This window comes from Yersinia aldovae ATCC 35236 (genome assembly GCF_000173735.1).
Classification (GTDB): domain Bacteria; phylum Pseudomonadota; class Gammaproteobacteria; order Enterobacterales; family Enterobacteriaceae; genus Yersinia; species Yersinia aldovae.
Genome location: NZ_ACCB01000015.1, coordinates 1 through 57,671, shown reverse-complemented (window position 1 = coordinate 57,671; position 57,671 = coordinate 1). Strand labels below are relative to the sequence as shown.

The following is a 57,671-nucleotide window of genomic DNA, read 5'->3' as shown; positions in this document are numbered from 1 at the left end:
GCATGGCAAGCCAGGGGCTGGCTGGGGGTGGTGATGCATTTTCGTGGTTGCAGTGGTGAGCCGAATCGTAAGTCGCGTATTTATCATTCGGGTGAAACTGAAGATGCACGTTTCTTTCTACGTTGGTTGCGGCAAACCTATGGACAGGTGCCTACCGCTGCGGTGGGAGTGTCTTTGGGCGGCAATATGCTGGCCTTTTATTTAGCTGAACAAGGGCAAGATAGCCTGTTACAGGCTGCCGTAGTGGTATCAGCCCCGTTGATGCTTGAGCCTTGTGCTATTCGTATGGAACAAGGTTTCTCACGCGTTTATCAGCACTATCTGTTAAGCCAGTTAAAACAAAATGCCACCCGCAAGTTATTACATTACCCCGGTAGCCTGCCGCTGGAACTATTGCAGATAAAAAGACTACGGCGAATCAGAGATTTTGATGATGTAATAACTGCTAAAATACATGGCTTCAATGATGCGGTAGATTACTATCGCCGTTGCAGCGCACTGCCGTTATTACCACAAATTCGGACTCCGCTGCTGATCATTCATGCTAAAGATGATCCATTTATGACCACTGAAATCATCCCGGATCTCAGTGAGTTACCGGACAATATTGATTACCAACTCACCGAGCACGGCGGCCACGTTGGTTTTGTCGGCGGCTCGCTAAAACATCCACAAATGTGGTTGGAACAACGCATCCCAGCCTGGCTTTCCCCCTATTTGGAGCAACAGTAATGATAGTGCCCTGGCAGCAAGTCGACAGTGAAACCTTGGATAATTTGCTCGAAGCATTCGTGTTACGTGAAGGCACCGATTACGGCGAACATGAACGCTCTCTGGCGCAAAAAGTTGACGATGTGCGCCGTCAGTTAGTCAGCGGCGAGGCGGTATTAGTGTGGTCAGAATTGCATGAAACTATCAATATCATGTCACGGGGTTCGTTCCGTGCCGGAGCTGAAGAGCAGCAGTAATTTGTGTCTTTTCATTACTTGATTCGATAAAAACCACAATGAAACAAGATGACAAGCCCGCCGCTTTGCCCTAAAAATAATCATTCGCGACAAAAAAAACGCCAATGGCAACCGCCGGCCCTTGAGGATCTTACCCCACGGAGTTACAGCTACTATGTCAACTAAACATCCGGTTATCGCCGTTACAGGCTCCAGTGGCGCAGGGACAACCACCACCAGCCTGGCGTTTCGCAAAATTTTTCAGCAGTTAAACATCAGTGCGGCGCAGATTGAAGGGGACAGTTTCCATCGCTATACCCGTCCGGAGATGGATGCCGCAATCCGTAAGGCGCGGGATCAAGGCCGGCATATCAGCTATTTTGGCCCGGAAGCTAATGACTTTGGTCAGTTGGAGCAAAGTGTGGAGGAGTACGGCAAAAGCGGCACCGGGCGCTCGCGTAAATATCTCCATACCTATGATGAAGCCGTGCCTTACAACCAAATCCCCGGCACGTTTACCCCGTGGGAGGCACTGCCGCAGCCCACCGATGTTTTGTTTTACGAAGGGCTGCATGGCGGTGTTGTCACTGAACATCATGATGTCGCAAAGCACGTTGATTTATTGGTTGGCGTGGTACCGATAGTCAATTTGGAGTGGATTCAAAAACTGGTGCGCGATACCGGTGAGCGCGGCCATTCCCGTGAGGCGGTGATGGATTCGGTGGTGCGGTCGATGGATGATTACATCAACTACATTACGCCACAGTTCTCACGCACCCATATTAACTTCCAACGCGTTCCGACGGTTGATACCTCTAACCCCTTTGCTGCCAAAGCCATTCCGTCACTGGATGAAAGTTTTGTTGTTATTCACTTTCGTGGGTTGGATCAAATCGATTTCCCTTACTTGCTGGCGATGCTGCAAGGCTCATTTATCTCCAATATCAATACATTGGTCGTGCCGGGCGGGAAGATGGGGCTGGCGATGGAGCTGATTATGGCGCCGTTGGTGCAGCAGCTACTGGAAGGCAAAAAAATAGGTTAATCTCCTTCGTCCTTGAAGCCGCAGTAAAGCAATTGCTGGAAAGAAAAAATAATTTGACGCGATCCCAATCCAAAGTAGTTGGGGCTGCAGGTAGGCGGCAAGCGAACTCATCCCGATGAGCTTACACAGTCAAGTGATTCGGGTGACAAATCTGTCGGGAACAGATGTGAACGCTGCTTGCAGCGGCCTCGAAGAGGTGAGGCCCAGGGATGGGCCGAATAGTGAGTGCAGCTAACAACCCTTGCAACTTCAAATGCGAAGGGTTTAATTACGCGATGTCACGAATTTCAAAACTGTGGGTAATGGTTGCGGCCTTCCCCAGCATCAGGGAAACCGAGCAATACTTCTCGGCTGACAGCTCAACCGCACGCTCAACGATTTTGTCGGTCAGGCCTTTGCCGCTGACAATAAAATGCAGGTTAATTTGCGTAAACAGGCGCGGTGTTTCTTCCCGACGTTGCGAGGTTAATGTCACTTCACAATCACGCACATCGTTACGCCCTTTTTGCAAAATAGAAACCACATCAATGGCGCTACAACCACCTGCTGACATTAACAACATTTCCATCGGGCTGGGCGCTTTGTCACCTGCATTCCCATCCATCAAAACCTGATGACCAGATGCGGATTCACCTAAAAATGTCAGCCCCTCAACCCACTTTACTCGTGCCTGCATAACGCATACTCCCGGTTAAATTTTCCGCTTCAGACTACCCTTTCATTTATAAACTGGCAATGTAACCCGATGTTCATCATGCTGAAGCGATACAACACAAGACACTGGCCTCATCCTGTGCTACAAACAGGGTCGAAAGTGATGCTTCTAGCATTAAATAGGGTAGCTTCCAATACTCAGTGAAGGGTTTCTATCCGGTACGTATCTTGGCTATACCTTTCGGCAGTTGAGCAAATTAATATGCTATACCCGATAGATTCTAAGTTGTCGGATATAAAGAACGTGTATTTTATAAGCACGCCGTACAGGGAACTCTGAGCCCTGTTAAGTTAGGCAGCGATAACAACAGAGGATAACAGCGAATGGTTCTCGGCAAGCCACAAACAGACCCGACTCTCGAATGGTTCCTGTCTCATTGCCATATCCACAAATATCCATCGAAAAGTACGCTAATTCACCAAGGTGAAAAGGCCGAAACGCTTTACTACATCGTGAAAGGCTCCGTTGCGGTGCTTATCAAAGATGAAGAAGGTAAAGAGATGATTCTCTCCTATCTGAATCAGGGAGATTTCATCGGCGAGCTTGGATTATTTGAAGAAGGCCAAGAACGTAGTGCCTGGGTTAGAGCAAAAACCGCCTGTGAAGTGGCTGAAATTTCTTACAAAAAATTCCGTCAATTGATTCAGGTTAATCCAGATATCTTGATGCGCCTGTCTTCACAAATGGCGAATCGCTTACAGATAACGTCTGAGAAAGTGGGTAACCTCGCTTTCCTTGATGTAACGGGGCGCATTGCACAAACACTGCTTAATCTGGCAAAACAACCTGATGCCATGACCCACCCAGATGGGATGCAGATTAAAATTACCCGCCAGGAAATTGGTCAAATAGTTGGCTGCTCCCGCGAAACTGTGGGGCGGATACTAAAAATGCTCGAAGATCAAAACCTGATCTCCGCGCACGGTAAAACGATCGTCGTTTACGGCACTCGTTAATTCCCATAAAACCGGTGCGGAGACTATCGGCACCGGTTTTTTCTGTCATGTTGTGAATCATAAATTCCTGAGGCCAGCATGAATTGGCAACAGCTTATTTATCATTCTGAAATTATTTATAAACCCGATGTTAATTATGCACTCCGCCAAACATGGGTTCCCTGTCCAACGGCAGCGTTAGGCTTTTCCTCGGCAAGCGGCAAAAAGCGTCTCCATTATGTTGTCTAGCCTTTTATCAAGCCAGCAATCGCTTTTTCCAACCGCACCATTCCTTGCTTAATATCTTCCACGTCAATAACCAACGATGGCGCGAACCGCAGCACATCCGGCCCGGCATTGAGGATCATCAAACCATTGGCCGCAGCGGCGTTTAAAAATTCCCGCGCCCGACCACGGTATTGCGCTGTTAGCTCTGCGCCAATTAACAACCCCATGCCACGGATGTCACTGAAGAGCTGATACTTGCTGTTGATATCATGCAGAGCCTGCACAAACAGACCGTGGCGCTGTTCTATACCATTAAGCACCTCAGGGGTATTAATCACATCCAGCGCCGCCTCAGCAACGGCACAAGCCAGAGGATTGCCGCCGTAGGTTGTGCCGTGAGTGCCGACAGCCATTACTGAGGCAATCTCTGCGGTGGTCAGCATCGCACTAATAGGGAAGCCGCCGCCTAAGGCTTTCGCGGTGGTCAGAATGTCAGGGGTCACACCATAATGCATATAAGTGAACAGCTTACCGCTACGGCCCATGCCGCTTTGCACTTCGTCAAAGACCAATAGCGCCTTATGTTGATCGCACAAATCGCGCACACCTTGCAGGAATTCAGGATTCGCCGAGGTAATGCCACCTTCGCCCTGAATTGGCTCAAGTACCACCGCGCAGGTATGATCGTCCATAACGGCTTTCACTGCCGCCAAATCATTAAACGGCACATGGACGATATCGGCAGGTTTTGGGCCAAAACCATCGGAATATTTCGGCTGGCCGCCAACCGATACGGTAAACAGAGTGCGGCCATGAAACGCATTGTGGAAAGCAATAATTTTGGTTTTATACGGGCTGTGGCGCTCAATGGCATAATGGCGAGCTAACTTAAACGCTGCCTCATTTGCTTCACCGCCAGAGTTAGCGAAAAACACCCGATCCGCAAAGGTGGCCGCAATCAATTTTTGCGCCAAACGCAGGGCCGGTTCGTTGGTGAATACGTTGCTGGTATGCCATAACATTTCACCTTGTTGATGCAGTGCGGCAACCAGCGCCGGATGACAATGCCCCAGCGCAGTAACCGCAATTCCGCCAGCAAAATCAATATATTCAGCACCTTGCTGGTCCCACACTCGGCTGCCCTTTCCCTTGACCGGAATGAACTGCGCCGGCGCATAAACAGGCAAAATAACTTGATCGAATGTACTGCGAGTTACTGCTAATTTATCTGTCATTGCGCTGCCCACCGTGATAAACCATTAAGCTGCCAATTGCTGGCATATGAAAATATAATCACAAAATATGCATAAAAAGTCACAATCAAGCAAACAAAAAGATCATTTTATTAGTGAAATCAACCTAACGTTTTAATTTTTAAGGAAATTATCTAATAATTGATGGCCTTGTTCGCTAAGAATACTTTCGGGATGGAACTGCACTCCCTCCAATGGCAAGGTGCGATGGCGGACCCCCATGATTTCATCCATCACACCGTCTTGTTCCGTCCATGCCGTCAGCTCAAAGCAGTCGGGCAGTGAGTCAGCGGCAATCACCAGAGAGTGATAGCGGGTAACCGTTAGCGGCAGATTAAGACCACGGAACACCCCCTGCCCACGATGACAAATAGCGCTGGTTTTACCGTGCATCACCTGCCTGGCCCGCACTACGCGCGCGCCAAATGCCTGCCCCAGCGCCTGATGGCCGAGGCAAACACCAAGAATGGGTAATTTATCCGCAAAATGGCGGATGGCCGCTAAAGAAATCCCAGCCTCATTCGGCGTGCAAGGGCCGGGGGAGATAACCAGATGGGATGGCGCTAACCTTTCAATATCAGCCAGTTGCAGTTCATCATTTCGCTTAACCACCACTTCGGCACCCAGTTCACAAAAATACTGGTACAGGTTGTAGGTAAATGAATCGTAATTGTCGATCAATAACAGCATTTCATATCCAAGAATCAAGTTAACGCTTGCGCCCACCGGTAATCGAACCCAGTACGCCGCGCAAAATTTGCCGCCCCAAATCCCGCGCCATGCTTTTGGCCGCAGTCTGGACAATACCATCCCGCTTGCCACCCCGTGGGCCAGTGGAGCCAAACAGTAAATCATTCAGCCCATCCATTAAACCGCCGCCCTGAGTTTCAGGCTGCTGCGGTGCTGTCGCGCCGCCCGGAGCCGCATCGCCCAAGGTGGAAGAGCCACCTGCGGACAATTTCTCGTAAGCCGACTCGCGATCCACCATCTCTTCATAGCGGCCATACAGCGGTGAATGATTGAGGGCATGATTACGTGCCTCAGCATCCAATGCGCCCATTTTCGATTGTGGAGCGATAACCATAGCGCGTTCAACCACATTCGGCCGCCCTTTCTCATCGAGAAAAGAGATCAACGCTTCACCCACACCCAACTCGGTAATCACCTGTTCGGCGCTGAAAGCCGGGTTCGCGCGCATGGTTTGGGCCGCCGCTTTAACCGCTTTTTGATCCCGTGGAGTAAAGGCACGCAGCGCGTGTTGCACCCGATTACCCAATTGGCCGAGAATATTATCTGGAATATCTAACGGGTTTTGTGTCACGAAATAGATACCGACCCCTTTTGAGCGAATCAGTCGTACCACTTGCTCGACTTTATCCACCAGCGCCGCCGGCGCATCATTGAACAGCAAATGGGCTTCATCAAAGAAAAAGACCAGCTTAGGTTTATCCATATCACCCACTTCTGGCAATTGTTCGAATAATTCAGCCAGCAGCCACAGTAAAAAAACGGCATACAGTTTTGGCTGATTAATTAATCGATCCGCTGCCAGTAAGTTGATAACACCTTGCCCATGACTATCGGTTTGCATTAAATCATGGATATCCAACATCGGCTCACCGAAGAACTGATTTGCGCCCTGCTGTTCCAATTGCAGCAGACCGCGCTGGATAGCACCTATCGAGGCGGGGGTAATATTGCCGTATTGTGTGCGGAACTGCTTGGCATTGTCCCCGACATACTGAACGATAGCGCGCAAGTCTTTCATATCGAGCAGCAGCAGGTTGTTGTCATCGGCGATTTTGAACACCAACTGCAACACGCCGCTTTGCACGTCATTTAGATCAAGCAGACGCCCCAGCAGCAGCGGGCCAAGATCAGAAATGGTGGCACGGATCGGGTGACCCTTCTCAGCGAAAATATCCCACGGCACAATCGGACATGCTTGTGGCTGCCAGTCAGTAACCCCAATGGCCGCCAGTCGTGTTTGCAGCTTCTCCGACTCAACTCCTGCCGCACCGATGCCGGATAAATCTCCTTTCACATCCGCCAGAAATACCGGCACGCCAATGCGGGAGAATTGCTCGGCCATCTTTTGTAAGGTGACCGTTTTACCCGTGCCGGTCGCACCAGTAATCAGGCCATGTCGGTTAGCCAGTGCCGATAAAATCACTAAATCCTGTACGGGCTGCGCCTTCGCGATAAGTAATGTTTCGCTCATAAACCGTTACCCCAAACTGAGACAGATACTTGATTATAAGCACGCGGTTGGGACAAAAGGATTAATTTCTGGCAGGAACAGGATTTAAGCAATAAGGGAACCAGCCTTCAGGGGATTGAAGGCTGGTCTGGGTAATTAAGGTAAAACTTTCGCTGACAGGATGGTGATCGGCTTAACCGGCACATTCTGGTACGGGCCAACGTTTTCGGTCTGAACCTGAGAAATTTTCTCTACCACATCCATCCCTTTAACCACTTTACCGAACACGGCATAACCGAAGTCACGCTGACCGTGATCGAGGAAAGCATTGTCTGCCACGTTCAGGAAAAACTGGCTGGTGGCGCTGTCTTTATCGGCGGTGCGGGCCATCGAGATGGTGCCGCGCAGGTTACGCAGGCCATTATCCGCTTCATTTTTGATTGGTGTTTTAGCCGTTTTTTGTTTGAAGTCAGCCGTAAATCCGCCGCCCTGAACCATAAAACCTGGAATAACACGGTGGAAAATAGTGTTGTTGTAATAACCGTTGTTAACATAATCAACGAAATTCTGGGTCGAAACCGGGGCCTTCTGGCTATTGAGTTCCAACTCAATATTCCCAACCGATGTCGTTAACAACACATGAGGCTCACTGGCAGCTAAAGCAGCAGGTGCCACGGCGCTGAGGGAACAAATTGCAATGAAGGTCACTAGAGTACGTTTGAACATTAACGGTTCCTTTCTGTGGGATGCGAACAACGGAAAAGCGCTTTGATTCTAGAGAGCTGATCGTCGCAATGCCACCCATTTACCGATATTTACGTAACAGAATGCGCATTTTCACCGAAATCTTATAATATCGGGCGATTAACCGCCCCAAGACCGCCCATTAGACAAATTAACGCATTCACCCAATCCCAGGCAACAGTGGAATTCTGCAATCAGGATCACGTCTTGCTGATCCCCCGACGTCCAAACTGCCGCTTTTGTGAGTAATATCGCATTTTGTTTTTGACCATTCGTTAATCTCCCTCAAATGAGAGCGCTCTCATTTTAAATTAATCCCTTTTGAGGCCACGTTATGAAAACCTTTAAAATTGCCATTATTGGTGGCGGCAGTAGCTATACACCGGAGTTGGTTGATGGACTGATTCAACGGATCAATGAGTTGCCGGTCACCGAATTGGCACTGGCTGATGTAGAACTGGGCCGTCAAAAAGTAGAAATTATTGCCGCACTCACCCGCCGGATGCTGGCACGCCACGGGCTGGAACACGTTAATGTCAGCGTTCACTTCTCGCTGGATAGCGCCATTGAAGGGGCCAGCTTTGTGCTGACGCAGTTCCGGGTTGGGCAGTTACCCGCACGAGCGGCAGATGAGCGCTTGGGGCTGAAATACAACCTGCTGGGTCAGGAAACAACCGGGGTGGGGGGTTTTGCCAAAGCACTGCGCACTATTCCAGTGATGCTGGATATCGCGTCGAAAGTCGAACGACTGGCACCGGATGCCTGGATTATCAACTTCACTAATCCGGCCGGAATCGTCACCGAAGCCGTTTCTCGTTATAGTAAAGCAAAAATCATTGGTTTGTGTAATGTCCCAATCAGTATGCATCATATGATAGCTAATTTGCTAAAAGCGCCTTATGAAGATATCCAACTGCGCTTTGCTGGGCTGAACCATATGGTATGGGTGCATGAGGTGTTACAGCAGGGTAAAGATGTCACCGCCGCGGTGCTGAATATGCTGTGTGATGGTGCCTCACTGACCATGAACAATATCAAGGAAGCTCCTTGGCCACCGGAGTTCCTGCGAGCTATGGGCGCGATTCCTTGCCCGTATCACCGCTATTTCTACCAGACTCAGGATATGCTGGCAGAAGAGATGGCGGCTGCCGCAGAGCGCGGGACGCGGGCCGAACAAGTGATGCAGGTAGAAAAGGCGTTGTTTGAACTGTACGCTGATCCCCATCTGGACAGTAAACCCGAGCAGCTCAGTTTCCGCGGTGGATCGTTTTATTCTGAAGTCGCACTGGAGCTTATTCGCGCAATCCATAATAATTTGGGTACACAATTAGTTGTCAATACAACAAATCGTGGTGCGATTCGCGGATTATCTGACAATTCTGTGGTAGAAACTAACTGCATTATTGATGCTCAGGGTGCCCATCCGCTCACCTTCGGCTCATTGCCGGTTTCTATGCATGGACTGACTCAGCAAGTGAAAGCCTATGAACGTTTGACGATTGAAGCGGCGGTGCACGGTGACCGTCGCAGCGCCTTGCTGGCATTAGTGACCAACCCACTGATCGGTAATGCCAGCATTGCCCAGCCGTTATTAGAAGAGGTTCTACTGGTCAACAAACCTTACCTGCCTCAGTTCAAAGATTTGTAACATTAACTCATTTTATACCCAACGTAATTGGAGTCGCAGGTAGGTAGCAAACGAATGAATCCCGATGAGCTTACTCAAGTAAGTGACTCGGGTGAGTAAGTGGAGCTAACTCTCTGCGTCTTCAGGCACAAAGGGGATTGGAGCAAGATGATGGTCACACTAGAAGACGTCGCGGCATTAGCCGGGGTTTCCCGTGCTACGGTTTCCCGCGTGGTCAACGGTGATACCAATGTCAAAACGCCAACCCGCGAGAAAGTTGAGCAAGCCGTCGCGGTTCTGGGTTATACCCCTAATCCTGCGGCACGCGCGCTGGCCTCCAGCCAGAGCAATACGCTGGGGCTGGTGACCACCTCTTATCGGGGGGGATTTTTTGGTGCGTTGATGGATTTTGTGCAAACAGAAACTGAATCTCAGGGTAAGCAGCTCCTGGTGACTCAGGGGCGAGATAACGCCGAGAAGGAGTGGCAGGCCATTCAGCGGCTGTATAACTTGCGCTGTGATGGCTTAATTTTGCATGTGCGTTTTCTCAGTGATGAGAAATTGCGCCAACTTGCCGCAGCAGATCGGCCCTTCGTGTTGCTTGACCGGCTGGTTCCGGGTCTTGAAGCCCGCTGTGTCACCTTCGATCACCGCAGTGCCAGCCAGATGGCAACACAGGTGCTTATTGATGCGGGTCACCGCGATATCGCCTGCATCAGCGGATCGGCCCAGCGCTATTCCAGTTTGCTGCGTCGTCAGGGTTTCATTGATGCCATGCAATTGGCCGGTTTGGAACCGGTCGCCAGTGTGGAAGGCGTTTATGATTTAGAAAGTGGCTACCAGCGAGCAGATGAAATCCTGCAACAACCCCGCCTGCCGACAGCGATTTATTGTTGTAACGAAGAAATGGCCATTGGTGCGCTGCTGGCTATCAACAAACACCATTTGCAAGTGCCACAAGATATCTCACTGATCTGCTATGACAGCGGTGAACGCGCCCCGTTTGTTTGCCCGGCGTTAACCAGTTTGCATTTCCCCATTGTGGAAATGGCGCAATACGCCACCCGACTGCTAATTAACCCACTGATTACCAACGCCAATTTCCCGCCCACGATTGTGATGCGTAATTCGGTTATGCCGCCTAAAAAGAGCCTTTAACGAACGGTAATTCATTGAAAAAGGTGGCAAGCCAATGCCTGCCACCCAGCTAATTTCACGCGGGAATTCCGATTAGAACGTCACATTCAGTTTTGCCCAAAAGGTACGGCCCGGCTCGTTCACTGCGGTATTGGTGGAATAACCAAATCCGCTGTTACCCGCTAGGTTGAGGTGCTCGCTGTAAGCTTTATTCAGCAAATTATCCACGCCGCTACTGATTTTCACTTGTTGGGTCAACTTGTAGGCCACATTAGCGGACAGGACGCCAAAACCGGCACTGTCAGCAAAGTCTTTGCCAACCACATTCCCCTCGTTAATCGCAACCCGATGCTGGCTACTAACCAGCCGCCATAGTGCGGTGCTGCTCCAACTGCCGGTTTCATAGGTCAGCCCCAAGCGTGCTTCCAGTGGGGGGATTTGCGGCAAGGGGCGGTTGTTACTGGTATTTTCCCCCCAGGCATAAGCCACACTGGCATCGGTTTTCCAATGGTCACTGAACGCATACCCGGCCCCCATCTCTGCTCCCATGATGGTGGCATTGATATTTTCCGCCTGACTGATACGCAGGTTTTTCGGGTCATACTTGAACAGAATAAAATCGTTAACCCGGCCCAAATAAGCCGATATCCAACCATTTAGCTGCTCGCCACTATATTGGGTACCGATATCAAGCTGAGTGGTTTTCTCACTGGCGACGCCCTCAAAAGCACTGCCGAACCCGGTAGGCCCAACTTTCGGTGAAAACAGCTCCCAGTAATCAGGAAAACGCTCAGTATGGCCCAATCCGGCGTACCACATGACAGGCAGGTCAGCCAGATTATGTTCAAAACGCATGAAACCGGCAGGCAGCGTAGCTGAGCGTGTCGGTTCATCGGCACGGGTGTAATTTGTGACGTGGTGATGGTCAATACGGGCACCGGTAATCAGTTTATCTTGCTCGCTGGCAGCCCAGGTCAACTCACCGAACATGCCATAATTATCGAAGCGGGCATTTTTACTCCAATTGCCTTGTTTATTTTTACGGTGCGTGTTGGTTTGCAGGTCTGTTCCCGCCTCCAGTTTAATGTCTTCCCACAACCAGGTCCCCATAACCCGGCCCCCCATTGTGCGCCGGTCCAGATTACTGGTCATTGCCATCATCGGCGGGGTACGTAACGTGTGGTTATCCATAATATGATTGACGTAGTTGTAATAAACTTTCGCTTCGATTTTATCCAGCACGTCACCAATATTGGTTTTTTCAAAGCGACCACCCAAACTTTCCCGCAAGAATTGAGAACCGTCCATGCCCCGTGCGGCATATTTTGCTTTACCATCACCCTGACCCGCCGTTAGCTCAAACAAAGTATCCGCATCCGGTGTCCAGCCCAGTGCCATATCGGCATTCCATTTGTCCCATTTCGATGGCACCCGTGTACCATCACCGTCTTTATAATCTCCGGCTTGAGACTGATTCCCCATCATACGCAAATAGCCTTGCTCGTTGCCCAAGCTGGCATCAATGTTTTTATCCCAGCGGCCATTAGAACCCACCAGTAAACTGGCATTTCCTTTGATACCCGCGTCGGCAAAATGGGGTTGTTCACGCTCAAACAAAATGGTTCCCGCAGACGCTCCCGGCCCCCACAGTACAGATTGTGGCCCTTTGACTACCGTTAGCAGATCAAAACTCTCTGGTGAAATATACGACGTAGGCGCATCCATCCGTGATGGGCATGTTCCCAGCGTTTCAGCCCCATCCGTCAGAATCTTTATGCGCGAACCAAACATGCCACGGAAAACCACATCACCATTAGTTCCGCCATTGCGGATTTGCGAAAAACCGGGAATGGTTTTCAGATAGTCAGCACCATCACTCGCAGGCACGGGTTGACGGGGCGTTTTAGGTGAGGTGACGATGGTGAGTGGAGAGAACGTTGGCGCAGTAACGGTAATGACATCAGCGTCATGGGCTTTTTTGGCGGAATCATTACCGATTGCGTTATTCGCCACCGGCTGATGGGTAACCCCGTTATCATGTTCCATAGCCAAAGCATTTAAGGCCAATACAGAAAGGGTCGTGGTTATTGCACATGCTAATAATGTTTTTTTAAAGATTTTATTCTTACCAGACATAACTATTCCTTGGGTAATACAAATCACTCCAGTAGGGAATTGTCCATACCAGAAAAAGGGTTTTATTTTTTTATCGGATTATCAGGAATAGAAGAATGGAGGAGCACGCGGTTGGTTTTCGGAATAGGTATCGTCAATAATTTTTGAATAGATGAATGAGGAGGGTGATACCTCAGCCAGCAGTAAGACGGTGAGAATATCGGCTTTAAAAGCCGTATTAAGCAACGGAAGGTGGATCAGTAATACACAATAGCCACAGGCGGCATGACCCATCATCATGTCATTATGGGTGGCCTCATGCTGCCCGGAATGGGTGGTCTGGGCGGTTTGGTTATCATGATGCGCCATCTCCGTGGCACAGTCGGTCTCCGACATGGCCGCAGTATTTTGGTCATACGAAAGCGCCAGTGAGGATGACACCACGGGAGCGATAAAGAGCATCAGAATCGCGGCTATCCCCAGCCAGGCGGAATAGCACCTTCTGCGATAATGCATTTGGCCTAATGGCATCCATGTACCAATGGCATGGCAACGGAAATCCCACGGTTCATCACGATAATTCCTTTATCTCAATATACCCTGCATACTTCAGACTGCATGTGTGCTGGTTGCCACGATCAACCCAATATTTTGATTTATAACAACTCATTGGGTTCATTGCATTGCCACCTTCCTGCAATTCGAATTATTTTGGGTATAACAAAAATACAATTGATTACTCTCTGTTTTATTGACAGTTTTTATTGGCGCTGATAGTTCGAGTTCGTGGGAGATCATATATGAACCAGGCTTAACGCGGTGTCAATTCTCATTAAAATAAGAGTATTTCTCATTTGTTCCGAGTCAGAATCTGTGATGCCTCACTATTATTCGCAACAGCATCATATCAATTGCATTAAAAATCGGATATACATCACAAAATATAGCAATGCCTGTGCTAGGATCCGCCGCCTTAGAGCTGGAAACGGGTTTGATGCCTTTTTAGCCCTATGCCCGTTTTTAGCTATTATCTGTCTTTAACTCTTATTTATTTGATACTGACACACAGGCCTATTTATGAATAACAGCAATCGCATTCGGCTAACTTGGATCAGTTACTTTTCTTACGCCCTTACCGGTGCGTTAGTTATTGTCACCGGGATGGTGATGGGGAATATCGCAGAATACTTTAATCTGCCTATTGCCAGTATGAGTAACACATTTACTTTCCTTAACGCGGGCATTTTGATTTCAATCTTCCTCAATGCCTGGTTGATGGAAATCATTCCGTTAAAACGTCAGTTAGTGTTTGGTTTCATTCTGATGTTAATCGCAATTGCCGGATTAATGGTTGGGCATAATCTGATGGTCTTCTCCATCAGCATGTTTATCCTCGGGGTGGTCAGCGGGATAACCATGTCGATAGGTACCTTCCTGGTAACCCATATGTACGCAGGACGTCAGCGCGGTTCACGCCTGCTGTTTACTGACTCCTTCTTCAGTATGGCCGGGATGATCTTCCCGGTTGTGGCTGCCATGCTGCTGGCGCGGCATATCGAATGGTACTGGGTCTATGCCTGCATCGGTTTGTTGTATGTGGGGATTTTCGTGCTGACATTGTGCTCTGAATTCCCGGTGCTGGGCCATAAAGCCACTGACCAGAGCAAGCCTGTCACGAAAGAAAAATGGGGTATCGGCGTGCTGTTCCTGGCGATTGCCGCGCTATGTTATATCTTGGGCCAACTCGGTTTCATCCAGTGGGTGCCGGAATACGCCACCAAAACCTTCAATATGGATATCAGCCAGGCAGGCCAGTTAGTCAGTAACTTCTGGATTTCCTATATGATTGGGATGTGGGTATTTAGCTTTATCCTGCGCTTTTTCGATCTGCAACGCATCGTCACCGTGTTGGCGGCGTTGGCGACATTGTCGATGTATATGTTTGTTAGCACGGATAATCCAGAGCATCTGAGCTACTACATTCTGGCATTGGGCTTTGTTTCCAGCGCAATTTACACCACGCTGATTACATTGGGTTCACTGCAAACCAAAGTGTCTTCACCAAAACTGGTGAACTTCATTCTGACCTGCGGTACTGTCGGCACCATGTTAACCTTCGTGGTAACTGGCCCGATTGTGGCTAACAGTGGTGTACATGCCGCGCTGACAACAGCCAACGGCCTGTACCTTGCCGTGTTTGTGATGTGCCTGATTCTGGGCTTCTTCACCAAGCACCGTAGCCACGGCCATGAGACTCACTGATTAACCGGTTTTCCTGCCCTGCTGCCACTTAGATGCAGGGCAATACCTATTTGAAATTCACCACCTCTTCCTGACCGAGATAAATCCGGCTCTCTGCTGGCTGCGTTTTGGCAATTACCACGCCGTGACGAATAGAGTAGCGCACTGGCACCTGCCGCCGTACCGCATCAAAACCGCTTTCTGCGGGCAAAATAATCAGATTGGCGCGATTACCGGGCTGCAAACCATAATCCGATAAACTCATCGTTCTGGCGCTATTATGAGTTATCAGATTCAGCCCATCATTGATTTGGTCGTATCCCATCAATTGGCAAATATGCAGCCCCATATGCAGTACCTGCAACATATTGGCGGTTCCTAACGGATACCACGGGTCGAACACATCGTCATGACCGAAACAGACATTAATCTGTGCCGCCAACATCTCTTTCACCCGCGTAATGCCCCGTCGCTTGGGGTAAGTGTCAAAGCGCCCTTGCAGGTGGATATTGACTAAAGGATTAGCCACAAAGTTAATACCGGACAGCTTCAACAGGCGGAATAGCCGTGAAGTATAAGCGCCGTTATAAGAGTGCATCGCCGTGGTATGGCTGGCGGTCACGCGCGCACCCATGTTTTCCCGGTGCGCCAGTGCCGCCACTGTTTCAACAAAACGTGACTGCTCATCATCAATTTCATCGCAATGCACATCCACTAGCCGCTGGTATTTTTGCGCCAATGCAAAGGCGATATGTAGCGATTCGACGCCATATTCGCGAGTAAATTCAAAATGAGGAATAGCGCCAACCACATCCGCCCCTAGTCGCAGCGCCTCTTCCAAAAGAGCGGCACCATCAGGATAGGAGAGAATCCCCTCCTGCGGAAAGGCCACAATCTGCATATCCACCCACGGACTGACTTCTTCTTTGACTTCCAACATGGCACTTAAGGCCGTCAGGCTGGGGTCGGAAACATCCACATGGGTGCGCACATGCTGAATGCCATTGGCTATTTGCCACTTCAATGTTTGCCAGGCGCGCTGTTTCACATCCTCGCGAGTCAGTAGCACTTTGCGTTCAGCCCAGCGCTCAATGCCCTCAAACAAGGTGCCGGATTGGTTCCAGCTTGGCTGCCCGGCGGTTTGAGTGGTATCCAGATGAATATGCGGCTCGATAAATGGTGGCAGCGCCAAGCCGCCCTGCGCATCCAGCACGCCCGCACCGGTTGTCAGTTGTTCTGGTTGAGGCGAAATAGCACTGATTTTGCCATCAGCGATAGTTATCTGCCACCGCCCCGCTTGCCCGCTCAATCGCACATTATTAATCGTGGTGAGGAGATAATTTGGTAAGGATTGCGCTGTCATCGATGCCTCCGTGATCTTTTTTATATTCTTGCCATAACGAAAAACTATTAGCTTTAGCTTACCCGACCAACCGCCCGCTGCCTGATTTTCTTTTTTGATGATTTAAAATCTCAGACTGAAACCTTTCAGCTAAAGATGAATAAAATCCGCAACTTATCAAAAAACGTTTAAAATCATTTATCTACCACCTTAGAGGTATATGGAAAGCTAATTGATTTACATCAATAAGTGCGCTGCACGGAAGATTAAGGTGAAGGTAGAAAATTAAAAATTGAGGCAAAAATGAGCAAAGTCAAACTTGCCATCATCGGCAATGGCATGGTCGGCCACCGTTTTATCGAAGACTTATTAGATAAAGCGGATAAGGACCAATTTGAGGTAACCGTCTTTTGCGAAGAACCGCGCATCGCTTATGACCGGGTACATCTTTCTTCTTACTTCTCCCATCACACTGCGGAAGAACTGTCACTGGTTCGTGAAGGTTTTTATGAAAAGCACGGTGTCAAAGTGCTGGTTGGCGAACGCGCCATCACCATTAACCGCAAAGAGAAAGTCATCCACTCCAACAGCGGCCGTACTCTGTATTACGACAAGCTGATTATGGCGACCGGCTCCTATCCGTGGATCCCGCCGATTAAAGGCAGCGAAGGGCAAGACTGCTTTGTTTACCGCACCATTGAAGATTTAAATGCCATTGAAGCCTGTACTCGCCGCAGCAAACGTGGCGCGGTTATCGGCGGCGGGCTGCTAGGGTTGGAAGCCGCCGGTGCGCTGAAAAGCCTTGGCGTTGAAACCCATGTCATTGAGTTTGCACCGGTATTAATGGCAGAACAGCTTGACGCAATGGGCGGTGACCAACTGCGTCAGAAGATTGAGCGCATGGGCGTCAGAGTTCATACCGGCAAAAATACCCAAGAAATTGTCCACGCCGGGCAAAACAGCCGTAAAACCATGCTGTTTGCCGATGGTAGCCAGTTAGAAGTCGATTTTATTGTCTTTTCCACCGGTATCCGCCCACAAGACAAACTGGCTCACCAATGCGGTTTAGCCACAGCGCGCCGTGGTGGTATTGCTATCAATGATTATTGCCAAACCTCCGACCCCGATGTCTACGCCATTGGCGAGTGTGCCTCGTGGCAAGAACGCACCTTTGGCCTGGTCGCGCCGGGCTATAAAATGGCGCAAGTCACCGCTGATCATCTGTTAGGCCGCGAAAATGCCTTCCACGGTGCCGATATGAGCGCCAAACTCAAACTCCTCGGTGTAGACGTCGGTGGGATTGGTGATGCTCATGGCCGCACTGAAGGCGCACGCAGCTACGTTTATCTGGATGAAAATAAAGAGATTTATAAACGGCTGGTGGTCAGCGCGGATAACAAAACCTTGCTGGGAGCTGTGCTGGTGGGTGATACCACCGATTACGGCAACTTGCTGCAACTGGCACTCAATAATATCGAATTACCGGAAAACCCCGACAGCCTGATTTTGCCAGCCCATGCGGGCAGTAAACCCGCGATGGGGGTTGATTCCCTGCCGGATACCGCGCAAATCTGTTCCTGTTTTGATGTGACCAAAGGCGATATTATTCAAGCCATTGGTCAGGGTTGCCACACCGTTGCCGCGCTGAAATCTGCCACCAAAGCCGGTACCGGTTGCGGCGGCTGTATCCCGCTGGTAACACAAGTTCTCAATGCTGAACTGAGCAAGCAAGGCATTGAAGTCAATCATCATATCTGTGAACACTTCGCCTACTCACGCCAAGAGCTGTATCACCTGATTCGGGTCGAAGGAATTAAAACCTTTGCCGCGCTGTTGGAAAAATACGGTAAAGGCTACGGCTGCGAAGTGTGTAAACCGACCATCGGCTCGCTGCTGGCCTCCTGCTGGAATGAATATATATTGGAGCCGCAACATACCCCGTTGCAGGATACCAACGACAACTTCCTCGGCAATATCCAAAAAGACGGCACTTACTCGGTTATCCCGCGCTCACCGGGCGGCGAAATCACGCCGGATGGCTTGTTGGCCATAGGCCGTATCGCCAAACAATATAACTTGTATACCAAACTGACCGGCTCACAGCGCGTTGGAATGTTTGGCGCACAGAAAGATGATCTGCCGGCTATCTGGGCACAACTGATTGACGCGGGCTTTGAAACCGGCCATGCCTATGCCAAAGCACTGCGTATGGCAAAAACCTGCGTCGGTAGCACCTGGTGCCGCTTTGGGGTTGGCGATAGCGTTGGCTTCGGTGTCGCGCTGGAACACCGCTACAAGGGCATCCGTACACCACACAAAATGAAATTTGGTGTTTCCGGCTGCACCCGTGAGTGTTCAGAAGCACAGGGTAAAGATGTCGGGATTATCGCCACCGAAAACGGCTGGAACCTGTATGTCTGCGGTAACGGCGGGATGAAACCACGTCATGCGGACTTACTGGCAGCGGATCTGGATGAAGAAACCCTGATGCGCTACCTCGACCGCTTTATGATGTTCTACATCCGTACCGCCGATAAACTGCAACGCACCTCAGTCTGGCTGGAAAGTCTGGAAGGTGGCATCGACTATCTGCGCGCGGTGATCCTCGATGATAAGCTGGGTATCAACGACCAATTGGAAACCGATATTGCCCGCTTGCGCGATAAAGTGACTTGCGAATGGAAAGCCACCGTCGAAAATCCGGCCGCACAAGTTCGTTTTGCCCACTTTATCAACAGCCCGCAGCGCGACCCGAATGTACACGTGGTGCCAGAACGCGACCAACATCGCCCGGCCCGCCCGGAGGAACGCATCCCTGTTCGGGTACTGGAACTGGAGGATAACTTATGAGTCAGTGGATTCCACTTTGCCCATTAGCCGATATTTTGCCCGGTAGCGGCGTATGTGGCCTGATTGGTGAGCATCAAGTCGCGGTATTCCGGCCTTATGCGGACGAACAAGTGTTTGCCATTAGCAACATCGACCCCTTCGCTCAGGCCAGCGTGCTCTCACGCGGATTAATTGCAGAACATCAAGGTGATTTGTGGGTGGCTAGCCCACTGAAAAAACAGCACTTCCGCCTGCATGATGGCTTCTGTCTGGAAGATGAAACACGCTCGGTTGCCCATTTTGATGCGCGGGTTCGCGACGGCATAGTGCAAGTCAAAGCGTGATAGATAACTGGGGGATCCGGTCAATCTGGATCCTTAACAAAAATAACATCAATCATCCCCAAAGATATTGGCGTTGCAGCAAGGCAGCCAACGAGCTAGCTGACATAAGTCAGTGATTCGGGTTGGTGAGTGCAGCGAACACCGCTGTGGCGTCAAGAGCAAGGGGACTGGGAAAAAGTATGTATACAGACACCATTAACAAATGCGCGGCCAACGCAGCCCGCATCGTCAAACTGGCGAAAGAAAGCCCGCTGGGATTTTGGATTGGTTCAGCGATGGCCGGTGCTTATGTCGGCCTTGGCATTATTCTGATTTTCACCCTGGGCAATCTGATTGACCCCGCTTATCGCCCATTAGTCATGGGGGCCACCTTTGGCCTGGCGCTGACGTTGGTGATTATCGCCGGTTCTGAGCTGTTTACCGGCCACACCATGTTCCTGACCTTTGGGGTCAAGGCGGGCACTATTAAATCCAGTCAAATGTGGGCTGTACTGCCACAAACCTGGCTGGGGAATCTGCTGGGTTCTGTTTTTGTTGCCCTGCTTTATTACTACGGCGGCGGTAACCTGCTGTCAGTGGATACCAGTTTGGTGCACACCGCGGCGCTGGCAAAAACCTCTGCGCCCGCTATGACCTTATTCTTCAAAGGTGTATTATGTAACTGGCTGGTTTGTCTGGCGATCTGGATGGCAATTCGGGTAGAAGGTGCGGCCAAATTTATCGCCATCTGGTGGTGCTTGCTGGCCTTTATTGCCTCCGGTTACGAACACTCCGTAGCAAATATGACGCTGTTCGCCTTGTCTTGGTTCGGTCATCACAGCGAGGCTTACACCCTGAGCGGCATCGGTCATAACCTGTTGTGGGTCACGCTGGGGAATACCCTGTCAGGCGCGGTCTTTATGGGCTTGGGTTATTGGTATGCCACCCCACGGGAGCAACGCCCACAGCCTGCGCTAGTCAATGCGCCACAAGCTGCTAAGCAATAACGTACTGAATAGCTGAATGAAGGGGAAACGTGTCGTTGGGGCCAACTAGGCGTAAGCCGATAAAAACGCTAGCTGGCGTAAGCCATCGAAGCGCCCCTAGGTGCGGTCGCCCCTTCGATCACTGAACTATAAATAGCTACCTCCTGCCACAAAAATGAAGGATTGCCCATGGACTACTTCCCGATTTTCTGCCAACTGCAAAACAAAGCCTGCCTGCTGGTCGGTGGTGGTGAAGTGGCCGAACGTAAAGCCCGCTTATTGCTTGATGCGGGTGCCGCCGTCACCGTCAATGCCTGCGAATTTACCGAGCAGTTTCACGATTGGGCGGAGCAAGGGCTACTTTCATTAGTCAGCGGCGAATTCGCACCAGAACTGCTGGCAGAAAAATGGCTGGTGATTGCCGCAACGGACCAATTGTCGGTCAATGCGTTGGTCTATCAAAGCGCCAACCAACAACGCATATTCTGCAATGTGGTTGATGACCCAAAACGCACCAGTTTTATTATGCCGTCAATCATTGACCGCTCTCCTATCATGATAGCTATCTCTTCTGGCGGAAAAGCTCCAGTGTTAGCGCGATTGCTGCGAGAAAAACTGGAAGCTATGCTGCCACAGCATTTGGGCCAATTGGCACAGTTGGCAGGCCACTTACGTCAGCGGGTGAAACAGCATTTTACCGCGATGACTGACCGTCGCCGCTTCTGGGAAAAACTACTCACCCATGACCGTCTGGCGCAATCACTGGCTAATGAGGATCAGGTACAAGTCGAACAACACGTTGAGCGACTGTTCAATGCGCCACTGTCTAATCGCGGCGAAGTAGTATTAGTGGGAGCCGGGCCGGGGGATGCTGGTTTGCTGACATTAAAAGGGTTGCAGCAGATCCAACAAGCTGACGTGGTGGTATATGACCGGCTGGTGTCCGATGAAGTGATGAATTTAGTACGGCGTGATGCGGAGCGCATTTTTGTCGGTAAAGAGTCTGGCCGCCACTGCGTACCGCAGGATCAAATCAATCAAATTCTGTTGCAACAGGCGCAACAGGGTAAACGGGTGGTACGTTTGAAAGGCGGCGACCCGTTTATTTTTGGCCGTGGCGGCGAAGAGTTAGAAACGCTGGCGGAGGCTGGGATACCGTTCTCGGTGGTGCCAGGAATTACCGCTGCATCCGGCTGTTCTGCCTACAGCGGCATTCCGCTTACCCATCGTGACCATGCGCAGAGTGTGCGGCTAATTACCGGGCACGCCAAAAAAGACGGTCAACTGGATTGGGCCAATCTAGCGGCAGAAAAACAAACGCTGGTGTTCTATATGGGGCTATCACAGGCAGGTGAGATCCAGCAGCAATTGATTCAACACCAGATGCCTGCAACAACGCCAGTGGCACTGGTCGAGAACGGTACCTCGCGGCATCAGCGGGTGGTAAGCGGCGAACTAAGCCAATTGGGATTACTCGCACAGCAGGTCAACAGCCCAAGCCTAATTATCGTCGGCAGTGTGGTTAATTTACGCAAAAAACTGAACTGGTTTTCCAGCGCAGAACACGGCAAAGCAGGGACGAAGGAACAAATGGAAAGAGTGGGTTAAGCCAAATTGACTCTGAAGGGGGAAGGATCCCCCTTCGAATGACTTATTGATTCACTTACGGATGAGCAACAAAACCAATAGCTTCATACACTTTTGCCAGCGTAACTTGCGCGCGAGCACGCGCCTTAGCCGCACCTTCACGCATCACTTCCTGCAAAAAAGCCTCGTCTTCACGATATTGATGATAACGCGCCTGAAGTTCGCTCAGCATGCCAGAAACCGCATCGGCAACTGCACCTTTCAAATGACCATACATTTGGCCTTCAAACTGGGCTTCCAGCTCAGGAATAGACTGGCCTGTCACCCCTGACAAGATATCCAACAGGTTAGAAACACCGGCTTTCTTCTCAGTGTCATAACGGATAACCGCTGGCTCATCAGAATCGGTCATGGCGCGTTTAATCTTTTTCACTACAGATTTAGGATCTTCCAATAATTCGATGACGTTATTGCGGTTATCATCAGACTTGGACATTTTTTTTGGTCGGATCCTGCAAGGACATCACCCGCGCACCGGCTTTTGGAATAAACGGCTCTGGGATTTTGAAAATATCGCCATACAACGCATTGAATCGGCCCGCGATATCACGGCTCAGTTCCAGGTGTTGTTTCTGGTCTTCACCGACTGGTACCTGGTTAGTCTGATACAGCAAAATATCCGCCGCCATCAAGACCGGATAATCGAACAAACCGGCGTTAATGTTTTCCGCATAACGGGCTGATTTATCTTTGAACTGGGTCATGCGGCTCAGTTCGCCGAAATAGGTATAGCAGTTCAGCGCCCAGCCCAGTTGAGAGTGCTCCGGCACATGGGATTGAACAAAAATGGTGCTTTTCTGCGGATCAATACCGCAAGCCAGATACAGCGCCAACGTGTCCAGAGTTCTTTTACGCAACTGCGCTGGATCCTGACGAGCAGTGATTGCATGCAGGTCAACAATGCAATAGATGCAATCATAGTCATCCTGCATCTGTACCCACTGACGCAGCGCACCCATGTAATTGCCAATAGTCAATTCGCCGGACGGCTGCGCGCCGCTAAATACGATAGGTTTTTGTTTATCGGATACAGCAGTTATTTCAGTGGGTTTACTCATTTTATACTTCCTGATCTTTTAAAGATGGTAGCCCGATGACGGGCAACAGGGAGGCAAAATGCTCCAGCACGCAATCGGGGTGGCTGGTAGCAATGGCTTCGCCGTAATTATATCCATAGGTCAGCCCAATACATGGGCAACCTGCCGCCTGCGCAGCCATAATGTCGTTACGCGAATCGCCGACAAACAGCATTTCGCTAGCGCGCAGGCCAAGTTTAGCTAACAACAAATACAGCGGGGCTGGATGCGGTTTTTTCACCACCACATCATCACCGCCGATAATAACCGAGAAATAATCCGCAATACCCAGTGATGCCAGCAAAGGGGCAACAAACGGCGTCGGCTTATTGGTAATCAGGCCCATCGGTAAGCCACTGGCCGCCAGTTGTGCCAGCGTGGCTTTCACCTGCGGGAATAGCTGACTCCCCTGCTCCACGGTTTTAGCGTAATAGTGGTCAAATAATTCACGGGTATGCGCCACAGATTGCGCATCAGGCTCGCGGCCGGCCCAGCGCAGCGCACGCTCAACCAGCACATCAGCGCCATTGCCAATCCAGGTTGATACCAAATCTTTACCGGCAACCGGCAAGTTTTGATGTGACAGCGCCATATCAATCGCGCTGGCAAGCCCCGGAGCGCTATCAACTAATGTGCCGTCCAGATCGAACGCCACACCACGGATAGAGACAAATTTAGTCATGGGCAGACATCGCCAATTCACTGCGCATGGCATCAATGACTGCGGCGTAATCTGGCTGATTGAAAATAGCCGACCCCGCCACAAACATATCAGCACCGGCAGCCGCTATATCGCGGATATTATCCACTTTAACGCCACCATCAACTTCCAAACGAATGTCGTAACCGCTGTCATCAATCAGTTTACGTACCTGACGCAACTTATTCAGTGTTTCAGGGATAAATGACTGCCCACCGAAACCGGGGTTCACCGACATCAGCAAGATGACATCCAGCTTATCCATCACATAATCAAGATAGCTCAGCGGCGTGGCAGGGTTAAACACCAGACCGGCCTTGCAGCCATTCTCTTTGATCAGTTGCAAGGTGCGATCGACGTGTTCAGAGGCTTCGGGATGGAATGAGATATAAGTCGCACCGGCTTTGGCGAAATCCGGCACGATACGATCAACCGGTTTCACCATCAGATGCACATCGATAGGCGCGGTAATCCCGTAATCACGCAAAGCCTGGCACACCATCGGTCCAATGGTCAGGTTGGGCACGTAATGATTGTCCATCACATCAAAGTGTACGACGTCAGCCCCCGCTGCGAGCACCTTGGCAGTGTCTTCACCCAGCCGGGCAAAATCGGCTGACAGAATAGATGGGGCAATTAAAAACTTTTTCATCCGCTTCTCCAAACGTGGTTCTTTGTTTTATGAAATATCGACTTTATCTATTTTTCTAGCATAAATATCTAAAGCACAACTTATTCCATAAACAACTGGGTTTGAATCTGTACTGAGTGGTGGCCCCACTCAGCTATACAGCGCCAAAAGCTCGTTCACTTTACTACGGCCAAGAATATTACGGCTGATAGTACGGCGCGCTCTCACTACGTGCAGTGACGCCTGATGATACCAATTGCGCGTCAACTCAGTGTCATGATTAGAGATAAGAACCGGAATGTGATTTTCAGCCGAAAGCTGGTAAGCCAGGCGAGCCAGGTTCTGTTGATCTGCAATACCGAAATTATTGGTGTGATATGCCGTAAAATTCGCCGTCGCGGACAATGGTGCATACGGAGGATCACAGTAAACCACCGCTCCATGCACTGCTTTTAATAGCGTTTCCTGATAATGCTCACAAACAAACACGGCCTTTCGCGATTTTTCCGCAAACCAATACAGCTCAACTTCAGGGAAGTAGGGCTTTTTGTAGCGACCAAAAGGCACATTGAATTCACCGCTCAAATTATAACGACACAGGCCGTTATAACAATGGCGATTCAGGTAGAGGAACAATAATGCACGGCGATAGGCATCAGTACTGACGTTAAACTCATGCCGTAGCAGGTAAAAATGCTCGGAATTATTGAAATCGCCCGTGAATAAGACGCGGGCATCACGCACAAAATCATCGGTGCGTAACTTCACTATATTGTAGAGATTGATAAGGTCGCTGTTGATATCGGCCAGTATGTAAGACTCGTACTCAGTGTTAAGAAACACCGAACCCGCACCGACAAATGGCTCTATCAAGCAGTCGCCCGCTGGCAGATGGCGTCGAATGTCATCAACCAGCGGATATTTCCCACCAGCCCATTTTAAAAAAGCGCGGTTTTTCTTCATGCCGTCAGTTAGCTACTTAATAATTCAGAGCCGCAGATTGTACTCTGTTTCAAACAGCACATCAGCGCACAAATAAGAATGATTTATTTTTTAAGGTCTTGCTGTACTTGTTGTACAGGTTTAACCCACGGTTTTTTTGCCTGAACATCGGCTGGTAGCGTCGTGATTGCCCTTTTTGCGTCAGCTGAAGAAGCGTAATTACCACTGACTAAAATGTACCAAGGTTTGCCATCACGCTTCGTTTCGTACACATGATAGTCAGATAATTGTTGCTGTTTGGCATAGGCATTCAGCGTGTCTGAGCGCGATGCGCTGCTCAGTTGCAACGTGAAGTGACTAGCCGGTGCATTTTTCAACGTACTGCTATTACCCGCAACCACACTGGATTTACTACCAGAAGAGGCTGCCGGAGTCACCGCTGTTGTCGGTTTTTTATGGCTGGTAACAGGCGGTTTGGACTCAACCACAGGACGCTTCTGTGCCGGATGAGTGATAGTTTCACCCGTTGCCGCCACTGTCGCACCTTTGGTACCAGAAACGGTTGCCGGAGCCGTTGGCAATGTTGACGTCTGCCCATCATTCATGTTCTGAGACAAGGTATCAACCTGCCCCTGTGTCTGTGACAGCGCATCTGACATGTTGCCTGGCACTTCCACCCGCTGGGTTGGGCCGTTCGCTATAGGCTGTAGCGCGGCCTCAGTTGGCGTCGGAGAAATTGGCGGCGCACTGAGATCTTGTGGCTGAGCGCTGTTCTTCACGCCGTTGGCATCATGGCCATCGCTGGCATTGTTCGCCACACCCGGCTGGGGATTATTACCACTGGTTAGTGAAGAGGAATCAGACAAATTAATCGTTTTCGCCGCATCCACATTCGGGTTCTGTTGCGAAGCCTCATGTTCAGTTGGCGCTTTTAGCGCTGAACCAATGGCGATAATAATCAACAGCAGAACCAAAATGCCGATGCCAATCATCATGTGTTGGCGTGAAACAGCAAGTTTAGGCCCAGTTGAGGGCTTGCGAGAACGTGTAGGACGACGGTCACTGCTATCTGGTTTCAGATCGTCTTCCGGCTTTAAATCATCCATCTAAACCCTCCAACTAGAGGCAAAAGCCTACCGCATGTGTGTCTGCGATCCGGCTGATTGATTTTACTGACTGCAAACAGGCCGAAACCGCCTGCTGCGAAAGAATATGATGTTTCATAATACAGCATCATAGAACTTATGATCATCGTACTTATGAATATAAAATTTATTCACGTCGCGCTTATGTCATTTTTATCACTGGCAATCAGCGATGGAGGCCAACACCATGTCATGTGCAATACCACCACGGATTTCTGACGTACCGATAGCCGTTGGCAGTACCAGACGAAGTTCGCCCGCCAGCACTTTTTTATCGCGCATCATGTGCGGTAGATAAGACTCAGGTGTCATTTCCTGTGGCCCACAGATAGGCAGACCAGCACGTAGCAGTAGTTTCTTGATACGCTCAACATCTTCAACTGAGAACTGGCCCAATCGACGTGAAGTGTGTGCCGCCATCACCATGCCTGCTGCAACAGCTTCACCATGTAGCCAGACGCCATAACCCATTTCTGCCTCAATGGCATGACCATAAGTATGACCCAAATTGAGTAAAGCGCGCATCCCGCTTTCTTCACGTTCATCGGCAGCAACAACATCGGCTTTTAATTCACAGCAGCGACGGATGCAGTAAGCTAACGCTGACATATCCAGTGCTAAAAGTGCGTCGATATTATTTTCTAACCAATCGAAGAAAGCTGCATCAAGAATAATGCCGTATTTGATAACTTCAGCCAGCCCGGAAGCAAGCTCACGTTGAGGAAGTGTTTTCAGACAATTGAGATCAACTACCACCGAAGCAGGCTGGTAGAAGGCACCAATCATGTTTTTGCCCAACGGATGGTTCACTGCGGTTTTGCCACCGACAGAGGAATCCACTTGAGAAAGTAACGTAGTCGGAACCTGAATAAATCGGACGCCACGCTGGTAGCACGCTGCGGCAAAACCGGTCAGGTCGCCCACTACACCGCCGCCTAAGGCGACAAGCGTAGTATCACGACCGTGCGGTTTTTCCAGAAGGGCAGAAAATACCTGCTCCAAAACGCTCAGAGATTTATACTGCTCGCCATCAGGTAAAATCACCTGATCAACTTGAACGCCGCCCTGTTCCAGCACTTTCCGGATTGAATCCAGATAGAGTGGAGCCAGTGTTTGGTTGGTCACCAGCATTACCTGATCACCCACCTTTAGCGGTTTAAAAGAGACCGGATCATTAAATAATCCGGCAGCAATCGTAATGGGGTAGCTACGTTCCCCTAACGTGACAGTAATCTTCTCCATGTCGCGCTCAGTAACCTTCTTAACTTACGCCCGGAGGCATTAGTAAAATGCTAAAATCAGTTACTTTCCAGCATGTTGATGATCTGGTTAGCAACAACTTTCGCGCTTTGATCGTCAGTGCGGATGGTGACATCTGCAATTTCTTCGTACAACGGATTACGTTCTTTTGCCAGTGCTTCTAACACTTCACGCGGAGGCGCATCAACCTGCAACAACGGACGTTTTTTGTCACGCTGTGTACGGGCCAACTGCTTCTCGATTGTGGTTTCTAAATACACCACAACACCACGGGCTGACAAACGGTTGCGGGTTTCTCTGGATTTAACAGAGCCACCACCGGTTGCCAGAACAATGCCTTGTTTTTCCGTCAGTTCATTAATAACTTTTTCTTCGCGATCGCGGAAACCTTCTTCGCCTTCCACGTCGAATACCCAGCCCACGTCAGCTCCGGTACGTCGCTCAATTTCTTGATCGGAGTCGAAGAACTCCATATTGAGTTGCTGAGCTAACTGACGACCAATAGTGCTTTTGCCGGCACCCATAGGCCCAACCAGAAAGATATTGCGTTTCTCTGCCATGTTTTTGGTATTACTAAGACTATTCGTTAATGATAACCCGCCCCGCCAATCAAATCAGCGGCGGGACCTAAACTGAAACCTCATGAGCGATAGTGCGAGATCAGACGGAAAATTATCTCAGCACTTCTGGTAGTTTGGCAACCGAATAAATCGTTGTACACGTCGTGGGAGGGAAACCATACGTTTTTATCGGCGTATCAACGTTATTAAAAACCTCGGAGCTCAATTCGGTAACCCTTGTAAGCTAAATCGGGCGCAGCGTCAAATTTAGAAGCCCCCTATCACGTAAAAAATTACAGAAAGTCACTAAGATTGACCTGTTTTCGTGAAACTGAATCCCACAGCGTTCAGATGCCAATTAACCTTGGCGTGATGAAAATCACTAGCTCTCGTCGGGTTTGCGCCCGAACGTCCTGTTTGAATAACGCCCCCAGCAGAGGGATATCGGCCAGGATTGGAACTTTATTAATACCCTGATTGTTTTTTTGCTGGAAAATACCGCCCAGCACGATAGTCTCTCCATCATTGACCGTTATTTGCGTTTTAATTTCCTGCTTATCTATTAGTAATGCTTCACTATCGCCGCGTTTAATCGCCATGCCCGGCATGTTTTGGCTGATTTTCAAGTTTAGAGTAATCTTACCGTTGCGCAGTATTTTTGGCGTAACTTCCATCCCTAATACTGCCTCTTTAAACTCAATAGTAGGCACCCCTTTTTTACCCCGCGAGACCGTATAAGGAATATCAGAACCTTGCTTGATACTGGCAGTTTGCTGATGGGATGTCACCAGCCGAGGGCTGGCAATAATATCAACCTGATTTTCTTGCTCCAGCGCGCTCAATTCCAGTTCCAGCAGACGCCCGCCGATACGGGCAACATTGAATCCAGCGCTGAGGGCGCTATTGGGGAGTGGCAAATTCACATTAAAATTATTCACTCTCAGCGCACGGGGCTGCGTTGCTTCATCCATCCCCCAACGCACACCAAGTTCATGCAAATTTTCCCGACTCATAGTTACGATGTGTGCCGCTAACTGCACTTGCTGTAAAGGCAAATCCATCTCTGCCAGCCAAACTTTCAGTAATGCTAAAGAAGCGGGAGTATCGCGAATTAATAATGTATTTGTTCGTTTATCTACCACCACGCTGCCTAAAGGTGAAAGTAAGCCGCCTTCAGGTAGGTTCAGACTATCGGCCACTTGTTGGGCATCAGCATACTGCAATGCCAATGTGAGATTGCTCAGTGTCTCCGGTAACGCTTTTTGTTCTGCCTGCTGCCGCCTCTCTTGCAACTCTTGCTCGGTAAATACCATCATCACCGCACCATCACGTTCAACCGTCAAACGGCTCATGCGCAGTGTTATTGCCAGCGCCTGCTCCCAAGGCACTTCGTTTAATCTCAGACTGAGATTACCGCCGATGCCGGATGTTGCCACCAGATTCAATTGCTGATAATCAGCCAGCGCCTGCAAAACCAAAGTGGCAGGCGCATCCTGAAACTCCAGTGAAACCAATTGCCCCTTGCCAGTGCTATAAGATGCCGCGCAGCAGATAGATACACTGCTGAGAACCCCATAAAGCAATATATGACGGGCTAATTTTGACCATTTTGAGACACGGTAGAACAACGGAGAAATCCATATTTTAGTATTAATATTCATCAGATTAATTCCTTTTAGTACTGATTATCTCTGGGCGAAATACTGAATTTAGCGCATCAATAGCATCGCCGTTGCTGATAAGCCTGAGCAGGGGATATCGGGGTTCACATGCTGTAAGCGTATCTGGCGTGAACCAATATGAGAAACTTGCCAGTTCGCTGACAACAATGCCCCAACGATAAGTTTCAGCCAGACTCCATCAGGCCTACGCACCCAGCCAGATTGATAACTCACACCGCTAACAACCCCTTGTAACTGCCAATCCGTCAATTTTTCCTGTTGAGCATCACACGGTATAGTTGATATAGCCTGAAAAGGGTCACGCCCGTTATTCCTCGCATTCTCAAGCTCTGGCGATAATGGTTCTGCATAAACCATCGGTGTGAGCAGTGCGATAGTCCACCATCCTCTGTTGTTACTCATGTTTCCCCTCGGCACGATACTCCTTGAGGTTTAGCTTTATTGTCAAAGCGCGATTTTCACGATTTATCTCAATGATTTTTATCAAGATAGGCGATGGAGATAGGGTCAGTTGACGCAGTAAATGAAGCGCCCCATGAAAATTAATCCGCAATGTCGTATCCCATTGTTTTTTATGCTCCGGAAAATATTCTTTCTGCTCTGGAAGCGGTTTATTCTGACCTGGCAAAAGTTGGTAATTTCCTGCGTCTGTCGGTTCAACTACCCGTTGCCAACGCACCACCTGGCCACCAAATGGCATAATCCATTCACCAACTTGATGAGCCAGTGCGCTATCAAACGATTGCTTTTCCCCCTCGGCAGAAAGCCATCCTTCATGTAGCGATTCTTTTTGTAACAATACGTTAGATTGATCTCGAAGAGATGAAAGTGAAGGCAACTGCATAAGTCTGGATTGCTGATTATTGATACTTTGCTGCTGTTGCGCTATTTCATCAGTAAAACGGCCATGTTCCGCCCATTCAGGCCGCAGCATCACACCGTAAGCTATAACACCGATTATCCCCAACAGCCCCCATAACCATAAACAGAGCTGCCAGCCCGGTTTATCTACCCAGTGTTGTAACATTCGATTCATTACCGTCCTGTTCATTCCGATTTTACTCATTTAACCCCGCTCCCCGGCTGCCAATTGGCACGCACGACAAAACGAAAGTTGCCATCATCCCGTTGGGTAATCCCCTCCAGGCGCACTTTTTCAAGTAGAGGCTGGCGATATAACATTCTCAGAAATGTATCAATTGCGATGTAATCCCGGCTGATAACAGTGAAGGCCAAAATATTGCCTTGCGGAATCAGAGCCTCCAACCAACAGCTATCTGGAATGTGTTCTGACAAATGCTGCAATAAGCGAAAATAGTGGCGAGCAGGTTGCCGTGCCTGCTGATAAAGCTGAAAACGCTGCTTCATTTCGGCCAAACGAGCGATTTCTTGTTGTATCACCTGATGGCGCTGGCTCAATACGGCCTGCTGCTGTGATAACACCACCAAATTGCCTTGCAGCAGGATGCGCTCACCACGCAATTGCATCGACATCACAACGAATCCAATAACGACCAGCCCCAGGTGACACAGCCCCGTATTGCGCCAAAAACGAAAACGCGCCCTCTGTCGCTCAGCACGCCAGGGTATAAAATTAACCTGATACATCAATAGTCTGCCGGACGTAATGCCAGCCCTCCGGCTAAAGTAAATGCGGCGGGGAGTGGCGGTAATGGTGGTTGGTACTGTGCAAAAGCGGCGAAGGGTGACCATGCCATCATATTGTCAGGTAAAGGCTCTTCAAACAGGCTGCTGTAATAGACCCGTACAGGGCTATCGTGCGCGCTGGCCAGACGAATGTATAACTGCGCCAGCGGGTCAGTTGTGTTAGTCCGCTGGCCATGCGGCCCGTCACTGTCGCCATCAGGAACGATGACGCCATAGTCAAATGGCATATCACTGGATGAGACCCATAACCATTCATCGACCAGCCGATGAACCAACCAATAGTTTCCCGATAGACCTGCGGCGGCGGCCATATAACGTAGAGCACAAGGAGTAATATCAATCACATGTGCTGGTAAGCCCGCCTGATTTAGACATGCTTGCCACTGTTGTACCTCGGTCTGTCGGGCTGCGGTTATGATTATCTCGCTACCGGATGCAGATGCGGTGCGGTAATCCAGCGACAATGCCTGATTGTTCGCCGGAAAGACTCGGCTTGCCGTCGCATTGATAAAACCGCCGCGTGCAGGCTCACGCAAGCGTTTATCCGGAGTGGGAATGGTGTGTTGCAGTATGCGTTGTGTGGGTAAGGCAATACGTAATGAAATATTTTTAGGTAGCTGTTTATGTAATAATTTGAGTTGTTCGCTAACGATATCTGGCTGATGTAAAATACCCTCCCGCAAAACGCCAGAAGGTAAGGATTGATGCCACCAGTAGCGTAGTTGCCAGCCATAGCGGCGTCTGACAACGGCCAAGGCGCGTATCGCCTCCATTTGAATATCTAGCCCTACCTGCCAAGATTGTGAGTACATCTTTGTCGACCTCCATGTCGAAAGAGAAAATAAAAGAACGTATCCATGTTACGGGCTTGCCTTTATACTACGGCGCGGTTGTTTATAAACTGCCCAATTGACATTGAATGGGAAATCTCAGGTGAAGTTCGTAAAGTATCTTTTAATCCTTGCGGTGTGTTGCATTTTACTGGGAGCTGCCTCGATATTTGGCCTGTATAAATATATTGAGCCTCAGCTACCCGACGTTGCCACGCTGAAAGATGTCCGGCTGCAAACGCCGATGCTGGTGTATAGCGCCGAAGGCGAATTGATCGCCCAATACGGCGAAAAACGCCGTATCCCATTGACATTAAAACAAATTCCGCCAGAAATGATACATGCATTTATTGCAACGGAAGACAGCCGATTCTATGAGCATCACGGCGTGGATCCGGTGGGTATTATGCGTGCAGCGTCGATCGCGATGGTGTCAGGCCGTGCCTCTCAGGGGGCCAGTACCATCACCCAGCAATTAGCGCGAAACTTCTTTTTAAGCCCGGAACGCACCTTAATGCGCAAAATCAAGGAAGCGTTTCTGGCAATCCGTATCGAACAGTTACTGACTAAGGATGAGATCCTTGAACTGTATCTGAATAAAATTTATCTCGGTTACCGCGCCTATGGTGTCGGTGCTGCCGCGCAAGTTTATTTTGGCAAAGAGGTCAATGAGTTAACACTCAGCCAAATGGCAATGATTGCTGGTTTGCCAAAAGCGCCATCAACTTTCAACCCGCTTTACTCACATGACCGCGCTGTTACGCGCCGTAATGTTGTGCTGTCGCGTATGTTGGATGAAAAATACATCACCCAAACGCAGTACGATCAGGCTCGCAGTGAAGAGTTGGTTGCCAACTACCATGCGCCACAAATTGCTTTCTCAGCACCTTACCTGTCCGAAATGGTGCGTCAGGAGATGATCAAACGTTACGGTGAAAATGCTTACACCGACGGCTATCAGGTCTATACCACCATCACTAAAAGACTCCAGTTGGCCGCGCTTGAATCATTACGAGCCAACGTATTAGCTTACGATATGCGTCATGGCTATCGCGGCCCGTCCAATGTGTTATGGAAAGTGGGCGAGAGCGCCTGGAGTCGTGAGCAAATTATCGATTCGCTAAAAACACTGCCGGTATATGGCCCGCTGTTACCTGCGGTGGTGACACAAGCGAATGCCGCGCAAGCCACCGCCATGTTGGCTGATGGCAGTGACGTGGCGCTGCCGATGTCTGGGATGCGTTGGGCGCGGCCGTATAAATCAGATAATGCGCAGGGGCCAACACCTAAACAGGTCACTGATGTGGTACAACCGGGCCAGCAAATCTGGGTCCGAAAAGTCGAAGATAACTGGTGGCTGGCGCAGGTGCCCGACGTCAACTCCGCGCTGGTGTCCATCGATCCGAATAATGGTGCAATTAAAGCGCTGGTAGGCGGTTTTGACTTTAACCAAAGTAAATTTAACCGTGTTACCCAGGCGCTACGTCAGGTGGGTTCGAATATTAAACCGTTCCTCTATACCGCCGCGATGGACAAAGGGCTGACACTGGCGAGCATCCTCAACGACCTGCCAATTACCCGCTGGGATGCCGGTGCAGGTACTGACTGGCGGCCGAAAAACTCCCCCCCCACTTACGATGGGCCAATCCGCTTGCGTCAGGGCTTAGGGCAATCGAAAAACGTGGTTATGGTGCGGGCAATGCGAGCAATGGGCGTCGATTATGCCGCTGAATATCTGCAACGTTTTGGCTTCCCGGCACAGAACATTGTGCATTCAGAATCACTGGCGTTGGGTTCTGCTTCGTTCACACCATTGCAGTTAGTTCGCGGTTATGCGGTGTTGGCCAACGGCGGCTATTTGGTCGACCCGTATTTCATTACCAAGATCACCGATGATGTAGGTAATGTGCTGTTTGAAGAAAAGCCTAAAATTGTCTGCGAAAGTTGTAATCTGCCGGTGATTTATGGTGATACTCAACGTTCTGTAGTGCTTTCTGACGATAATACCGAAAACGTCTCCACTTCTCAGAACAGTAATGCCAGTACGGTGCCAATGCCAGAACTGGAGCAAGTCACACCGGCTCAGGCCGCGCTCAACAGTGACCAGCAATATGCGCCTCATGTTATCAGCACGCCATTGGCGTTCCTGATCCGTGACGCCCTGAACACCAACATCTTCGGGGAACCGGGCTGGATGGGAACAGGCTGGCGGGCAGGTCGTGATCTGAAACGTAGAGATATCGGCGGTAAAACCGGTACGACAAACAATTCGAAAGATGCCTGGTTCTCGGGTTATGGTCCCGATACCGTGACCTCGGTTTGGATTGGCTTTGATGATCATCGCCGCGACTTAGGCCGCAGCACGGCATCAGGCGCAATACCGGATCAGATTTCCGGGGCGGAAGGCGGGGCAAAAACAGCGCAGCCAGCCTGGAATGAGTTTATGAAAGCCGCTCTTGCAGGCTTACCTGAGAAGCAAGTACCACCGCCACCAGGGATTGTCAGTGTCGTGATTGATAAGCAAACCGGTAAGTTATCCAGTGGTGGGCCAGGCAGTCGCCCTGAGTTCTTTATCGACGGGACACAACCGACTGAATACTCAGTACATGAAGCGGGTACCACGCTGATGGACAACGGCCAGACTCACGAATTGTTCTGACCATCATACCTGCCGCTGCTGTGACTTATTGATGTAACAGCAGTATTCAGACAAAAACCGGGTGACCGCAAGGTCAGCCCGGTTTTTTTATCTCGGATAGTGGACTATTCTGGTAATCGCTTATTAAGAAATGCCTGCGCCAGAAAAAGAGCGCTGACATTACGTGCCTCACAGAAATCTGGCTCATCGAGGAGCGCCATCATATTGGCAATAGGCCAACGGACTTGCGGTAGTGGCTCCGGTTCATCACCTTCCAGGCTTTGCGGGTAAAGGTCATGCGCCATAACAATATTCATTTTGCTGGAAAAATAGGACGGTGCCATTGTCAGTTTGGTGAGGTAATCGAAGCGCTTGGCACCAAACCCAACCTCCTCCATTAGCTCACGATTAGCCGCCTCCAGCACCTCTTCACCGGAATCAATCAGCCCTTTCGGGAACCCCAATTCATACGCATCAATACCGACAGCATATTCACGAATCAGCAGCAAGTCATCGCCGATAATCGGCACAATCATCACGGCCTCACGGTTAGATGGCCGCATACGCTCATAAACACGTTGCACGCCATTGCTAAACTCCAGATCAACCGCTTCAACGGTAAATAAGCGGGAGCGGGCAATTGTTTCTATTTTAAGAATTTTAGGTTTTTGCAAGTATGCCATGATAGCCCCAAATTAAAATATCACCGCCCATCTGACCCCCATCCTGATAACACAGACCTTCTTATGACAACGCGGTAGACCATTTTTTGTTCATAACGAAAATCCTGACATTTTATGCAGCGTTTTATTAGAACTTGATCACATTGTGCGTTAATGAGAACCTTTATCGCAATGCCAGTTAGATATAATTTGTCTGTTTTTAACATGACGGTGAGTTTAACCAAGATTAAACTGGTTGTTTTTTAACCACCTCCAGTCAGGTACATGTTAAAAATTGTGTTTGAAAATAGGATTATGCTGATATTACCGCTGTTTTAGCCTTGCTATCCTTATTAGTCTACGAGCAGTTTAAGAGCACTTGTATTAGGTTATTTGATGAATAATAGCGCGTCTAAAGCTAGCTCACTGAAATAACCCTGTTATAACCAAAGAACTTGGAGTTGCAAATAAACGGCGAATGGGTTGTAAACCATTTTGAACGGCGTTTGCACTCACCCGCAGGGAGAGGCTCATAATCTCGATAAGCTTATATAAGTCAAGTAATTCGGGTGAGTAAGCATAGCTCACAATCCTGTGGCTTCAGGTACAAAGGGTATAAATGCCTCTGCACTGTATTTATGCATAATATGTATTTTTTCATAGTGTTGATGTCAGTCAGGGGCGAGGGAATGGGGAAAGGAAGAGTACAATGGTCTTAATATTGGCCTTACTGCTGACCAGCATGATTGTGGTCGGCTTGTGGTGGTGGTTCCGATTCCGCCACCTTTCACTCGCAACGGTAACAATGCCGTTCGTCAAGCCCACCTGCCGCAAACTTACCCCTGAAGAACGCGTTAATATTGAAAATTACTTGCTCAATCAGCAAGAAAAAGTCGGTTTCAAATCACAACCAACGTTTGATTCACGAACACTGACTAACGACAACATTTCATCAGGAAAGTTGGTACTCACTCCACAAAGTGACAATGTCTATTCGGTGACCCGCGCGATTACCCGCTATGGCGTCGCCAGCGATGAACCCAATGAATGGCGTTATTATCTTGATTCAATTGAAGTTCATTTGCCCCCTTCATGGGAACAATATATCACTCAGGATAACGATGTAGAGCTTATCCAGACTCAGACCATCCCGTTGGTGATTTCTCTTAATGGGCATACCCTTAAAAATCATCAGCCAGAAAATAGCTATCAACCACTTCTACCCTCTGCGGTGCAAAATGCATCAATCCGCAAAAAAGATAGTGAACACATTGAACTACTCAATATCCGCAAAGAAACCGCAGAAGAGTATGCCCTGCATGGTCCCAATGGCCTCAAAGAAGCGCTGGTTATCTGTGTCGCATTGTTATTACTGTTTTTGGCACTCACCGGCCCGGCGGTAACTATGCTTTGGCTGGTTATCGTAGCCGCGACCTTAACTGGCTGGGCATGTTGGAATATGCTCCGCCCGTTGGCGGATAAAGATTTACGTGAAGTCCATTGTCTAAGGGGTACACCAAAGCGCTGGGGGCTGTTCGGTGAATCGAATCAGGCGCAGATGAATAATATCTCCCTTGGCATTGTCGATCTGATTTATCCCGCTCATTGGGGGCCGTATTTCGCCCAGGACCTGGGTAAAAAAACCCATATTGATATCTACCTCAATCGTCAGGTTGTCCGTCAGGGGGCTTTTTTATCGCTGCATGATGAAATGAAACATTTTCCGTTACAGCGCTGGGGGAAAAACCTCACACTCGTGGCCGGCTCACTATTGGTATTGGTGTTATTGCTAATTTATGTGCCGCTGGGATTACCACTCAAACTGAGTGTTGCCTGGTTGCAAGGCGCACAGAGTCAGCAGGTTACCAGCGTTGAAGCCCTTGAAAAGATGCCATTACGTATTGGTGATATGCTGAAAGCACAAGGTAATGGGATGTGTTATGTGCCGCCAAATAGCCAAAATTCACGTAACTTCGTTTTTACCCCTTTTGATTGCTCCGGTATTTACTGGAATAACGCTGAACCACTGCCGCAACCAGAATCTGACACCATTGAAAAAGCGGCAGCACTGGTCGCCTCGGTTAACCATCAGTTGCATCCCCAAGGCACCGATGCCAGCGTCAACCCACAACTGGCAACGGCCATCGAGAAATCTGGCATGATTCTGCTGGATAACTTCGCCGATATCGTTCTGAAAACGCAAACGTTATGTAGTAACGATGCCGACTGTATTCGCCTGAAGAATGCGTTGGTGAATTTGGGGAATGCCAGAAACTGGCCGGGGTTGGTCAAGCGGGCGCAATCCGGGGCTTTGAAAGGCATGAATGTACTGTTACGTCCGGTCAGTGCTGATGCTTTGGAAAATCTGGTGAATACGGCAACATCCTCGTTTGTTTATCGCGAAACCCATTTGGCAACCGAAGCACTGAACAGCCCGCCGCCCGGAGGCTTTCTGATAACCAGTGATGAAGGCAAGCAGTTGGTCAATCACCCTGCCCCGTCAGTGCCGCTGTTCGATTACAGCGCACTGGAACAGTGGCGCGAGCTGCAACGGCTTTCCGGTTTGCTGCTCAATACGCCGTTTAAAGCTGAAGGTATCATCACCAATATAACTGTCGATGCCAATGGTACACGGCACATTGCGCTGCACAGTGAGCCGGATATTGTCACATTGGGCCGCTATCTCGGCACCAGCCTGTTGCTGCTGGCATTGGTCGTCTGTTTACTGGTCAATGCCACCTTATTGATTATGCGGGTATTGAAGAACCGCAGCCGGATGGATGATATTCAGCACTATTATGACGATTGCTTTAATCACAACCTCACCCCATCACCGCGTCTGCGTTAGCTGCTTTTCATGTTCCTACTTGCGATGTCCACGGGTGTGCGCAGGGTAACTTTGCTATGCTAGGCTAACATTACACTTGCGTTTTTATCAAAAACGTCGGTTCATTTGTCGCCTGGATAACTATGTGGAGTCGCTATGCCGCCAGATCTCAATTGGCAAGAAATTGATACCGTGCTGCTGGACATGGATGGCACTTTGCTGGATTTGGAGTTCGACAGCCACTTCTGGCTCAAGCAGGTACCGATGGCACTCAGTGAGCATCGGGGCATCCCGCTGGAGCAAGCACACAAAATTATCCATGATGAATATCTGGCGGTGCAGCACACATTAAATTGGTATTGCTTCGATTATTGGAGCGAACGCCTTGATTTGGATATTTACGCCATGACGACTGATGCGGGCAGCCGAGTGCGCCTGCGTCAGGATACCGCGCCTTTTTTAGCCGGCTTACGTGAACGTGGGGTAAAAACAATTTTGCTCACTAACGCCCATCCACACAGTCTTGCGGTAAAAGTTGAGCACACGGCACTTGATCAACACCTTGATTTATTACTTTCTACCCACACATTTGGTTATCCGAAGGAAGATCAACGGCTGTGGCAAGCTGTTGCGCAGCACACCGGATTCAATCCGGCCAGAACCTTATTTGTTGACGACAGTGAAACCATTCTGGATGCTGCGCATACTTTTGGTATCCGCTATTGTCTGGGCATAGAAAACCCGGACTCCAGCTGTGCTGATAAAGCGTTTCGCAACCATCCTGCAATCAATGACTACCGCAAGCTGTTACCCGCTCTGCAATTACGTTGTGAGTAAAATGACATGGGTAAATCAGTAGAATAGCAGGAGTATTCATGAAGAACAAAGCAGCCTCTGATGAATCGATACGGCTGGATAAATGGCTGTGGGCGGCGCGGTTTTATAAAACCAGAGCAATCGCCCGGGAAATGGTGGATGGCGGTAAAGTCCATTACAACGGCCAGCGCGGTAAACCGAGCAAACTGGTTGAACTCAATGCTGAAATTCGCCTGCGTCAAGGCAATGATGAGCGCACCGTGAAGGTGTTGGCATTACAGGGTCAGCGCCGAGGAGCCACTGAAGCACAGGCGATGTATGAAGAAACCGATGCCAGTATTACTAACCGCGAGAAAGTGGCACAGGCACGTAAACTCAACGCCCTGACGATGCCACATCCGGATCGGCGGCCGGATAAAAAAGAACGCCGCGACCTGATCAAATTTAAACAAGGCGAGCCTGAGTAAACAGTAAATGGCGGCCAGAAAGAGAGAAACCTATGTCCAATCATGACCAATTACATCGCTACCTGTTTGCCAACCATGCGGTACGCGGTGAACTGGTTTCAGTCAATGAAACCTACCAACAGGTCTTAGCCAACCATGATTACCCACCCGCAGTACAAAAACTGTTAGGCGAAATGTTGGTGGCGACCAGCCTGTTGACCGCCACCCTCAAATTTGAGGGGGATATCACCGTGCAATTGCAGGGAGGAGATGGTCCGCTGACACTGGCAGTAATTAACGGCAACAACCGGCAGGAAATGCGCGGTGTCGCACGTTTTAAAGGCGAAATCAGCGATGAAAGCACGCTCAAAGAGATGGTCGGCAACGGTTGTCTGGTGATAACCATCACCCCGGCCAGGGGAGAACGCTATCAGGGAGTGGTGGCGCTGGAAGGTGACACTATCGCCGCTTGCCTGGAAAGCTATTTCATGCAATCTGAACAATTGCCAACACGCCTATTTATCCGCACCGGCAACACAGAGGGCAAAGCAGCGGCGGGGGGCATGTTACTGCAAGTCTTGCCCGCTCAAGAGCGTAATGAAGATGAGTTTGATCATTTAGCTCAATTAACTGCCACCATCAAAGCTGAAGAGTTATTTACGCTGCCAGCCAATGAAGTGCTGTATCGTTTATACCATCAGGAAGAAGTGACGCTATATGAGCCGCAAAATGTCAGTTTCCGCTGCACCTGTTCTCGTGAGCGTTGTGCTGATGCATTAGTCACGCTGTCCGAAGATGATGTTAATGAAATGCTAGAGCAGGATGGCAACATTGACATGCATTGTGAGTATTGCGGCAATCATTACCTGTTTGATGCTGTCGATATCGCCTCACTAAAAAGTGGTAATAGTTCTTCTTCCGAACAGATTCATTAATTCCCTTAATGCAATGGCTGGGTGCTGACTCGTGCCCAGCCATCTCTTCTGGCGTTTCACACTTGCGATAATCCGTGTCCTATCTCTCATAACCCAGCGAAAAATAGGCCATATGTTTAAATCTTTGATAGCTATCGCTGTTAATCAGGGATGAGGATTTACAATCGCGGTAGAAAATTGACGATCCAGGAGTTATGACATGAGTGTTAAAGGAATTACCCCGCAGGAGCTCGCCGCCTATGGCATCCATAACGTCAGCGAGATTGTTTACAACCCAAGCTATGATTTACTGTTCCAAGAGGAGACAAAACCCACGCTGAAAGGATACGAACGCGGAACCCTCACCACCACGGGAGCAATAGCGGTCGATACCGGTATCTTTACCGGCCGCTCACCGAAAGACAAATACATCGTCCGCGATGCTATCACGCAAGATACCGTGTGGTGGGCGGATCAGGGCAAAGGTAAGAATGATAACAAACCGCTGAGCCAAGAGACCTGGAGCCACCTGAAAGGGTTGGTAACTGAGCAACTGTCCGGTAAGCGTCTGTTTGTTGTTGATACCTTCTGCGGCGCAAACGCCGATACCCGTTTGCAAGTTCGTTTTGTTACCGAAGTGGCCTGGCAGGCGCATTTCGTCAAAAACATGTTTATTCGCCCAACCGATGAAGAGCTGGCTCGTTTCGAACCTGATTTTATCGTGATGAACGGCGCTAAATGCACCAATCCGGACTGGAAAGAGCAAGGTCTAAATTCAGAAAACTTTGTCGCATTCAACCTGACAGAGCGTATGCAGCTAATTGGCGGCACATGGTATGGCGGCGAGATGAAAAAAGGTATGTTCTCAATGATGAACTACCTGCTGCCACTGAAAGGCATTGCGTCCATGCATTGCTCGGCGAACGTCGGCGAAAAAGGCGATGTGGCCATCTTCTTCGGCTTGTCCGGTACCGGTAAAACCACGCTGTCTACTGACCCGAAACGCAAGTTGATCGGCGATGATGAACACGGCTGGGATGATGACGGCGTGTTTAACTTTGAAGGCGGCTGTTACGCCAAAACCATCAAGTTATCCGAAGAAGCAGAACCCGATATTTTCCATGCGATTAAACGTGATGCCTTGCTGGAAAACGTGGTCGTGCTGGCTGATGGCACCGTTGATTTCAACGACGGTTCTAAAACTGAAAATACCCGTGTTTCTTACCCGATTTACCACATCGAAAATATCGTTAAACCGGTGTCTAAAGCAGGCCATGCCACCAAGGTTATTTTCCTAACCGCCGATGCCTTTGGTGTATTGCCACCGGTATCACGCTTAACGGCTAACCAGACCCAGTATCACTTCCTGTCTGGCTTCACCGCTAAACTGGCCGGTACTGAGCGCGGTGTAACTGAGCCAACACCGACCTTCTCAGCCTGTTTTGGTGCGGCTTTCCTGTCGCTGCATCCAACACAATATGCAGAAGTGCTGGTGAAACGTATGCAAGCGGTGGGTGCGCAAGCCTATCTGGTCAACACTGGCTGGAATGGTACTGGCAAACGTATTTCCATCAAAGATACCCGCGCTATCATTGACGCCATTCTGAATGGTGAAATTGATAAAGCTGAAACCTTCACTCTGCCAATCTTTGATCTGGCGGTGCCAATGGCATTACCGGGGGTAGATCCCGCCATCCTTGACCCGCGTGATACCTACGCGGATGTCGCGCAGTGGCAAGAGAAGGCCGAAGACTTGGCGAAGCGTTTCACCACCAACTTCGATAAGTATACCGATACCCCAGCAGGGGCGGCATTGGTTAGCGCAGGGCCAAAGATCTGATTTAGATTTGGTTTTGTAAGTACATAAAAGGGGCACATTGGTGTCCCTTTTTGTTTTTCACAAATCAGAAATGGATTAAATCTGGTTTGGTAATTGAGAGATCAAATTCAGTTGTTGCTTGTTCTGTGACCCGGTTCGGTTGTCATGAGTTTAGTGATTCGCTTATCTCCGTAGCTTCAACCGCCAAAGGGTGCGCACCCTTGTGGAATCCAGCGCTTGCGCGAAATATTGCCCCACCTGCGCCTTTCGGGCTGACGAACCAGCGCGATGGGCATCCCTGCCCAGCGCACTTTTCGCGGGCGTCCATGCCCGCTCGCTCTACCCTCACTCCTTGTCGGCAATATTCCTGATTGCGCTCAACATCAAAATCAAAACCATGGTTTTAGGTTTTGATGTTAAAAGCACATTTGAGCTGCCGAGTGAAGAATGTAGCCAGGGAAATCCACCATGGATGGCGGATTTAGGCGTCACGCGGAGGGGTCCCAAGGGGGTTACGCGCTTGTAACCCCTTTGGCGGTTGGTTCATAGGAGGCTAAGTAAACGCCGTTGCTTTAACAACCGAATCAGATCGCTGAACAATTAATAACCAAATCTAATCACACTACTGCTGGTGGCTTAGGCTTAACATCCAACGGCAACGGAATATAGGCCCGAATTCGTAACCCGCCGCGCTCGCTGGTGCCGATATCCAGTGAACCGGCGTGCGCATCAATAATTCGCTGCACAATGGCCAAACCCAGCCCCGTGCCGCTGGTGCTGCGCGCACTATCGCCACGCACAAAAGGCTGGAATAAATGCTTCAAATCTTCCGGCTTGATACCCGGCCCATCATCTTCTACCTGGAACCAGGCTCGCTGTAGCTCAGTGCCGCTACTCACTTTTATCCAGCCATTGCCGTAACGCGCCGCATTCACCACCATATTGGCCAACGCACGCTTAATCGATAACGGATGAATATCCACCAGCACTTCACCTGCACACAAATCAGTCTCGATTACCCGCTCATAACCACTTTCAGCCGCGATCACTTCACCGAGTACGGCATTCAAATCACTCGACTCTGTCGGCATCTCCTGCCCGGTGCGTAGATAATCAATAAACTGCTCGATAATCGCATTACACTCTTCGATATCTTTATTGATTGATTCAGAGAGATAACCGTCAGCTTCACTCATCATTTCAGTCGCCAGGCGAATGCGTGTTAACGGTGTCCGTAAATCATGGCTGACACCGGCCATCAGCAGTGTGCGATCATCTGCCAGCAATTTAACCCCAGCAGCCATCTGGTTAAACGCCCGGGTAACTGAGCGCACTTCAGAAGCGCCGTACTCCCGTAAGGGCGGTGGAATAATGCCTTTACCGACCTGCATTGCCGCATGTTCCAGTTCCACCAAGGGGCGATTCTGGATACGGATAAATAGCCAGGCACCGCCCACAGCAAGCAGCATAATTGCCAGCGTATAACGAAATAGTGGCGAGAAATCGCCTTGATGAATCTCAGTTAATGGCACCCGCACCCAGATATCTGGCGACAACCAGGTTTTCAGCCAGACAACGGGGGAATTTTTATTCACTTCGACACGAACATCGGTTGGCCCACCCAGTTGTTGGGCCATTTGGTCACTGAGAAACTTGTAATGCTGTGCCCAACGCAGGCCACTTTCCTCTGCCGCGGCATTGGTATAGAGCGAAATCCCCAATTCACGGTAAATCTCACGCCGAAACGCTGGCGGGACTTCAAGTAACGTACCATCCTCCAGTTGCAGCCGGTCGGTCATCAGCATACGCACTTCGTATGCCAACACCTTATTGAACTGCTGCAAACTGGGCAGAATAGCGAAATTTAACACCACCAAATACGTCGTGACCAAGCTGACAAACAGCAAGGTCACAATCAGTAATAAGGTTCGGGCAAATGAGCTACGCGGAGAAAAGCGCCATCGCTTCATTCTTTACTGCCGTCCGGTACGAATACGTAACCTAAGCCCCATACGGTTTGGATATAACGTGGATGTGCCGGATCTTCTTCTACCATGCGGCGCAGGCGTGAAATCTGCACGTCAATGGAACGTTCCATCGCACTGTATTCACGGCCACGAGCCAGATTCATCAGCTTATCCCGTGACAATGGTTCGCGTGGGTGGCTCACCAGCGCTTTAAGTACCGCGAACTCACCACTGGTCAGTGGCATCGGCTCGTCTTCACGGAACATCTCGCGGGTACCCAGATTGAGTTTGAACTTACCGAACGCAATAATCGCTTCTTCCTGAGAAGGCGCTCCTGGCAATTCGTTCGCCTGACGGCGTAATACCGCACGGATACGAGCCAGCAATTCGCGTGGGTTAAACGGTTTAGGAATGTAGTCGTCAGCGCCAATTTCCAGCCCAACGATACGGTCAACTTCCTCGCCTTTCGCCGTCACCATGATGATCGGCATCGGGTTACTTTGACTACGCAGACGGCGGCAGATAGACAACCCATCTTCACCGGGTAGCATCAGATCAAGTACCATCAAGTGGAAAGACTCACGGGTTAGCAAGCGATCCATCTGTTCAGCATTGGCAACGCTGCGCACCTGGAAACCTTGTTCTGTCAGGTAACGTTCTAATAGCGCACGCAGGCGCATATCGTCATCAACGACCAGAATCTTGTGATTCTCTTGCATTTTATTACTCCCAAAGGCCGTATTGCCCGAATCTGCACATTGTTAGAAAAACTTACTCTAACAGACAACAATTAATGGTATACATTCTAGTCGAAATTGTTACAAAGCTTATTGTCGGGCTTAATTATCAACACTTTCATCAAATGGGCGGTAGCGAATCGCTAAAATCCAGTAGGTGACTTCGCCATTTGGCGTCTGGACGGTAACCTCATCATCGACCTGTTTACCGATCAAAGCACGGGCCACTGGCGAATCGATAGAAATCCATTTTTTCGCCGGGTCAAACTCATCCGGCCCCACCAGTCGGAAGGTTCGCTGCTCTTCTAATTCATTTTCTACCCGTACCCAGGCACCAAAAAAGACTTTCCCTTCCTGACGTGGGTCCGGATCGACAATTTTCAGCACCTCAAGGCGCTTGGTTAAAAACCGCACCCGGCGATCAATTTCCCGCAGACGCTTTTTGCCGTAGATATATTCAGCATTTTCCGAACGATCCCCCATCGCCGCCGCTTCAGAAACCGCCTGCGTCACCACTGGGCGCTCTTCCCGCCACAAGTAATGCAGTTCACTATCCAGCGCCTGCCAGCCTTCGCGGGTAATGTAGTTGCTTTTAGCCATTCGCTCATCCAATCAATATGGTTGGGTTTAATACCACGCAATATAACGCAATAACGAAACTTTCTGCCAATAAGTTGATTTTCTCATTATCCAATGGGTTGCCCCCACTCTCACGTTACACCTTGTTCGCAAGGGAGCTGTAGTTTCTCTCATTTGAAACTGGTTGTGTTGACTTTTTAACCAGTGAGTTTTAGAACAGAAAGTGAGTCGCCGAAGCTGCCAGCAACGAAATATCATTTGCCAGTATTCCTGCGACTCAGCGCTATGGTTACCCCTATAGTGGCCGTTATGGCAAAGCCTGTGCCGATATATTGGGGCCACGTTTACAACGGGATCTAGATACCAGTTTGATTAACCTGGCCTCGCTGGGGGATCAATTTCATTTATTTTATCGGGGAATAAGCATTTTTTATGTCAATAAACAATTGCCTTTCCCCCACCTAAAAATGGATTGGTTGCACGGTGTGTAACCCTGGCCGCATAAACCGAGCAAGGATAGGAGGAAAGTATGCTATTGAAAAACTCAGTCAGCATTGAGCGTGTTCAGGAACACAGGTTGCGTCTGACTTCAAGGCTACAGGTTGTCGAGTTGCTTGACACCGATATCAACACTTTTTTACCTCCCAGCTTTCAGCCCATAGAGATCCTGAACGGGCACTGCAAGAAGCGGGTTGTTGCGAGGAATTCAGCAACAATTTTATCGCATTTCTTGACCAGAATATGATGCTTTACCCCTTTCCCCCCGATGCTGATTACATTGATGCCAGGATGGCCGCTGAAGTCATTAATAAAGAACTGAATCTTTGGACCGACACCTTATATTTTGATCCATTTTGGCAAAAGATGAATAATCCAGACTCTCCCAACAATCTCAATACTCTTTACGCTTGGGCAATTGAGAATTATCACCATACCCACAGTGTTATCCAACATTTAGGCACCGTATTAGCCCACACCAATGAGCCATTACTGATTAATAAGTGCATAATTCATTTATCAGAGGAATGGGATCATCCCTATTTGTTTAAAGTCAGCGCAACGCGTTTTCGACATGCTCATCAATTGCCAGCATTAGAAGAAAACTTATTGCCCTACCCAGCACCCAGGGTATTTGTCGGTTCTTGCAGATGGCGGCTAAACAGCACCCGTTCGTCTATAAGAGTTGCGTGGCCGTTCTGGAGAAAACGGCGCGGCGAGTTGAGGAAACTCGCCAGTTTTATCACCATGTGGCGGCTCAACATGCTTTGCATGACGATGTTGTCATGCCGCTGATAGCACATGCCGAAACCGATGAAGAGTATGACCATCTCAATTCATTAAGTTTATTCTCAGCTTGCTATGCCGCCTTGCCGATAACCATTGCCGGGGCAGCATTGAGATTCGCCTGTGGTTTTACTGAAGCGCTTTATCTCTGGCAATGCCACCTACTGGATGTTTATTTGCATCAACCATTGGGTGAAGGCCACCGTAGCCGTCGATCTGCTTAGGCCACTCATTTATGCGGTTATGGAAACGCCCTCAACCGATGCAGCCAATTGCTATCATTTTTGTTGGCTCCTCTCTGGCTTATTATGTGCTGATGACGACGTTCTCCACTTATCTCCATGAACATTTACGTTTTCCTGTTACTACTGTCAGCGCCATTATGTTTGGCTACATTTTAGTTTCACGGTTATCTAAAGTGGCACTGGGGCCGTGGTTTGATCGCCTGACTTTTCGTTCTGGCCTGATTTTCGCACTAGGCATCGTGAACTACACCCCAAATGTTAGACACTCAACAAAGTAAGGTGCTTTTTATTAGCATCGTCGAATTCTCTCATGGGGAAATTCGCCTCTTGGTGCCTGTGTATCGCTGGGGTGGGTGTTTCCTCGGTTGTCTTGCTGACTCAGTCCTTTATTGCCAGCCAGAAACAGCTTCGGTCGCACAATGCAGCAAGCTCGGCTGATGACTCCTTTCTCTATATCTTGATGAATGGCTCTGCATTGATTGCCCCTGTCATCGGCTTTGAAATACTTCGCTATTGGCCCCAAGGGTTGTATTGGATTATCGGTGGCCTCTATATATTATTGCTGGTCTATTGCCTGGCATACATCTCGGGGGCTGAGTGCAAACCGCTCCCAGCTCCGCACCTGGTACTCGCTGACTGGCTCAAGCCCTTTAAAAATCGCAATTACTGCCGCTTCCTGCTGGTCAACAGCTTGCTATGGATGCTGCATGCCCAACTTTATTCCACCATCCCTCTCTATACCCGCGAGACATTGGATGACGAAAGTAATCTGACACTGTTTTTTTATCGTGGAAGCGCTATATGTCATGGTGTTGCAGCATTGGGTCAGTCTCTATATTAATCAGCATATCCCAGCTTATTATCCTGCCGTCGCTCTGACGTTATTCTCTGTTTCTTTTTTCCTGATTTATCTTGCTCAGGATAGGGTGCTGATTCTATGGGCGGCGGGGGTTTTCTCCCTGGCTCTTATGGTGTATATGCCCAGCGCAGATGCAAATAATGCTGCATTTGCCGACCATGACCGTTTCGCTACCTATTTTGGTTTGCTATCACTGTCAGCAACACTGGGTGATTCGTTAGGCAATATTCTGGGAATGATGTTGTTGGCTTTCCTGCTGCAAAGTGGAAATGTCTCACTATATTTTCTCTGGCTCTCTGGGCTCGCCGCGATAACCGCAGTACTGGCAATTTTTTGCCGCAATCCGTATAACTGTCATTAGCCGTTTCCCCTACTCACTATCAGAATTGACATCAGACTTATGAATGAACAACTGAGCCGCATTATTGCAAGCGAAATACAGGCGCGACCGGAGCAAGTTAGTGCTGCGATACACCTGCTGGATGAAGGTAATACCGTGCCATTTATTTCACGGTATCGTAAAGAAGTTACCGGCGGGTTGGATGATACCCAATTGCGCCAGTTGGAAAGCCGTTTGGGTTATTTGCGTGAGTTAGAAGACCGCCGCCAAACCATTCTTAAATCCATTGAAGATCAGGGCAAGCTCACCGAGCAACTGGCCGGGGCCATCAATGGCACCATGAGTAAAACCGAGCTGGAAGACCTGTACCTCCCTTATAAACCAAAGCGCCGTACCCGTGGGCAGATTGCGATTGAAGCCGGTCTGGAACCCTTGGCAGACAGTTTGTGGCATGATCCACAACAAGATCCTGAACAGGTTTCCCTCACCTATATTGATGCCGATAAAGGTGTGGCTGACACTAAAGCAGCACTGGATGGCGCACGCTACATCCTGATGGAGCGCTTTGCTGAAGATGCGTCCTTGCTGGCAAAAGTGCGCCAGTATTTGTGGAAAAACGCCCATCTGGTGGCCAAAGTGGTGGAAGGTAAAGAGCAGGAAGGGGCCAAATTCCGCGATTACTTTAACCATCACGAACCAATCGCTCAGGTGCCTTCTCACCGTGCGCTGGCGATGTTCCGTGGCCGTAATGAAGGTGTGCTGCAACTGGCATTAAATCCTGATCCGCAGTTTGATGAACCACCGCGAGAGAGTCAGGGTGAGCAGATCATTATCAATCATCTGGATTTGCGGCTAAATGGTGCACCAGCAGATGCCTGGCGCAAAGCCGTGGTCAACTGGACGTGGCGCATCAAGGTGCTGCTGCATCTGGAAACCGAGCTGATGAGTACCCTGCGTGAACGTGCTGAAGATGAAGCAATTAACGTTTTCGCCCGTAATATGCAAGACCTGCTGATGGCCGCACCGGCGGGAATGCGCGCCACAATGGGTCTCGATCCTGGTCTGCGCACCGGGGTAAAAGTGGCCGTGGTTGACGCAACCGGGAAGCTGGTCGCCTTCGATACCATCTATCCTCATACCGGCCAGGCAGCAAAAGCCGCCGCCGTGGTCGCCGCGCTGTGCATCAAGCATCAGGTTGAATTAGTGGCTATTGGTAACGGCACCGCGTCACGGGAAACCGAACGCTTCTTTACCGAACTGCAACAGCAGTATCCGGCGGTTACCGCGCAAAAAGTGATTGTCAGCGAAGCGGGGGCGTCCGTTTATTCCGCCTCAGAGCTGGCAGCGCTGGAATTCCCTGACCTGGACGTTTCCATTCGTGGGGCGGTTTCCATCGCTCGCCGCTTGCAAGACCCATTGGCCGAACTGGTGAAAATCGATCCGAAATCTATCGGTGTCGGCCAGTATCAGCATGATGTCAGCCAAAATCAATTGGCGAAAAAACTGGATATGGTGGTAGAAGACTGCGTAAACGCCGTCGGTGTAGATCTGAATACCGCATCAGTGCCATTGCTGACCCGAGTAGCCGGTTTAACCCGCATGATGGCGCAAAACATCGTGAATTGGCGTGATGAAAATGGCCGATTCCATAACCGTGACCAATTACTAAAAGTCAGCCGTTTGGGGCCAAAAGCCTTCGAGCAGTGTGCGGGCTTCCTGCGTATCAATCATGGCGACAACCCGCTGGATGCCTCAACCGTTCACCCGGAAGCCTATCCGGTGGTCGAGCGTATTCTGGCCGCCACCGAGCAAGCATTGCAGGATTTAATGGGGAATTCCTCGGCGCTGCGCAATCTGAATGCGCGCGATTTTACCACCGAGAAGTTTGGTGTCCCGACGGTCACTGATATTCTGCGTGAGCTGGAAAAACCGGGCCGTGACCCGCGCCCTGAGTTCAAAACCGCCACCTTCGCTGAAGGTGTGGAAACACTCAACGATCTGACGCCGGGCATGATCCTTGAGGGTTCTGTCACCAACGTGACCAATTTTGGTGCCTTTGTGGATATTGGTGTTCATCAGGATGGCCTGGTGCATATCTCTTCACTGGCCGATAAGTTCGTCGATGATCCGCATAAAGTGGTGAAAGCGGGTGATATCGTCAAAGTGAAAGTGATGGAAGTGGATTTGCAGCGCAAGCGCATCGCACTGACTATGCGCCTTGATGAACAACCGGGTGAAAGTGGTTCGCGCCGGGGTAGCAGCAGCGACAGTCGTGGCAGCACCGGTAATGATAACCGTGGTGCTGGCCGCCCGCGTAACGCGAATGACTCAAGCAACCGCGCTCCGGCAAAAGGGCGAGCAGACAGCAGCGCAGGTGGCAATAGCGCCATGAGTGATGCGCTGGCCGCGGCCTTGAAGAAGCGTTAATCGTTTATAGCAGGGCCGCAGTTCAGACGTTGTGGCCCTGCTTTATTGGCTTATCGCCAATATTCTCTCCTGCCGAGCGTTTTTTCATATCCTTTTCTTCTATAAAACCCATAAATAATCCTTTAAATCAATTAACGGGCAATTATTTTTCCTGCGGATGATGATAAGTCATCTCGAATCTTCTGGCTTTATTTAACATTCCATTTAACAAATAACAGCATAATGGGGTCTACTATTACGATGATTTTATAAATAGTTACGATAGTATTCCGCATGTTAATTAGAATTATAATGTTAATACCCTAATCTCACGGTGATTCTACTATGTTATCTGACGCTCTTTTTACGTACAGATATAAACTTATAGAAACAATTAGTTAACTGATTTAACTCATCGCTCTCATTTGCGATTATTGCAGTTTGATGGTAAAACAAGCGTAAATAGAAATCAGACTCATTAATTATAAAAATAAAACTGTAACGAATACTTACCTTTCAGTATTCAACCTGAGTTGAACATGAAAACGATTCTTACTATTATTATTTTACCCATTAGCTTTTAGAGTATAATCACTCTAGATTCTGGTTCGCCAATGCGTTATCACGAGAGGCTTACATGCATCTTATCCCGCAACGCTCCTACAAAATCGTTGGTTTCTCCCCTGAAATCAGCCCGGCTTACCGGCAGAAACTGCTGTCACTGGGTATGTTACCTGGCTCCTCATTTAATGTTGTTCGCCTCGCCCCATTAGGTGACCCCATTCAGATAGAAACCCGCAGAGTCAGTTTAGTGGTGCGCAAAAAAGATTTAGACTTGCTCACGCTGGACCTGCAACCCTAATATTTCGGGTTAACATCTTCTTTTGGTTGCCAGGTCGGGTGTGAACCCCCCTGCGGAGCCTGATTTTAATTTATTGATATCACGTTGGATCATGAAAGCACTCACCATTGGCTTGATCGGTAACCCTAATGCGGGTAAAACCACACTTTTTAACCAGTTAACTGGCGCACGCCAACGTGTTGGTAACTGGGCGGGGGTCACCGTTGAGCGCAAGGAAGGCCACTTCAATACGGCGCAGCATCAGGTGACATTGGTCGATTTGCCAGGAACCTACTCTCTGACCACCATTTCAGAGCAAACCTCGCTGGATGAGCAAATTGCCTGTCACTATATTTTAAGTGGCGAAGCAGACCTGCTGATCAACGTGATTGATGCCGTCAATTTGGAGCGCAACCTCTACCTGACGCTGCAACTACTTGAGTTGGGCATCCCCTGCATCGTTGCACTCAATATGTTGGATATTGCCAAGAGCCAACATATTGAAATTGATATAAAAGCATTATCTCAACAACTGGGTTGCCCGGTTATCCCGCTGGTTTCCACCCGTGGGCAGGGTATCAATGAATTAAAAAGCAGTATTGATGAGTTTCAGCCCGCCACCTTTAGGGCATTAGTCAGCTATCCGCCGGTTCTGCTCACTGAAGTCGAAAAGCTCGTTCAGGAAATGCCAGAAGCATGGCCGGTTCAACAGCGCCGCTGGCTGGCACTGCAAATTCTCGAAGGTGATATTTACAGTCTGGCGCGGGCCGGTGTGGCCCCCAATCGGGTTGAACAGGCGAGCCAACAACTGCATGAATCTCAACACGAAGATCCTGAGTTGGTGATTGCCGATGCCCGCTACCAGAGTATTGCCCGCATCTGCGACGCGGTCGGTAACTCACAACAGGCGGAGCCAAACCGCCTGACGCAAGCCCTGGATAAGGTGATCCTTAACCGCTGGCTAGGGGTGCCGATATTCCTGTTCGTGATGTATTTAATGTTCGTATTAGCCATAAATATCGGTGGCGCGCTGCAACCTATTTTTGATATCGGCTCAGCGGCTATCTTTATTCAAGGACTACAATGGGTCGGCCATACCTTGCACTTTCCGCAGTGGCTGACCGTATTCCTCGCTCAAGGGGTGGGGGGCGGTATTAATACCGTGCTACCGCTGGTGCCACAGATTGGCATGATGTATCTGTTCCTCTCATTTCTGGAGGATTCCGGTTACATGGCGCGTGCCGCTTTCGTCATGGACCGCCTGATGCAGGCATTAGGGTTGCCGGGCAAATCATTTGTACCACTGATTGTCGGCTTCGGTTGTAACGTGCCGTCTATCATGGGCGCGCGGACACTGGATGCACAGCGTGAGCGGTTGATTACCATCATGATGGCTCCCTTTATGTCTTGTGGCGCACGGCTGGCTATCTTTGCCGTATTCGCCGCCGCCTTCTTCGGCCAGGACGGGGCCAGCATCGTCTTCTCTCTTTATCTGCTCGGTATCGTGGTAGCCATCCTCACCGGGCTGGTGCTGAAATACACCATTATGCGTGGCGAAGCTTCCCCCTTTGTGATGGAGCTGCCGGTCTACCATGTGCCCCATCTGAAAAGTTTGTTACTACAAACCTGGCAACGGCTGAAAGGCTTTGTGCTGCGCGCCGGGAAAGTCATTGTGATCGCCAGCATCTTCATTGGTGGCCTGAATAGCTTCTCTTTCAGCGGTAAAGCGGTGGATAGTATCAATGACTCTGCACTGGCTTCCGTCAGTAAAGTGCTAACCCCCTTACTGACACCGATGGGGGTTCATACAGATAACTGGCAAGCAACCGTCGGGCTGGTGACAGGTGCGATGGCGAAAGAAGTGGTAGTGGGGACGCTAAACACCCTCTATACCGCTGAACAGATCAAAAATGAACCCTTTGATGCCGAGAACTTCAATTTACTGGATGAGTTGTCCGGCGCGGTTCATACCACCTGGCAGGGCTTAAAAGATACCTTCAGTCTCAGCGTATTAGCTAACCCGATTGAAGCCAGTAAAGGCGATGGTGAGATGGCGACCGGCTCAATGGGCGTGATGAGCAGCAAATTTGGCTCCAGTATTTCGGCTTATAGCTATCTGATATTTGTGCTGCTGTATGTGCCTTGCGTCTCTGTTATGGGGGCGATTGCGCGCGAAACTAGCCGAGGTTGGATGACTTTCTCGATCCTATGGGGGCTGAATGTCGCTTATTCTCTGGCAACGCTGTTCTATCAGGCAGCCACCTTGCGCGACCATCCACAGCAGAGCCTAAGTATTATCGCGTTGGTGATTGTGATTAATGCGCTGATTTTGTTTGGATTACGCCGCGCGCGCAGCCGGGTCACCCTCAGATTACAAAACAGTAAACCAGCCAGTTGTTGCCAAAACTCAGGCAATGACTGCCACTGATCGTTTTCAATAAAACAGGAGACGCAATGGCCAGCTTACTACAATTACGCGATGCAATTGCCCTCAGCGGCAGCGTTGGCGCAAGCCAGCTCAGCCAACAGTTAGCAACGCCTTTATCTCTGGTTGAAGCCATGCTGGAGAAGCTCACGGTGATGGGCAAGATTGAACGTATTGAGCAGGATAGCAGCGGGTGTCTGACAGGCAGTTGTAAGCATTGCCCTGAAGGGCGTAATCAATGTAACACTGTGATTTATCAGTTAAAAGACCATCGTTAAAACAAAGTGGAGATGCCCGAGGGCATCTCCGTCTCATGGCTATTTGTACACATCAGCCGTCGCATCAAACTTCTTCTTCTCGAGCTCAGCAGTGATCACATAGTACTTACCGCCCTTCTCATCTGCCAGTTTCGATAATTCTTCTTTTACGTCCATTGGCGATGTAGCTTCGCCAGAGCTGGAAATAGTGCCGATTTTCTCGTAATTTTTCGCTTCTTCTTTGGTAATTTCTTTAGCTGCCATTGCACCGAAAGAAACTCCCGTTACCACCAGAGCTACCGCCAAATTTTTCATAAACTTCATACTGAACACCTCGCAATTGAATGATTAATGCGTATCTAAAAATCTCAGCGCAACAATATAATATTGATTTAATTCAGATGGTTGGCTGAAGTAGTGCGAAACTCAATTCTCGCCCCACAACCCCAGAGAAACGGCCTCAAATGAAAGTGCCATTGACACCTTGAATGAGTCACGTCCGATTTAACCTTTTTAATTATTGAGCAGATTCGATATTTAGCCATTAAATAACTGATTAAATCCAATTGGCTTACTCATTTCGGTGTTTTCCTGTCGCTGGAGTCACATCAAAGTGTGTTAATCACCCCAGAACTACACGTAATTCTGTTGCGAAAAGTCCAGGATTAGTTTTGTAAAATCATCAGGATGAGAAACAAATGGCGCATGAGCTGCCCCTGTCATCACCACGGATTGCGAGTGTGGCCAGGCGTGGTCTAACAACGCGGCAACTTTACGTGGCACCAAGCCGTCCAGGTGACCATAGATACGCATAAAAGGCTGCGTGTAATTGGACAACTGCGCACGTAAGTCCGCCGTTCGCAGAATTTCCAACCCACCGTTCAGCACATCAGATGCTGGCATTTGATGTGTCAAAACAACCGCTTTCAACAAGCGTGCATCTTGGCGCGCACTTTCCGTACCCAACGTTTGCAGCGCCAGAAAACGTTCAACCGTACGCTGAAAATCTTCGCTGAGTTGCTGCTGGAACCCTGCCAGCACTTCCGGCCGGATACCGGGCCATTCATCATGAGCGGCAAAACACGGTGAAGATGACACCGTAATTAGCCCGTGAACACGTTCCGGATGACTCAGGGCAATTTGGCTAGCCACCAGCCCCCCCATTGACCAGCCAAGCCACAATGCCTGTGGTGGTGCCGGTTCTAAAACTATCCCAGCCATATCAGCCAGTGACATTGGGCCAAAATCGCTGCTACGACCGTAGCCGGGAAGATCAACTAAATGCAGACGAAAATGCGGCGAAAGTCGATCAATTATGCAACGCCAGACCTCGCTATTCAGCCCCCATCCGTGCAACAACACAAGATCGCAATCGCCTTCACCGCAGGTATACCAATAAAGCTGTTTCATACGTTAATATCCTGTTGCCTTAGCCTCGTCATATATCACTTATCAAGGAAGATAACCATGCTAACCATCGTCAGCCGGTGTTGGCTATGCCAGCAGTCGTTATACCACCCCCTACATGGCATATGCTGTTATTGCCGACACCACTTACCTGTTTTACCGCTTTGCTGCCCCCGTTGTGGTTTACCCGCAAGCCACGCCGTTCTACCTTGTGGCCGCTGTCTGAACAAATCACCCCGCTGGCTGAGTATCACCTTTGTTGGTGATTATGCCCCACCACTGAGCGGGCTGATAAAGAAACTTAAATATGATGGCGTGATGCAACTCGCACCAGTATTGGCGCGTTTACTGCTACTGCGCTGGCTTGATGCCTGGCGTGCAGGCAATGTCATCCGCCCGCAACAGATTATCAGCGTACCTCTACATCATGGGCGTTGCTGGCGGCGTGGATATAACCAAACTGACCTGTTGGCACGCCCATTGGCTCACTGGCTTGGTTGCTACTATAGCAACAAGACATTACAGCGAATACGCGCCACGCCGCCACAACAGCAATTGAAAGCCACAGCTCGGCGCAGAAACCTGCGGGGAATATTTCGTTGTACTGAATCTCTACGGGGCCAACATATTGCTTTGCTGGATGATGTTATGACGACCGGCAGTACACTGAATGAGATTGCCAAGCTACTATGGGCGCAGGGGATCGCCTCATTGCAGGTTTGGTGTATCTGCCGAACCTTGTAGTCACCCTAACAATGGGCGTATTATAACCGACAAGAATAGTCAACTATTGAGCAGATGCCATGATAACAATAACAGACGCAGCACAATCCCATTTTGCCAAACTGTTGGCAAATCAAGAAGAAGGCACCCAAATTCGTGTATTTGTTATCAACCCCGGTACACCAACCGCTGAGTGCGGAGTGTCTTACTGCCCACCGGATGCCGTTGAAGCGACAGATACCGTACTGAAATTCGAGCAGTTATCAGCGTATGTTGATGAACTGAGTAAACCTTATCTGGAAGACGCTGAAATCGATTTCGTGACGGACCAGCTAGGTTCTCAGCTAACACTGAAAGCCCCTAACGCAAAAATGCGTAAAGTGGATGACAACGCGCCGCTGATGGAACGGGTTGAGTATGTTTTGCAATCGCAGATTAACCCGCAATTAGCGGGTCACGGTGGTCGTGTAACACTGATGGAAATCACACCAGATGCCTTGGCTATTTTGCAGTTTGGTGGCGGTTGCAATGGTTGTTCTATGGTCGATGTCACCCTGAAGGAAGGCATCGAGAAAGAGCTGTTGCAGAAATTCCCAGAATTGAAGGGCGTGAGAGATTTGACCGAGCATCAGCGCGGCGAGCACTCTTATTACTAATTATCCTGCGTCCTT

At 49.5% G+C, this 57,671-nt stretch carries 52 protein-coding genes and 1 pseudogene (1 of these 53 running past the window's edge); 27 read left to right on the top strand and 26 right to left on the bottom strand.

All coding sequences use genetic code 11. The annotated features are described in order from the left end of the window. From YALDO0001_RS09055 to YALDO0001_RS09045, 3 genes are all read left to right on the top strand, one after another. Positions 1-732 carry the 3' portion of a hydrolase gene (locus YALDO0001_RS09055; protein ID WP_042839638.1) on the top strand. The gene continues 246 nt to the left of window position 1, outside the view, so 732 of the gene's 978 nt are visible here — the last part of the coding sequence; its start codon lies beyond the left edge, outside the window; the stop codon is at positions 730-732. Continuing rightward, a complete protein-coding gene (locus YALDO0001_RS09050) occupies positions 732-968 on the top strand; it encodes a YheU family protein (RefSeq protein WP_042547511.1) in 237 nt (78 codons plus the stop codon). Before YALDO0001_RS09055 ends, YALDO0001_RS09050 begins: the two co-directional genes overlap by 1 nt. 154 nt (positions 969-1,122) lie before the next feature. Then, complete coding sequence (locus YALDO0001_RS09045) at positions 1,123-1,992, top strand: phosphoribulokinase (protein WP_004702272.1); 870 nt, start codon at positions 1,123-1,125, stop codon at positions 1,990-1,992. 268 nt (positions 1,993-2,260) lie between these two features. On the opposite strand, the gene YALDO0001_RS09040 is transcribed toward YALDO0001_RS09045, so the two are convergent. Beyond that, the gene (locus YALDO0001_RS09040) at positions 2,261-2,668 is read right to left on the bottom strand and encodes an OsmC family protein (RefSeq protein WP_004702270.1); all 408 of its coding nucleotides are present in this window, start codon (positions 2,666-2,668) and stop codon (positions 2,261-2,263) included. Positions 2,669-3,030: 362 nt separating this feature from the next. On the opposite strand from YALDO0001_RS09040, the gene crp reads away from it, so the two are divergent. Continuing rightward, entirely contained in the window at positions 3,031-3,663 is a 633-nt protein-coding gene (gene crp, locus YALDO0001_RS09035) for a cAMP-activated global transcriptional regulator CRP (RefSeq protein ID WP_002212297.1), read from the top strand. Between the two features lie 224 nt (positions 3,664-3,887). On the opposite strand, the gene argD is transcribed toward crp, so the two are convergent. From argD to ppiA, 4 genes are all read right to left on the bottom strand, one after another. After that, entirely contained in the window at positions 3,888-5,105 is a 1,218-nt protein-coding gene (gene argD / locus YALDO0001_RS09030) for a bifunctional acetylornithine/succinyldiaminopimelate transaminase (RefSeq protein WP_042839629.1), read from the bottom strand. 132 nt (positions 5,106-5,237) lie between these two features. After that, complete coding sequence (locus tag YALDO0001_RS09025; RefSeq protein ID WP_004702265.1) at positions 5,238-5,813, bottom strand: aminodeoxychorismate synthase component II; 576 nt, start codon at positions 5,811-5,813, stop codon at positions 5,238-5,240. Positions 5,814-5,832: 19 nt separating this feature from the next. Next, positions 5,833-7,344, bottom strand: coding sequence for a helicase HerA-like domain-containing protein (locus YALDO0001_RS09020; RefSeq protein WP_004702263.1), 1,512 nt, complete (start codon positions 7,342-7,344; stop codon positions 5,833-5,835). Between the two features lie 135 nt (positions 7,345-7,479). Then, a complete protein-coding gene (ppiA, locus tag YALDO0001_RS09015) occupies positions 7,480-8,049 on the bottom strand; it encodes a peptidylprolyl isomerase A (RefSeq protein WP_042547506.1) in 570 nt (189 codons plus the stop codon). Positions 8,050-8,401: 352 nt separating this feature from the next. On the opposite strand from ppiA, the gene YALDO0001_RS09010 reads away from it, so the two are divergent. Beyond that, positions 8,402-9,715: a 6-phospho-beta-glucosidase gene (locus YALDO0001_RS09010; protein WP_004702260.1), complete on the top strand. Its 1,314-nt coding sequence runs from the start codon at positions 8,402-8,404 to the stop codon at positions 9,713-9,715. 150 nt (positions 9,716-9,865) lie between these two features. Beyond that, positions 9,866-10,852 (top strand): LacI family DNA-binding transcriptional regulator, encoded by a 987-nt coding sequence (locus YALDO0001_RS09005; RefSeq protein ID WP_042839637.1) that lies wholly within the window; start codon positions 9,866-9,868, stop codon positions 10,850-10,852. A 72-nt stretch (positions 10,853-10,924) separates the two neighbouring features. Here the strand turns inward: YALDO0001_RS09005 and YALDO0001_RS09000 are convergent, their stop codons facing one another. Together YALDO0001_RS09000 and YALDO0001_RS08995 are read right to left on the bottom strand one after the other, a co-directional pair. Beyond that, positions 10,925-12,877 (bottom strand): TonB-dependent copper receptor, encoded by a 1,953-nt coding sequence (locus YALDO0001_RS09000; protein WP_390170113.1) that lies wholly within the window; start codon positions 12,875-12,877, stop codon positions 10,925-10,927. 171 nt (positions 12,878-13,048) lie between these two features. Continuing rightward, positions 13,049-13,477, bottom strand: coding sequence for a DUF2946 domain-containing protein (locus tag YALDO0001_RS08995; protein WP_042839628.1), 429 nt, complete (start codon positions 13,475-13,477; stop codon positions 13,049-13,051). Between the two features lie 546 nt (positions 13,478-14,023). On the opposite strand from YALDO0001_RS08995, the gene tsgA reads away from it, so the two are divergent. Further along, positions 14,024-15,208 carry an MFS transporter TsgA gene (gene tsgA, locus YALDO0001_RS08990; RefSeq protein WP_004702248.1) on the top strand — a complete coding sequence of 395 codons (1,185 nt, stop codon included), beginning with the start codon at positions 14,024-14,026 and terminating at the stop codon, positions 15,206-15,208. 46 nt (positions 15,209-15,254) lie between these two features. Here the strand turns inward: tsgA and YALDO0001_RS08985 are convergent, their stop codons facing one another. Then, the gene (locus YALDO0001_RS08985) at positions 15,255-16,550 is read right to left on the bottom strand and encodes a cytosine deaminase (protein WP_004702246.1); all 1,296 of its coding nucleotides are present in this window, start codon (positions 16,548-16,550) and stop codon (positions 15,255-15,257) included. Positions 16,551-16,832: 282 nt separating this feature from the next. Between YALDO0001_RS08985 and nirB the strand changes: the two genes are divergently transcribed. The 4 genes from nirB (at position 16,833) to cysG (ending at position 22,275) form a co-directional block, all read left to right on the top strand. Continuing rightward, positions 16,833-19,379, top strand: a complete 2,547-nt coding sequence (nirB, locus tag YALDO0001_RS08980; protein WP_004702243.1) for a nitrite reductase large subunit NirB — start codon at positions 16,833-16,835, stop codon at positions 19,377-19,379. Further along, positions 19,376-19,702: a nitrite reductase small subunit NirD gene (gene nirD, locus YALDO0001_RS08975; RefSeq protein WP_005159717.1), complete on the top strand. Its 327-nt coding sequence runs from the start codon at positions 19,376-19,378 to the stop codon at positions 19,700-19,702. The genes nirB and nirD overlap by 4 nt, the downstream gene beginning before the upstream one ends. Before the next feature lie 179 nt (positions 19,703-19,881). Beyond that, positions 19,882-20,688 carry a nitrite transporter NirC gene (nirC, locus tag YALDO0001_RS08970; RefSeq protein ID WP_004702239.1) on the top strand — a complete coding sequence of 269 codons (807 nt, stop codon included), beginning with the start codon at positions 19,882-19,884 and terminating at the stop codon, positions 20,686-20,688. A 168-nt stretch (positions 20,689-20,856) separates the two neighbouring features. Further along, entirely contained in the window at positions 20,857-22,275 is a 1,419-nt protein-coding gene (cysG, locus tag YALDO0001_RS08965; protein ID WP_004702237.1) for a siroheme synthase CysG, read from the top strand. Between the two features lie 55 nt (positions 22,276-22,330). Here the strand turns inward: cysG and trpS are convergent. From trpS to pilM, 12 genes and pseudogenes are all read right to left on the bottom strand, one after another. Continuing rightward, positions 22,331-23,372, bottom strand: a pseudogene (gene trpS / locus YALDO0001_RS08960) (tryptophan--tRNA ligase). A gap of 1 nt (position 23,373) precedes the next feature. Continuing rightward, positions 23,374-24,072 (bottom strand): phosphoglycolate phosphatase, encoded by a 699-nt coding sequence (locus tag YALDO0001_RS08955; protein WP_042839627.1) that lies wholly within the window; start codon positions 24,070-24,072, stop codon positions 23,374-23,376. Then, a complete protein-coding gene (rpe, locus tag YALDO0001_RS08950) occupies positions 24,065-24,742 on the bottom strand; it encodes a ribulose-phosphate 3-epimerase (RefSeq protein ID WP_004702229.1) in 678 nt (225 codons plus the stop codon). The genes YALDO0001_RS08955 and rpe overlap by 8 nt, the downstream gene beginning before the upstream one ends. Positions 24,743-24,871: 129 nt before the next feature. Next, complete coding sequence (gene dam, locus YALDO0001_RS08945) at positions 24,872-25,684, bottom strand: adenine-specific DNA-methyltransferase (RefSeq protein ID WP_004702227.1); 813 nt, start codon at positions 25,682-25,684, stop codon at positions 24,872-24,874. A gap of 83 nt (positions 25,685-25,767) precedes the next feature. Further along, positions 25,768-26,769 carry an SPOR domain-containing protein gene (locus YALDO0001_RS08940; protein WP_004702225.1) on the bottom strand — a complete coding sequence of 334 codons (1,002 nt, stop codon included), beginning with the start codon at positions 26,767-26,769 and terminating at the stop codon, positions 25,768-25,770. A gap of 195 nt (positions 26,770-26,964) precedes the next feature. Further along, entirely contained in the window at positions 26,965-28,050 is a 1,086-nt protein-coding gene (gene aroB, locus YALDO0001_RS08935; RefSeq protein ID WP_004702223.1) for a 3-dehydroquinate synthase, read from the bottom strand. Positions 28,051-28,106: 56 nt separating this feature from the next. Then, positions 28,107-28,628 carry a shikimate kinase AroK gene (aroK, locus tag YALDO0001_RS08930; RefSeq protein WP_004702222.1) on the bottom strand — a complete coding sequence of 174 codons (522 nt, stop codon included), beginning with the start codon at positions 28,626-28,628 and terminating at the stop codon, positions 28,107-28,109. A gap of 347 nt (positions 28,629-28,975) precedes the next feature. Continuing rightward, positions 28,976-30,289 carry a DNA uptake porin HofQ gene (gene hofQ, locus YALDO0001_RS08925; RefSeq protein ID WP_004702220.1) on the bottom strand — a complete coding sequence of 438 codons (1,314 nt, stop codon included), beginning with the start codon at positions 30,287-30,289 and terminating at the stop codon, positions 28,976-28,978. Positions 30,290-30,337: 48 nt separating this feature from the next. Beyond that, the gene (locus tag YALDO0001_RS08920; protein ID WP_042839626.1) at positions 30,338-30,712 is read right to left on the bottom strand and encodes a pilus assembly protein PilP; all 375 of its coding nucleotides are present in this window, start codon (positions 30,710-30,712) and stop codon (positions 30,338-30,340) included. Next, a complete protein-coding gene (locus tag YALDO0001_RS08915; RefSeq protein WP_231583081.1) occupies positions 30,705-31,376 on the bottom strand; it encodes a pilus assembly protein PilO in 672 nt (223 codons plus the stop codon). The genes YALDO0001_RS08920 and YALDO0001_RS08915 overlap by 8 nt, the downstream gene beginning before the upstream one ends. Continuing rightward, positions 31,373-31,918, bottom strand: a complete 546-nt coding sequence (locus YALDO0001_RS08910; protein WP_042839624.1) for a PilN domain-containing protein — start codon at positions 31,916-31,918, stop codon at positions 31,373-31,375. Before YALDO0001_RS08910 ends, YALDO0001_RS08915 begins: the two co-directional genes overlap by 4 nt. Then, positions 31,918-32,790, bottom strand: a complete 873-nt coding sequence (gene pilM / locus YALDO0001_RS08905) for a type IV pilus biogenesis protein PilM (RefSeq protein ID WP_004702215.1) — start codon at positions 32,788-32,790, stop codon at positions 31,918-31,920. The genes YALDO0001_RS08910 and pilM overlap by 1 nt, the downstream gene beginning before the upstream one ends. A 121-nt stretch (positions 32,791-32,911) precedes the next feature. Between pilM and mrcA the strand changes: the two genes are divergently transcribed. Continuing rightward, complete coding sequence (gene mrcA / locus YALDO0001_RS08900) at positions 32,912-35,467, top strand: peptidoglycan glycosyltransferase/peptidoglycan DD-transpeptidase MrcA (protein WP_042839623.1); 2,556 nt, start codon at positions 32,912-32,914, stop codon at positions 35,465-35,467. Positions 35,468-35,571: 104 nt separating this feature from the next. Here mrcA and nudE read toward each other — a convergent pair whose 3' ends face one another. Next, entirely contained in the window at positions 35,572-36,129 is a 558-nt protein-coding gene (gene nudE, locus YALDO0001_RS08895; RefSeq protein WP_004702211.1) for an ADP compounds hydrolase NudE, read from the bottom strand. 688 nt (positions 36,130-36,817) lie between these two features. Here nudE and YALDO0001_RS08890 point away from each other — a divergent pair. From YALDO0001_RS08890 to pckA, 5 genes are all read left to right on the top strand, one after another. Next, entirely contained in the window at positions 36,818-38,956 is a 2,139-nt protein-coding gene (locus YALDO0001_RS08890; RefSeq protein ID WP_004702208.1) for an intracellular growth attenuator family protein, read from the top strand. A 135-nt stretch (positions 38,957-39,091) separates the two neighbouring features. Further along, on the top strand, positions 39,092-39,772 hold the full coding sequence (gene yrfG, locus YALDO0001_RS08885; RefSeq protein WP_004702207.1) for a GMP/IMP nucleotidase: 681 nt from the start codon (positions 39,092-39,094) through the stop codon (positions 39,770-39,772). Positions 39,773-39,810: 38 nt separating this feature from the next. Then, positions 39,811-40,218 (top strand): ribosome-associated heat shock protein Hsp15, encoded by a 408-nt coding sequence (gene hslR / locus YALDO0001_RS08880; RefSeq protein ID WP_004702205.1) that lies wholly within the window; start codon positions 39,811-39,813, stop codon positions 40,216-40,218. A 32-nt stretch (positions 40,219-40,250) separates the two neighbouring features. Next, complete coding sequence (gene hslO, locus YALDO0001_RS08875; protein WP_004702203.1) at positions 40,251-41,132, top strand: Hsp33 family molecular chaperone HslO; 882 nt, start codon at positions 40,251-40,253, stop codon at positions 41,130-41,132. Positions 41,133-41,331: 199 nt separating this feature from the next. Then, positions 41,332-42,951 carry a phosphoenolpyruvate carboxykinase (ATP) gene (gene pckA / locus YALDO0001_RS08870; protein WP_004702200.1) on the top strand — a complete coding sequence of 540 codons (1,620 nt, stop codon included), beginning with the start codon at positions 41,332-41,334 and terminating at the stop codon, positions 42,949-42,951. Positions 42,952-43,547: 596 nt separating this feature from the next. Here pckA and envZ read toward each other — a convergent pair. The 3 genes from envZ to greB form a co-directional block, all read right to left on the bottom strand. Next, positions 43,548-44,900 carry a two-component system sensor histidine kinase EnvZ gene (gene envZ / locus YALDO0001_RS08865; RefSeq protein WP_042839622.1) on the bottom strand — a complete coding sequence of 451 codons (1,353 nt, stop codon included), beginning with the start codon at positions 44,898-44,900 and terminating at the stop codon, positions 43,548-43,550. Then, entirely contained in the window at positions 44,897-45,616 is a 720-nt protein-coding gene (gene ompR / locus YALDO0001_RS08860) for an osmolarity response regulator transcription factor OmpR (protein ID WP_004702194.1), read from the bottom strand. The genes envZ and ompR overlap by 4 nt, the downstream gene beginning before the upstream one ends. A gap of 120 nt (positions 45,617-45,736) precedes the next feature. Further along, positions 45,737-46,234, bottom strand: a complete 498-nt coding sequence (gene greB / locus YALDO0001_RS08855) for a transcription elongation factor GreB (RefSeq protein ID WP_004702192.1) — start codon at positions 46,232-46,234, stop codon at positions 45,737-45,739. Positions 46,235-47,361: 1,127 nt separating this feature from the next. Here greB and YALDO0001_RS21850 point away from each other — a divergent pair. The 8 genes from YALDO0001_RS21850 to YALDO0001_RS08825 all read left to right on the top strand — a co-directional run bounded on the left by YALDO0001_RS21850 (position 47,362) and on the right by YALDO0001_RS08825 (position 54,891). Then, a complete protein-coding gene (locus tag YALDO0001_RS21850; RefSeq protein ID WP_231585765.1) occupies positions 47,362-47,721 on the top strand; it encodes a hypothetical protein in 360 nt (119 codons plus the stop codon). An 11-nt stretch (positions 47,722-47,732) separates the two neighbouring features. Then, complete coding sequence (locus YALDO0001_RS21845) at positions 47,733-48,020, top strand: hypothetical protein (RefSeq protein WP_004702182.1); 288 nt, start codon at positions 47,733-47,735, stop codon at positions 48,018-48,020. A 32-nt stretch (positions 48,021-48,052) separates the two neighbouring features. Then, the gene (locus YALDO0001_RS21840; protein ID WP_231585764.1) at positions 48,053-48,583 is read left to right on the top strand and encodes an MFS transporter; all 531 of its coding nucleotides are present in this window, start codon (positions 48,053-48,055) and stop codon (positions 48,581-48,583) included. Beyond that, positions 48,549-48,962, top strand: coding sequence for an MFS transporter (locus YALDO0001_RS21835; protein ID WP_231585763.1), 414 nt, complete (start codon positions 48,549-48,551; stop codon positions 48,960-48,962). Before YALDO0001_RS21840 ends, YALDO0001_RS21835 begins: the two co-directional genes overlap by 35 nt. A 39-nt stretch (positions 48,963-49,001) precedes the next feature. Then, on the top strand, positions 49,002-51,368 hold the full coding sequence (locus YALDO0001_RS08840; RefSeq protein ID WP_004702178.1) for a Tex family protein: 2,367 nt from the start codon (positions 49,002-49,004) through the stop codon (positions 51,366-51,368). Between the two features lie 616 nt (positions 51,369-51,984). After that, the gene (gene feoA, locus YALDO0001_RS08835) at positions 51,985-52,209 is read left to right on the top strand and encodes a ferrous iron transporter A (RefSeq protein WP_004702177.1); all 225 of its coding nucleotides are present in this window, start codon (positions 51,985-51,987) and stop codon (positions 52,207-52,209) included. 91 nt (positions 52,210-52,300) lie between these two features. Then, positions 52,301-54,616 carry a Fe(2+) transporter permease subunit FeoB gene (feoB, locus tag YALDO0001_RS08830; protein ID WP_042839621.1) on the top strand — a complete coding sequence of 772 codons (2,316 nt, stop codon included), beginning with the start codon at positions 52,301-52,303 and terminating at the stop codon, positions 54,614-54,616. 26 nt (positions 54,617-54,642) lie between these two features. Then, positions 54,643-54,891 (top strand): FeoC-like transcriptional regulator, encoded by a 249-nt coding sequence (locus tag YALDO0001_RS08825; RefSeq protein ID WP_004702173.1) that lies wholly within the window; start codon positions 54,643-54,645, stop codon positions 54,889-54,891. Between the two features lie 39 nt (positions 54,892-54,930). Here the strand turns inward: YALDO0001_RS08825 and YALDO0001_RS08820 are convergent, their stop codons facing one another. Then, the gene (locus tag YALDO0001_RS08820; protein ID WP_042547477.1) at positions 54,931-55,194 is read right to left on the bottom strand and encodes a YdgH/BhsA/McbA-like domain containing protein; all 264 of its coding nucleotides are present in this window, start codon (positions 55,192-55,194) and stop codon (positions 54,931-54,933) included. Between the two features lie 309 nt (positions 55,195-55,503). Further along, a complete protein-coding gene (gene bioH, locus YALDO0001_RS08815) occupies positions 55,504-56,280 on the bottom strand; it encodes a pimeloyl-ACP methyl ester esterase BioH (protein WP_004702169.1) in 777 nt (258 codons plus the stop codon). A 57-nt stretch (positions 56,281-56,337) separates the two neighbouring features. On the opposite strand from bioH, the gene gntX reads away from it, so the two are divergent. Both gntX and nfuA read left to right on the top strand, forming a co-directional pair. After that, positions 56,338-57,021: a DNA utilization protein GntX gene (gene gntX / locus YALDO0001_RS08810; RefSeq protein WP_042839620.1), complete on the top strand. Its 684-nt coding sequence runs from the start codon at positions 56,338-56,340 to the stop codon at positions 57,019-57,021. Between the two features lie 59 nt (positions 57,022-57,080). Continuing rightward, positions 57,081-57,656, top strand: a complete 576-nt coding sequence (gene nfuA, locus YALDO0001_RS08805; RefSeq protein ID WP_004702162.1) for a Fe-S biogenesis protein NfuA — start codon at positions 57,081-57,083, stop codon at positions 57,654-57,656. Positions 57,657-57,671 lie beyond the last annotated feature (15 nt).

Excerpts from the sequence above, each read along its gene's own strand:
- YALDO0001_RS09050 (WP_042547511.1), top strand. The coding sequence starts at position 732 with ATGATAGTGCCCTGGCAGCAAGTCGACAGTGAAACCTTGGATAATTTG.
- YALDO0001_RS09045 (WP_004702272.1), top strand. The coding sequence starts at position 1,123 with ATGTCAACTAAACATCCGGTTATCGCCGTTACAGGCTCCAGTGGCGCA.
- YALDO0001_RS09040 (WP_004702270.1), bottom strand. The coding sequence starts at position 2,668 with ATGCAGGCACGAGTAAAGTGGGTTGAGGGGCTGACATTTTTAGGTGAA.
- crp (WP_002212297.1), top strand. The coding sequence starts at position 3,031 with ATGGTTCTCGGCAAGCCACAAACAGACCCGACTCTCGAATGGTTCCTG.
- argD (WP_042839629.1), bottom strand. The coding sequence starts at position 5,105 with ATGACAGATAAATTAGCAGTAACTCGCAGTACATTCGATCAAGTTATT.
- YALDO0001_RS09025 (WP_004702265.1), bottom strand. The coding sequence starts at position 5,813 with ATGCTGTTATTGATCGACAATTACGATTCATTTACCTACAACCTGTAC.
- YALDO0001_RS09020 (WP_004702263.1), bottom strand. The coding sequence starts at position 7,344 with ATGAGCGAAACATTACTTATCGCGAAGGCGCAGCCCGTACAGGATTTA.
- ppiA (WP_042547506.1), bottom strand. The coding sequence starts at position 8,049 with ATGTTCAAACGTACTCTAGTGACCTTCATTGCAATTTGTTCCCTCAGC.
- YALDO0001_RS09010 (WP_004702260.1), top strand. The coding sequence starts at position 8,402 with ATGAAAACCTTTAAAATTGCCATTATTGGTGGCGGCAGTAGCTATACA.
- YALDO0001_RS09005 (WP_042839637.1), top strand. The coding sequence starts at position 9,866 with ATGGTCACACTAGAAGACGTCGCGGCATTAGCCGGGGTTTCCCGTGCT.
- YALDO0001_RS09000 (WP_390170113.1), bottom strand. The coding sequence starts at position 12,877 with ATGGAACATGATAACGGGGTTACCCATCAGCCGGTGGCGAATAACGCA.
- YALDO0001_RS08995 (WP_042839628.1), bottom strand. The coding sequence starts at position 13,477 with ATGCCATTAGGCCAAATGCATTATCGCAGAAGGTGCTATTCCGCCTGG.
- tsgA (WP_004702248.1), top strand. The coding sequence starts at position 14,024 with ATGAATAACAGCAATCGCATTCGGCTAACTTGGATCAGTTACTTTTCT.
- YALDO0001_RS08985 (WP_004702246.1), bottom strand. The coding sequence starts at position 16,550 with ATGACAGCGCAATCCTTACCAAATTATCTCCTCACCACGATTAATAAT.
- nirB (WP_004702243.1), top strand. The coding sequence starts at position 16,833 with ATGAGCAAAGTCAAACTTGCCATCATCGGCAATGGCATGGTCGGCCAC.
- nirD (WP_005159717.1), top strand. The coding sequence starts at position 19,376 with ATGAGTCAGTGGATTCCACTTTGCCCATTAGCCGATATTTTGCCCGGT.
- nirC (WP_004702239.1), top strand. The coding sequence starts at position 19,882 with ATGTATACAGACACCATTAACAAATGCGCGGCCAACGCAGCCCGCATC.
- cysG (WP_004702237.1), top strand. The coding sequence starts at position 20,857 with ATGGACTACTTCCCGATTTTCTGCCAACTGCAAAACAAAGCCTGCCTG.
- YALDO0001_RS08955 (WP_042839627.1), bottom strand. The coding sequence starts at position 24,072 with ATGACTAAATTTGTCTCTATCCGTGGTGTGGCGTTCGATCTGGACGGC.
- rpe (WP_004702229.1), bottom strand. The coding sequence starts at position 24,742 with ATGAAAAAGTTTTTAATTGCCCCATCTATTCTGTCAGCCGATTTTGCC.
- dam (WP_004702227.1), bottom strand. The coding sequence starts at position 25,684 with ATGAAGAAAAACCGCGCTTTTTTAAAATGGGCTGGTGGGAAATATCCG.
- YALDO0001_RS08940 (WP_004702225.1), bottom strand. The coding sequence starts at position 26,769 with ATGGATGATTTAAAGCCGGAAGACGATCTGAAACCAGATAGCAGTGAC.
- aroB (WP_004702223.1), bottom strand. The coding sequence starts at position 28,050 with ATGGAGAAGATTACTGTCACGTTAGGGGAACGTAGCTACCCCATTACG.
- aroK (WP_004702222.1), bottom strand. The coding sequence starts at position 28,628 with ATGGCAGAGAAACGCAATATCTTTCTGGTTGGGCCTATGGGTGCCGGC.
- hofQ (WP_004702220.1), bottom strand. The coding sequence starts at position 30,289 with ATGAATATTAATACTAAAATATGGATTTCTCCGTTGTTCTACCGTGTC.
- YALDO0001_RS08920 (WP_042839626.1), bottom strand. The coding sequence starts at position 30,712 with ATGAGTAACAACAGAGGATGGTGGACTATCGCACTGCTCACACCGATG.
- YALDO0001_RS08915 (WP_231583081.1), bottom strand. The coding sequence starts at position 31,376 with ATGAGTAAAATCGGAATGAACAGGACGGTAATGAATCGAATGTTACAA.
- YALDO0001_RS08910 (WP_042839624.1), bottom strand. The coding sequence starts at position 31,918 with ATGTATCAGGTTAATTTTATACCCTGGCGTGCTGAGCGACAGAGGGCG.
- pilM (WP_004702215.1), bottom strand. The coding sequence starts at position 32,790 with ATGTACTCACAATCTTGGCAGGTAGGGCTAGATATTCAAATGGAGGCG.
- nudE (WP_004702211.1), bottom strand. The coding sequence starts at position 36,129 with ATGGCATACTTGCAAAAACCTAAAATTCTTAAAATAGAAACAATTGCC.
- YALDO0001_RS08890 (WP_004702208.1), top strand. The coding sequence starts at position 36,818 with ATGGTCTTAATATTGGCCTTACTGCTGACCAGCATGATTGTGGTCGGC.
- yrfG (WP_004702207.1), top strand. The coding sequence starts at position 39,092 with ATGCCGCCAGATCTCAATTGGCAAGAAATTGATACCGTGCTGCTGGAC.
- hslR (WP_004702205.1), top strand. The coding sequence starts at position 39,811 with ATGAAGAACAAAGCAGCCTCTGATGAATCGATACGGCTGGATAAATGG.
- hslO (WP_004702203.1), top strand. The coding sequence starts at position 40,251 with ATGTCCAATCATGACCAATTACATCGCTACCTGTTTGCCAACCATGCG.
- pckA (WP_004702200.1), top strand. The coding sequence starts at position 41,332 with ATGAGTGTTAAAGGAATTACCCCGCAGGAGCTCGCCGCCTATGGCATC.
- envZ (WP_042839622.1), bottom strand. The coding sequence starts at position 44,900 with ATGAAGCGATGGCGCTTTTCTCCGCGTAGCTCATTTGCCCGAACCTTA.
- ompR (WP_004702194.1), bottom strand. The coding sequence starts at position 45,616 with ATGCAAGAGAATCACAAGATTCTGGTCGTTGATGACGATATGCGCCTG.
- greB (WP_004702192.1), bottom strand. The coding sequence starts at position 46,234 with ATGGCTAAAAGCAACTACATTACCCGCGAAGGCTGGCAGGCGCTGGAT.
- YALDO0001_RS21850 (WP_231585765.1), top strand. The coding sequence starts at position 47,362 with ATGGCGGCTAAACAGCACCCGTTCGTCTATAAGAGTTGCGTGGCCGTT.
- YALDO0001_RS21845 (WP_004702182.1), top strand. The coding sequence starts at position 47,733 with ATGCGGTTATGGAAACGCCCTCAACCGATGCAGCCAATTGCTATCATT.
- YALDO0001_RS21840 (WP_231585764.1), top strand. The coding sequence starts at position 48,053 with ATGGGGAAATTCGCCTCTTGGTGCCTGTGTATCGCTGGGGTGGGTGTT.
- YALDO0001_RS21835 (WP_231585763.1), top strand. The coding sequence starts at position 48,549 with ATGGTGTTGCAGCATTGGGTCAGTCTCTATATTAATCAGCATATCCCA.
- YALDO0001_RS08840 (WP_004702178.1), top strand. The coding sequence starts at position 49,002 with ATGAATGAACAACTGAGCCGCATTATTGCAAGCGAAATACAGGCGCGA.
- feoA (WP_004702177.1), top strand. The coding sequence starts at position 51,985 with ATGCATCTTATCCCGCAACGCTCCTACAAAATCGTTGGTTTCTCCCCT.
- feoB (WP_042839621.1), top strand. The coding sequence starts at position 52,301 with ATGAAAGCACTCACCATTGGCTTGATCGGTAACCCTAATGCGGGTAAA.
- YALDO0001_RS08825 (WP_004702173.1), top strand. The coding sequence starts at position 54,643 with ATGGCCAGCTTACTACAATTACGCGATGCAATTGCCCTCAGCGGCAGC.
- YALDO0001_RS08820 (WP_042547477.1), bottom strand. The coding sequence starts at position 55,194 with ATGAAGTTTATGAAAAATTTGGCGGTAGCTCTGGTGGTAACGGGAGTT.
- bioH (WP_004702169.1), bottom strand. The coding sequence starts at position 56,280 with ATGAAACAGCTTTATTGGTATACCTGCGGTGAAGGCGATTGCGATCTT.
- gntX (WP_042839620.1), top strand. The coding sequence starts at position 56,338 with ATGCTAACCATCGTCAGCCGGTGTTGGCTATGCCAGCAGTCGTTATAC.
- nfuA (WP_004702162.1), top strand. The coding sequence starts at position 57,081 with ATGATAACAATAACAGACGCAGCACAATCCCATTTTGCCAAACTGTTG.